Source organism: Streptomyces sp. NPDC006602 (assembly GCF_042870385.1).
Classification (GTDB): Bacteria; Actinomycetota; Actinomycetes; order Streptomycetales; family Streptomycetaceae; genus Streptomyces.
In genome coordinates, this window is sequence record NZ_JBIAHG010000033.1 from 1 (window position 1) to 56521 (window position 56521).

Consider the following 56521-nt stretch of genomic DNA (forward strand, 5'->3'; position numbering starts at 1 on the left):
TCCACCTCTCCGAGGAATTCCAACTCCACCCCGAACAGTCCACCGACGCCATCGTCATCCACCACCCCGAAGCCAAATACTTCAACGCACGCTGACGAAACCCTCGCCCTCCGTGGATGAGGGCATGGACGGAGTTGCGGCATAAGCTCGTGCTCGGGCAACGCCGGATGCTGTTGCCCGTCGTTGCCCGGCAGACTGAGAGAGAAGAGTGATCAGGGTGTTTTCGCAGGTCATCGGGATGACCAGGACTGCGGGGTAGGGCTTCAGTGCACATCGTCATCATGGGCTGCGGGCGAGTGGGTTCCGCTCTCGCCCAGACCCTGGAGCAGCAGGGGCACACGGTCGCCGTGATCGACCAGGACCCCACCGCCTTCCGCCGGCTGGGCTCCGGATTCGGCGGCCGCCGGGTCACCGGCGTCGGCTTCGACCAGGACACCCTGCGCGAGGCGGGCATCGAGGAGGCCGGCGCCTTCGCCGCGGTCTCCAGCGGGGACAACTCGAACATCATCGCCGCGCGCGTCGCCCGCGAGATGTTCGGCATCGAGAACGTCGCGGCCCGTATCTACGACCCCCGCCGTGCCGAGGTCTACCAGCGTCTGGGCATCCCGACCGTGGCAACCGTCCGCTGGACGGCCGACCAGATGCTGCGTCGCCTGCTGCCGTCGGGCGCCGAGCCGCTGTGGCGCGACCCCACCGGCGGTGTGCAGCTCGCCGAGGTGCACACCGCCACGTCGTGGGTGGGCCAGCGGATCAGCCGTCTCCAAGAGGAGACCGGGGTGCGTGTGGCGTTCCTGACCCGGCTCGGCGAGGCGATCCTGCCCTCCTCGCAGACGGTCTTGCAGGAGGGCGATCTGGTGCACGTGATGATGCGGACCGACGAGGTCGACAAGGTCGAGGCGGCGTTCGCCAAGGGTCCCGAAGAGGAGGGCGGTCACTGATGAGGGTCGCCATTGCCGGTGCCGGCGCGGTCGGCCGCTCGATCGCGGGCGAACTGCTGGAGAACGGCCACGAGGTTCTCCTCGTCGACAAGGCGCCGACGGCCATCTCGGTCGAGCGCGTCCCGCAGGCGGAGTGGCTGCTGGCCGACGCCTGTGAGATCACGTCCCTTGACGAGGCGGCGCTCCAGCGCTGCAACGTCGTGATCGCCGCGACCGGTGACGACAAGGTCAACCTGGTCGTCTCGCTGCTGGCGAAGACGGAGTACGGCGTTCCGCGTGTCGTCGCCCGGGTGAACAACCCGAAGAACGAGTGGCTGTTCAACGAGTCCTGGGGCGTGGACGTCGCCGTCTCCACTCCGCGTCTGATGTCGGCCCTGGTCGAGGAGGCGGTGAGCGTCGGCGACCTGGTCCGTCTGCTCCGCTTCAGCCACGGCGACGCCAACCTCGTCGAACTGACCCTGCCCGAGGAGTCGGCCCTGGCCGGCACCCAGGTCAGTGACGTCGAGTGGCCCGAGGACACGTCCCTGGTGACGATCATCCGCGGCACCCGCGTCCTGACCCCGTCCCAGGAGGACTCCCTGGAGGCGGGCGACGAGCTCCTCTTCGTGGCCGCCCCGGCCCGTGAGGAGCAGCTGGAGGACCTGCTGTCGGTACGCCGGGACGACACGGTGAGCTGATCCCCACGAGGATGGCGACGAGAAAGGGCGCCCCGAACACTCGGGGCGCCCTTCGTCGTCGTACCGGCGGCTACGCCTCTCGGCGGTGGCGGCCCGCGGTCGACTCGTCGTGCTCCTGCGCCAGTCCCGCCTGCCGTTCCTTCTCCGCGCGCTCCTGCGCCTCCATCTCGGCGAAGACGTCGATGGGAGCCGGCGCCTTCGCCAGGAACACCCACGTCAGATAGACGGCCAGCAGGAACGGCGGGATCTTCAGGGCTACCAGGACCCAGCCCAGCTGGGCGGTGTTGGCCCACCAGTACAGCGGGAAGAGGATCGCGCACTTGGCGAGCAGGATCAGGCCCCAGGCCCAGCTGGCCTTGGCGTACGCCTTCTTGCGGCCCGGGTTGCGGGTGCGCCAGGAGAGGTTCTCCTTGAAGACCGGGCCGAGGATCAGGCCGATCAGCGGGACGCCGCAGAGGGTCGTGATGATGTAGGCGAGGCCCAGGCCCAGCGTGTAGAGCATGCCGGGGAGGTAGAAGTCCTTGGCGTTGCCGGTCATCATCGCGAAGACGACACCGAAGGCGACGCCGAAGACGCCGCTGAAGGCGTGCTTGACGGTGTCCCGCATCACCAGACGGACCACGACCAGCAGCAGGGACACACCGAGGGCCGCGATCGCCGACAGGTGCAGGTCCTTGTTGATCGTGTAGATCGTGACGAACAGGAGGCCGGGCAGGACGGTCTCGACCATGCCGCGCACGCCGCCGAAGGCTTCGAAGAGCGCGGCCTCGGTCACCGCCCGGGCGTCCGGCTGCTCAGTGACTTCGGTGTCTTGGGTCGGCTTGTCGAGCGACGTCACCGGCTACTCCCGTCCGAGGGGTCTCAGTTCGTATTTCGGGTTGAACAGCACCCGGCGGCCCCGGCTCATCGAGATCCGGCCCGATGCGATCAGCTTGCGGCCCGGCTCTATCCCCACGATGGAGCGCCTGCCGAGCCACACCACTTCCAGCGCGGCGGAGCCGTCGAACAGCTCGGCCTCCAGGGCCGGGACTCCCGCGCGCGGGCGCAGGGTGACCGTGCGCAAGGTACCAGTAACAGTGACGACCTGGCGGTCGTGACAGTCACCGATGCGCGTGCAGCCGGCGGTCGCGGTGTCCTCCCGCAGCTCCTCGGACTCCAGCTCCTCCTGCGACGAGGACAGCCGGTCCAGCATGCGCCTGAACCGGCCGACCGGCTTCTCGGAACGAGGAACAGCACTCATATCTGAAGCGTACCGGGGCCCACCGACAGCTACGTACCCCCGGTGCCCGCGCTCGAACCGGCCCCCGTGCCAGGCTCCGTCATGCTGCGTCCCCCTGGGACGACTCCCGGACCCCCGGCCGCCCCTCAGCTCACTTCTCGAACCGATAGCCCATCCCTGGCTCAGTGATGAAGTGTTTCGGATGCGAAGGGTCCGCCTCCAGCTTGCGCCTCAGCTGGGCCATGTAGACCCGCAGGTAGTTCGTCTCCGTCCCGTAGGACGGCCCCCACACCTCCTGGAGCAGTTGCTTCTGGCTGACCAGGCGGCCGCTGTTGCGCACCAGGACCTCCAGCAGATGCCACTCCGTGGGTGTCAGCCGTACGTCCTTCCCGTGTCGCTGGACCTTCTTCGCGGCCAGGTCGACGGTGAACTCGTCGGTCTCCACCAGCACGTCGTCCTCGCCGCCCCCGGTCGGTTCCGCGCGGCGGACGGCGGCGCGCAGCCGGGCGAGCAGCTCGTCCATGCCGAAGGGCTTGGTGACGTAGTCGTCGGCGCCGGCGTCCAGTGCCTCGACCTTCTCGTCGGAGGAGTGCCGGGCGGACAGCACCAGGATCGGCACGCGGGTCCAGCCGCGCAGCCCCTTGATCACCTCGACGCCGTCCATGTCGGGCAGGCCCAGGTCGAGGACCACCACGTCCGGGTGGCGGGCGGCGGCGAGTTCGAGGGCGGTGGCACCGTCGTGCGCCGAGTCGACCTCGTACTTGCGCGCCCTGAGGTTGATCTCGAGGGCGCGCACGATCTGCGGCTCGTCCTCGATCACCAGCACCCGGGTCATGTGACCTGCCTTTCGGGTCGTACTTCAGGTCGTTCAGGTCGTTCCGGTCGTTCGTGTCGTTCAAATCGGGCTTCGGGGCGGGCTCCGGGTCGTCCGGGGTGAAGAAGCTCCTCGGAGTGAAGCGGCCGCTCGGGGCCCGATCCTGCCGCCGCCCGAAGCGTGAGGACCATGGTGAGGCCGCCGCCGGGTGTGTCCTCGGCGTTGAGGGTGCCGCCCATCGCCTCGGCGAAACCGCGGGCGACCGCGAGTCCGAGGCCGACGCCGGCGCCGCGCGGGGCGTCGCCGTAGCGCTGGAAGGGCTCGAAGATGCGTTCCTTGGCCTCGTCGGGGACGCCGGGCCCCCGGTCGACCACCCGCACCTCCACCCGGTCCGCGATCGCGCTGGCGGACACCAGGACGGCCTTGCCGGCCGGGCTGTACTTGACGGCGTTCTCGACCAGGTTGGCCACCGACCGCTCCAGCAGCCCGGGGTCCACGGCCACGATGGGCAGCGTCTCCGGGATGTCCAGGTCGGCGCTGCCCTCTGGCACCCCGCCGAGCGCCACCGGCACCACCTCGTCGAGGTCGATCTCCCGGATCAGCGGGGTGACCGTGCCGGTCTGCAGCCGGGACATGTCGAGGAGGTTCCCCACCAGATGGTCGAGCCGGTCGGCGCCCTCCTCGATGCCGGCCAAGAGCTCCGCCCGGTCCTCCTCGGACCATGCCACGTCGTCGGACCGCAGCGACGAGACGGCCGCCTTGATCCCGGCCAGTGGCGTACGGAGGTCATGGCTGACGGCGGCCAGCAGCGCGGTGCGGATCCGGTTGCCCTCGGCGAGTGCGCGGGCCTGGTCGGCCTCCTCCTGGAGGCGCCGCCGGTCCAGCACCACGGCGGCCTGGGCGGCGAAGGCGGCCAGTACCCGGCGGTCCTCGGCGGGCAGTACCCGGCCGGTCATCGCGAGTGCCATGTGGTCCCCGACCGGCATGTCGACGTCCGCGTCCTCGGGCCGTTCCACGGGCCGTCCGAGGCCGACCCGGCCCGCGCAGGTCCACGGGTCGACGTCGCTCTTCCGTTCCAACAGGGCGGCCGAGTCCATGCCGAAGGTCTCGCGGACCCGCTCCAGGAGCTCCTCCAGGCCGGTCTCGCCGCGCAGCACGTTGCCCGCGAGGAAGGACAGGATCTCCGACTCGGCCCGCAGCCGGGCGGCCTGGTGGGTGCGGCGGGCCGCCAGGTCGACGACGGACGCCACCGACACACCGACGCCGACGAATATCGCGATGGCGACGATGTTCTTCGGGTCGGCGATGGTCCAGTGGTGCAGGGGCGGTGTGTAGAAGTAGTTCAGCAGCAGGGAGCCCACCGCGGCCGAGGCCAGCGCGGGCAGCAGCCCGCCGAGCAGGGCCGCTGCGACCACCATGGTCAGGAACAGCAGCATGTCGTTGGCGAGGCCGAGGTGGACGGTGCCGAGCAGGACCGCCATGATCACCGGGCCGGACACGCCGACCAGCCAGCCCCAGATGATCCGGGCCCGGCCGAGCCGCGCGCCCCGGGCCACCGGCAGGCCGCGCCCCTTGGCGACCTCCTCGTGGGTGACGATGTGCACGTCGAGGTCGGGCCCCGACTCCCGGGCCACGGTCGTACCGACACCGGGGCCGAAGACGTACTGCCAGGTCTTGCGGCGCGAGGAGCCGAGGACGATCTGGGTGGCGTTCACCCCGCGCGCGAAGTCCAGCAACGCGACCGGTATGTCGTCGCCCACCACGTGGTGGAAGGTGCCGCCCAGGTCCTCGACCAGCGTCCGCTGCACGGCCAGTTCCTTCGGGGAAGCCGAGGTCAGTCCATCACTGCGGGCTATGTAGACCGCCAGCACCTCACCCCCGGCGCCCTTCTCCGCCAGCCGCGCCGCCCGGCGGATCAGCGTCCGCCCCTCCGGGCCGCCGGTCAGTCCGACCACGATCCGCTCCCGCGACCCCCAGATCTTCGACACCCGGTGATCGCTGCGGTACTGCTTGAGGTACTCGTCCACCCGGTCGGCCACCCACAGCAGCGCGAGCTCCCGCAGCGCGGTCAGGTTGCCGGGCCGGAAGTAGTTCGAGAGGGCCGCGTCCACCTTGTCGGGCTGGTAGATGTTGCCGTGCGCCATCCGCCGCCGCAGCGCCTGTGGCGACATGTCGACCAGCTCGATCTGGTCCGCGCGGCGCACCATCTCGTCCGGCACCGTCTCCCGCTGCCGCACCCCCGTGATCGCCTCGACCACGTCGCCCAGCGACTCCAGATGCTGGATGTCGACCGTCGAGACCACATTGATCCCGGCCGCCAGCAGCTCCTCCACGTCCTGCCAACGCTTGGCGTTCCGGGAGCCGGGGACGTTGGTGTGGGCCAGTTCGTCCACCAGGGCGACGGCGGGGGCCCTGAGGAGCACGGCATCGACGTCCATCTCCGTGAACACGCCGCCCCGGTACTCCAGTTCCCGGCGCGGCACCTGCTCCAGGCCGTCCAGCAGCACCTCGGTGCGCGGCCGGTCATGGTGCTCCACGAAGGCCACCACGCAGTCCGTGCCGCGCTCGACGCGCCGGTGCGCCTCGGACAGCATCGCGTACGTCTTGCCGACGCCCGGTGCCGCACCGAGGTGGATCCGAAGCTTGCCGCGTCCCATGGCCTCACTGTCTTCCGGTCACCGCTGCCTGCGCAGCGTCGACCTTACGGCCAATAATCGCGACAAATGGGGTCGGGCGCGGTCCGTGGGGCCTCTTTGACGCAACTCTGACGCGCCGGAGACAGCACGAGGCCGTCACGTCTCGACGATCTCCCCGTCGCTCAGCTCCAGCACCCGGTCCGCCAGTTCCAGCAGGTTCCGCGTCGTGCGTGGCGACGAGCGCGGTGACCTGCTCACTGCGTACGGCGGCACACAGCAGCTCCATCACGGCTGACCGGTCTCCGCGTCCAGCCGGCCGGTCGGCTCGTCGGCGACGAGGAGCGAGGGGCCGTTGGCGAGGGCGCGGGCGATGGCGACCCGCTCCTGCTGACCGCCGGACAGCTCGCCCGGCCGCTGCGCGGCGTGGTCGTGGAGCGGCCGCAGTTCGCCCGACTCCGGACAAAGAGCCGCACCCCAGCGGGATGCGGCCCTTTCGGTGTCTGTCTAGCGGACCTCGGTGATCTCCGGTCCACGCTGCAACTGGCCCATGCCGCCGGAGAAGCGGGAGGTCCCGTCGTCCTGCTGGACGCCCTCGGGCACCATCTGCGCGTCGTTCGGCAGCTTGAGGACGATCGGGTCGCGGGGCGCCATCGGGCCCTCGCCGCGGACCACGACCGTGTCCCGGAAGATCTGCTCCAGCAGGCCCGCTGCCTGCGGCTGTACCGCGCCCTGGCCCGAGATGACACCGCGCAGGAACCAGCGGGGGCCGTCCACACCGACGAACCGCACCACCTGGTAGCCGCCCGTGCCGTCCGGCAGCTGTACCGGCACCTGGGCGCGCAGCTCCCAGCCCAGCGGACCCTCGACCTCGTCGACGATCCCGCCCTGCTGGGTGATGCCCGACGCGATCTCCTCGCGCACCTCGCCCCAGATGCCCTCGCGCTTGGGGGCGGCGAAGGCCTGCAACTGGATGGCGCTGTCCCGCAGGACGACAGTCGCCGCGACGATCGCGTCGCCCGCGACCTCGACCCGCAGCTCCATGCCGTCGACGCCGGGCACGAGCAGACCGCCCAGGTCCACCCGGCCCTCGGCCGGGTCACGCACCTCGGAGTCGTCCCACGGCCCGTCGGGCCGCGGCTCCGGCTCCAGCCTCACACGCGGGCGTCCGCCCTCGTCCTCGACCTTGTCGTCCGCCTCAGTGTCGACACCGTCGACGACCTGCCCGGGCTCGCCGGCCGCGTCCTCGGCGGCACCCTTCTTCTTGCGACGTCCGAACACGTCACTGTCCTTCCCGGTCGGATACGACCGAAGCGTATCGATTCCCACCCGTTGCGCCGCCGTAGGCGGCCTGACCGCTTGCGCTGTTCGTGCTGCTCGAGCCGCCCACAGCCGCATGGCCGCCGGTGGACCCGAAGCCCCCCTCGGCCCGAGCCGACCCGGGAAGCTCCGCGACCTCTTGGAAGCGGACCTTCTCGACCTGCTGGACGACCAGTTGGGCAATCCGGTCGAAGCGCTCGAACCGCACGGATTCGCGCGGGTCGAGATTCACCACGATCACCTTGATCTCCCCACGGTACCCGGCATCAACCGTCCCCGGGGCATTCACGAGAGCGACACCGCAGCGGGCAGCCAGGCCGGATCGTGGGTGCACGAAGGCCGCGTACCCCTCCGGCAGCGCCACAGACACTCCCGTGGGCAGCACGGCCCGCTCGCCCGGCTTCAGTTCACGGCTCTCGGTGGTGCGCAGATCGGCTCCCGCGTCACCGGGATGTGCGTACGCCGGAAGCGGTACGTCGGGATCAACGCGGCGGATCAGCACGTTCACGGGGTCACGACTCACGGGTTCACCTCGAAGGCACGGGCACGCCGGACCTGGTCCGGGTCGTTCATGGCCGCCAGGATCTCCTCCGGGCGGCCGTTCTCGACGAAGTGGTCGACCTTCACCTCGACGAAGAGGGCGTCGGCGCGGACGGCGACCGGCCCGTCGGGGCCGCCGATGCGTCCGGTGGCGGTCGAGTAGATCTTCCGTCCGGCCACCGCCGTCACCTCGGCCGCCAGGTGCAGTGTCGTGCCGACCGGCACCGGCCGCACGAAGTCCGTCTCCAGCCGCCCGGTCACCGCGATCGTCCGCAGCAGCCAGTTCAGCGAGCCGAGGCTCTCGTCGAGGGCGGAGGTGAGCACTCCGCCGTGTGCGAGGCCCGGAGCCCCCTGATGGGCGGGCTGCACGGTGAACTCGGCCGTGATGGTGACACCCTCGCCGGCCCGTGCCTGAAGGTGCAGCCCGTGCGGCTGCTCGTCGCCGCAGCCGAAGCACTGTTCATAGTGCGGCCCGAGAAGCTCCCCGGGCGCGGGAGCGTCAGGATGACGCACCGGTTTCACGGCGTCGGCGGGAGGCTTGAGAGCCGCGGCAGTACCACTCACAGCCGCAGACCTTACCCGCCCGCCCGTCACCCACCGCCCCCCTGCCTGACAGCGCTGCGCGCCGACTCCCCCTGCCAGTCGGCCGTTCCCGACACCGTGCCAAGCTTGGCGTCATGCAGCTCTCCGCGGCCCCGTACGAAGAACGCCTCACCGCACCCCGCTCCTGGTGGCTGATCTCCTTGCTCGTCGGGGTCTCGATGGCGTTGATCCTGCTGCCCTTCGGCACGTTGCCGCTGCTCGGCGGCCTGGTCGGCGGGACGGCCGGGGCGGCGGTCGTGGCCAGTTCGTACGGTTCGCCGCGGATCCGGGTCGTGGGCGGTTTCCTGATCGCGGGCGAGGCGAAGATCCCCGTGTCGGCCCTGGGTGAGGCAGAGGTCCTGGACCCGGAGGAAGCGCGCGCCTGGCGCACGTACAAGGCCGACACCCGCGCGTTCCTGCTGCTGCGCGCCTACATCCCCACCGCGCTGCGCGTGGACGTCACGGACCCGGCCGACCCGACGCCGTACCTGTATCTGTCGACGCGTGAGCCGGAGCGGCTGGCGGAGGCACTGAAGTCGGCACGCGCGGCCGCCTGACAAGGCGGTTCAAAATCTCTTTCTCCGCCACGCAAAAAATTCGTCAGGGCTCGATTTCCTTGTGACCGAGCCCGAGTCCCTTCGGAATGTCTCCCATTTCGATCGGATTCTCGGGGGACTCAAGCGGGGGCAGTTCGGGAAGCGCGCTCCAAGGCACCTGGATCTTCCGTAGATCCGCCCGGATCCGCTCCGCGAGTTTTCTCGTGTCCCGGCGGTTCATGACCGCTCCCACGGCCGCGCCGATCATGAACGGCATCAGATTCGGCAGGTCACGCACCATGCGCTTCATGATCTGCTGCCGCAGCTGACGCTTCATAGGGCTGTTGAGCGCCGTACTCACGGTGGACGGCTTGGACATGTCGACGCCGCGCTCTCCCGACCAGGAATCGAGATACGCGGTGCTGCGCTGCTTGAGATTGCCGGGCGGCCGCACTCCGTAGACCTCGTGGAGTTCGGCGATCAGCTTGAGCTCGATCGCGGCGACCCCGGTGATCTCGGCGGCCAGTTCCGTCGGCATGGCGGGCGGCACGGGCAGCATGGCCGCCGCTCCGATGCCCGCCCCGACAGTGGCGGTGGCGCTGGAAGCACCCGCCACGAGCTTGTCGGCGAGCTCCTCGGGCCCCAGCCCGGGGAACTGTCTGCGTAGCGTCTCGAGGTCCCGTACGGGGATCCGCGGGGCGTTGTCGATGATCCGGTCGGCGAGGTACGCCAGACCCGCCCTGGCCCGGCTGCCGCCCTTGCGGACGCCTTCCCGGGCCTTGTCCCGGATCACCGCGGCCCGTCGCCCGGCGACGGGCGCCGGGGTCTCGGCCGGCGCCGGGGTCTCGGCCGGCGCCGGGAGGTCGGCCCGGCCTGCCGCCGGTTCGAGCGAGGCCGATCCCTGTTCGGATGAGCCCCGCTCGTCGTCACGCGCGCCGAGCCGTCCTTCGGACGGCTCCTGGTCCGCTCCCGGTAGGTGGAAGCGGCGCTTCCGAGGTGGGGTCGAGCCAGTCACGGCCGACCCGCCCTCAGTCGCAGTCGCGGCAGATCGGCTGACCGTTCTTCTCGCGGGCCAGCTGGCTGCGGTGGTGCACCAGGAAGCAGCTCATGCAAGTGAACTCGTCCTGCTGCTTGGGCAGCACCCGGACGGCCAGCTCTTCGTTCGAGAGGTCCGCGCCGGGCAGTTCGAGGCCTTCGGCGGCCTCGAACTCGTCGACGTCCACTGCGGAGGTCGACTTGTCGTTCCGGCGAGCCTTCAGTTCTTCAAGGCTGTCCGAGTCGACGTCGTCGTCGGTCTTGCGTGGGGTGTCGTAGTCGGTTGCCATGTCGCTCTCCCCCTCTGGGTGTCTGCGGTGTCTCCAGCGCACGTAACGCGTGAGAGGCCGGACTTGTGCCCGACCTGAGGCGGAGATTTTGCCTCACATCAAGGTCTGTTACTCAATCGACACCCAACCGGACTCTTCATGAGTGATCGGCTTGGATGGCGATCGGGACCGTACACGGTCCGGATACCGCACTTCAAAGGCGTCCCACCGTGTACTTCCCGTGATCAGGACCCCTGAAAACCCGGACTTTCCCGGCTTTCCGACAGGGTGCATGATCACGGAGAGTGGATGGCCGGAAATTCGCCCATGTGATCGATCACACACGGAGTTGTCCGGAAGGTGCCCAGAAAATTCCGCGCAAAGCGAACATCACCGCGTGTCGGATCAAGTGCGGGGGCCATGATCTCAGACGGGAAGGGTCACCCGCATCACGAGTCCACCTCCCTCGCGCGGCTGGGCCGAGATGTGGCCGCCGTGCGCCCGGGCCACGGACCGGACGATGGACAGACCGAGTCCGACGCCCTTGTCGCTGCCCGTGCGCTCCGTACGCAGCCGCCGGAACGGCTCGAAGAGGTTGTCGATCTCGTACGCCGGCACCATCGGGCCCGTGTTGGACACGACGAGCACCGCCTGGCCGTGCTGGACCTCCGTGGTCACCTCGACCCAGCCTCCCTCGGACACGTTGTACCGCACGGCGTTCTGCAGAAGGTTCAGGGCGATCCGCTCCAGCAGCACGCCGTTGCCCTGGACGACCGCGGGCTTCTGCTCCCCGCGGATCACCACGCCCTTGGCCTCCGCCTCACCGTGCACCTGGTCGATCGCCTGCTCGGCCACCTCGGCGAGGTCGACCGGCTTGCGCTCGACGATCTGGTTGTCGCTGCGGGCCAGCAGCAGCAGTCCCTCGACGAGCTGCTCACTGCGCTCGTTGGTGGCCAGCAGTGTCTTGCCGAGCTGCTGCAGCTCCACCGGCGCGTTCGGATCGGACAGATGCACCTCGAGAAGCGTGCGGTTGATCGCGAGCGGTGTCCTCAGTTCGTGCGAGGCGTTGCCGACGAAGCGCTGCTGGGCCGTGAAGGCGCGCTGCAGCCGCTCCAGCATCTCGTCGAAGGTGTCCGCCAGCTCCTTCAGCTCGTCGTCCGGGCCGTCCAGCTCGATCCGGCGGGAGAGGTCCGAGCCCGCCACCGCGCGCGCGGTGCGGGTGATCCGGCCGAGCGGCGACAGGACCCGGCCCGCCATGGCATAGCCGAAGGCGAAGGCGATCACGGCGAGACCGAGCAGGGCCAGCAGGGAGCGGCTGAGCAGGTTGTCCAGGGCGTGCTGGCGCTGTTCGTTGACGCATTCGTTCAGCGCGTGGTTGAGCTCGGCCGCCGGCAGCGTGCTGGAGCCGATGCTGCAGTTGTCGCTGGACACCTGGCCGGAAACGACCTTGAAGGGCAGGTCACTGCCCACGTTCAGCGCGTTGGCGGCGAGCAGGTAGATGATCGACAGCAGCAGGATGCCGGCGATCAGGAACATGCCGCCGTACAGCAGCGTGAGCCTTATCCGGATGGTCGGGCGCAGCCATGGGAAGGGCGGCTCCGGCCTCCGGGGGTCCCAGGTGGGCTTCGGGGGCGCCTGGGGCGGCGCCGGGGTAGCGGCCACGGCCGATCAGATCCGGTAGCCGGAGCCGGGGACGGTCACGATGACGGGCGGCTCGCCGAGCTTGCGGCGCAGGGTCATGACGGTCACCCGCACGACGTTGGTGAACGGGTCGGTGTTCTCGTCCCACGCCTTCTCCAGGAGTTGCTCGGCCGAGACGACCGCGCCCTCGCTGCGCATCAGCACCTCCAGCACGGCGAACTCCTTGGGCGCCAGCTGGACTTCCTTGCCGTCGCGGAAGACCTCGCGGCGGTTCGGGTCGAGCTTGATCCCGGCGCGCTCCAGGACGGGCGGCAGGGGCACGCTGGTGCGCCGGCCGAGGGCACGCACGCGTGCCGTCAGCTCGCTGAACGCGAAGGGCTTGGGCAGATAGTCGTCGGCGCCGATCTCCAGGCCCTCGACACGGTCACTGACGTCGCCGGACGCCGTCAGCATCAGCACGCGGGTGGGCATACCGAGTTCGACGATCTTGCGGCAGACGTCGTCGCCGTGCACGAGAGGGAGGTCACGGTCGAGGACGACCACGTCGTAGTCGTTCACGCCGATGCGTTCCAGGGCGGCCGCACCGTCGTACACGACGTCGACGGCCATGGCCTCCCGGCGCAGTCCGGTGGCCACCGCATCGGCGAGCAGCTGCTCGTCCTCGACGACGAGTACGCGCACGTCGCTTGTCCTTCCTGTGTCCACCCGCGTAGCGCTTCTCAGGCACGCGGGCAGGGGGCTTGGTGAGTGTGTTGACGTCCATCCTGCCCTTTTCGGTCATAAGTCGGCGGTAAGGCGGGTGAGCGCAGTCCGAAGGACAGGTATGAGACCGGGGAATGCGAGATTTTCCCGACGGGTTGAGGTTTCCGTGGAAGGGAGCGGGGGGAGGACGGCTTTACACCCCGCGATCACGCTCTGCATGTGCCGCACCACCATGTGGCACGCCGCGATCCGCTTTCCGCAGAGTGGGCGTGGGTGTCCGGCACCGTCGCCGCCCAGCACCGGGCAGCGCTGGGCACCTACTGGAGACGTGATCGCCCCTTCCGAACGGCACACCCCCGTGCCATCGACCCACGACCCAGGACGAGGGGGCGCAGCATGGACGCATTCACCGCAGGACTTCGGCAGCGCATAAGGGCGACCGAGTCCGACCTGACGCGGGCTCGCGACGAGGGCGACGACTTCCTCGTCGAGGTGGAACAGGCCGAACTCGACGACCTGCGCCGCCTCGCCGCCGAACACGGTGTGGAAGTCGGCGCGACCAGCGTCTGACGAGCTCGCAGCGCACAGCGACGAACCCCCGGCGAATCCAGCGCCGGGGGTTCGTTGCTGCGCGAGTTCGCCCACGGGGCGCACCCAGACCCGACGGTCAGCGCCCACACAGGCAGACGGTCAGCACCGAGGCAGACCGACGGTCAGGGCCCACCAAGGCCGACTGTCCCCACGCGCCGGCCGCGAGAGAGCCGTAGGGGCGCGGGGGGGGGGGGGGGGGGGGGGGGGGGGGGGGGGGGGGGGGGGGGGGGGGGGCGGGGGGGGGGGGGGGCCGGCGGGCCGCGCCCCCCCCCCCCCCCCCCCCCCCCCCCCCCCCCCCCCCCCCCCCCCCCCCCCCCCGGCTGAGGCGCCCCGCAGGCGAACGAGCCATTGTTCAGTCGTGCCAGGCGCCGAAGTCCTCCAAGAGGCGCTGGAGGGGCTCGAAGACCCCCGGGGTGGCCGCGACCGTCAGACCGTGTGCGGGGCGCTCTCCGGGGCGACCACCGGTCAGCGCGCCTGCCTCTCGGGCGATCAGGTCGCCTGCGGCGAGGTCCCAGGGGTGCAGGCCGCGTTCGTAGTAGCCGTCGAGGCGGCCGGCGGCGAGGTCGCACAGGTCGACGGCGGCCGAGCCCCCGCGTCGGATGTCGCGCAGCAGCGGGATGAGCTTGCGGGCGACCTCGGCCTGGTGGACGCGGACGTCGGTGACGTAGTTGAAGCCCGTCGAGACCAGAGCCTGCTCCAGGGGCGGCGCGGGGCGGCAGGCGAGCTTGCGTTCGCCGTCCCAGGCGCCGGTCGCCCAGGCCCCGCCGCCGCGTACCGAGTGGTACGTCTCGCCGCGCGTCGGAGCCGCGACGACCCCGACAACGGTCTCGCCGTCCTGCTCGGCGGCGATGGAGACGGCCCAAGTGGGCAGTCCGTACAGGTAGTTGACCGTGCCGTCGAGCGGGTCGATCACCCAGCGGACGCCGCTGGTGCCCTCGGTTGCGGCGCCCTCCTCGCCGAGGAAGCCGTCGTGCGGGCGGTGCTCGGAGATCAGGTCCGTGATCAGCTTCTCCGCCGCGATGTCCATCTCGGTGACCACGTCGATGGGGCTCGACTTGGTGGCGGCGACCGCCAGGTCGGCCGGGCGGCCGTCCCGCAGCAGCGCACCGGCGCGGCGGGCGGCCTCCTGTGCCAGCTTCAGCAGTTCCGCGTGCAGGGGGTCGGTCACGGGGTTCCTCACGCGTAGGGGCTGTCGGCGCCCGCGGCGGCGGGGCGGGAGGCGCGGGCCGGGCAGCAGCCCACCGGGCAGACGTTGTGGTCGGCGCCGAGCGCGCCCAGGGCGCACGGGGTGACCACCTGCCCGCGCTCGACGGCGGCCCGCTCCAGGACGAGGTCGCGGATGGCGGCGGCGAACCGGGGATCGGCGCCGACGGTGGCGGAGCGGCGCACCGGCAGGCCCAGCTCCTCGCCCTTGGCCTTGGCCTCCGTGTCGAGGTCGTACAGGACCTCCATGTGGTCGGAGACGAAGCCGATGGGCGCCATGACGACCGCCGGGACGCCGGCCGCGTGCCGCTCCTCCAGGTGGTCGCAGATGTCGGGCTCCAGCCACGGGATGTGCGGGGCGCCGGAACGGGACTGGTAGACGAGCTGCCATGGGTGGTCGACGCCGGTGCGCTCACGGACGGCGTCGGCGATCAACTGCGCGACGTCAAGGTGCTGCCTGACGTACGCGCCGCCGTCGCCGTGGCCCTCGACCGGCCCGGAGGTGTCGGCGGAGGCCGTCGGGATCGAGTGGGTCGAGAAGGCGATGTGGGCGCCGTCCCGAACATCCTCGGGGAGCTCGGCGAGGGACTCGATCACGCCGTCGGTCATGGGCTCCAGGAAGCCCGGGTGGTTGAAGTAGTGCCGCAGCTTGTCGATCTTCGGCAGCTCCAGGCCCTCGGCCTCCAGGGCGGCCAGCGAGTCGGCGAGGTTCTCGCGGTACTGGCGGCAGCCCGAGTAGGAGGCGTAGGCGCTGGTGGCGAGGACCAGGATGCGGCGACGGCCGTCGGCGACCATCTCGCGCAGCGTGTCCGTCAGGTAGGGCGCCCAGTTGCGGTTGCCCCAGTAGATCGGCAGGTCCAGGCCGTGGTCCGCGAAGTCCTTGCGGAGGGCGTCCAGGAGAGCGCGGTTCTGGTCGTTGATCGGGCTGACCCCGCCGAACAGGAAGTAGTGCTGACCGACTTCTTTGAGGCGTTCCTTGGGGATACCGCGCCCCCGCGTCACGTTCTCCAGGAAGGGGACCACGTCGTCGGGTCCTTCGGGGCCGCCGAACGAGAGCAGGAGCAGGGCGTCGTAGGGGGTGGCATCGAGCACGTCTGGCATGAGTCGATCCTGCCACCCGCTACTGACAGGGGTGCGTTAGGGTCACCTCACTCGTAAGCTGTATCAGTGAGCTTCGCACCTTACTGAGCCGCAGTGTTCACGCTTCACCTTCACAGTTCACTTTCACGCCTCAGCTTCACATCTCACCGAGCCGCCCCGCTCCCGCCCGACCGGAGACCCCGTGCCCAGCCCCTACCGCGCCCTGTTCGCCGCCCCCGGCTCCAAGGGCTTCTCGACCGCGGGCCTCTTGGGCCGTATGCCGCTGTCGATGATGGGCATCGGCGTGGTCACGATGATCTCCCAGCTGACCGGGCGGTACGGCCTGGCCGGCGCGCTGTCGGCCACCATCGCGCTCGCCGCCGCGGTGGCGGGTCCGCAGGTCTCGCGGCTGGTGGACCAGCACGGGCAGCGGCGGGTGCTGCGTCCGGCGACGCTGATCTCGCTCGTAGCGGCGGCCGGACTGCTGTTCGCCGCGCACTACGGATGGCCGGACTGGACGCTGTACGTGTTCAGCGCCGGCATCGGCTGTGTCCCGAGCATCGGCGCGATGATCCGGGCGCGGTGGGCGGCCCTGTACCGGGACACCCCGCAGCTGCACACCGCGTACTCCTTCGAGTCCGTGATCGACGAGGTCTGCTTCATCTTCGGGCCGATCATCTCCATCGGCCTGTCCACGGTCTGGTTCCCGGAGGCCGGGCCGCTGCTCGCCGCCTGCTTCCTGGCGGTCGGCGTCTTCTGGCTGACCGCGCAGCGCGCCACCGAGCCGGCCCCGCATCCACGGGCCCACCAGGGCGGTGGCACGGCCATGCGCGCCCCCGGTCTCCAGGTCCTGGTGGGGACCTTCGTGGCGACCGGCGCGATCTTCGGGGCGGTCGACGTGGTCACCGTGGCCTTCGCCGACGAGCAGGGCCACAAGGGGGCCGCGAGCGTGGTCCTCGCGCTGTACGCGGCGGGATCCTGTCTCGCGGGGCTCGTGTTCGGGCTGCTGCGCTTCAGGGGTGCGCCCGAACCTCGCTGGTTGCTGGGCGTATGCGCGATGGCCGTGAGTATGATCCCCCTCCTACTGGTCGGAAACTTGCCGTTTCTGGCCGTGGCGCTGTTCGTTGCGGGCCTGTCCATCGCTCCCACGATGATCACGACGATGTCCCTGATCGAACAGCACGTACCACGCGCGCAACTGACCGAGGGCATGACCTGGGTGAGCACCGGGCTCGCGGTCGGTGTAGCGCTCGGCTCCTCGGTGGCCGGCTGGGTGATCGACGCCGCCGGTGCGCGGGCCGGGTACGGGGTTCCGGCGGTGTCCGGGGCCGTCGCGGTCGCGGTCGGTTTCCTCGGGTATCGCCGGCTCAGCAGGCCGGTTCCGCATCGGGGAGGCACCGTTGAGCAGCACAGCGAGCGGGAAGAACGGCACGTGGCGTAACTGGGGAGGCAACGTCGCCGCCCGGCCCGCGCGGGAGGTCGTTCCTGCCTCTGTCGAGGAGCTGTCCGAGGCGGTGCGCAGGGCGGCCGAGGACGGCCTGAAGGTGAAGGCCGTCGGTACCGGGCACTCCTTCACGTCGATCGCGGCCACCGACGGTGTGTTGATCCGCCCTCAACTGTTGACCGGTATCCGCACCATCGACCGGGAAGCCATGACGGTCACGGTCGAGGCCGGCACCCCGCTCAAGAGACTCAATGTGGCCCTGGCCCGCGAGGGCCTGTCGCTCACCAACATGGGCGACATCATGGAGCAGACGGTCTCCGGGGCCACCAGCACCGGCACTCACGGCACGGGCCGCGAGTCGGCCTCGCTCGCCGCCCAGATCAGGGCCCTGGAACTGGTCACGGCCGACGGGTCGGTGCTCACCTGTTCCGAGAAGGGGACCGATGAAGAACGCGCGGTCTTCGCGGCCGCCCGAATAGGGCTGGGGGCGCTCGGCATCGTCACCGCGATCACCTTCGCCGTGGAGCCGATCTTCCTGCTCACGGCCCGCGAGGAACCGATGCCCTTCGACCGGGTCCTCGCCGATTTCGACGAACTGTGGGCCGAGAACGAGCACTTCGAGTTCTACTGGTTCCCGCACACCGGCAGCACCAACACCAAGCGCAACAACCGCAGCGCGGGCCCGGAGAAGCCGGTGGGGCAGCTCGCGGGCTGGTTCGAGGACGAGTTCCTCTCCAACGGCGTCTTCCAGGCCGCCCAGTGGGTCGGCCGCGCGGTTCCCGCCACGATCCCGTCGATCGCGCAGATCTCCAGCAAGGCACTGTCCGCGAGGACTTACACGGACATTCCCTACAAGGTCTTCACCTCGCCGCGCCGGGTGCGCTTCGTGGAGATGGAGTACGCCGTCCCGCGCGCGGCCGTGACCGAAGCGCTGCGCGAGCTTCGGACGATGGTCGACCGGTCGGGCCTGCGGGTCAGCTTCCCGGTCGAGGTGCGGACCGCACCGGCCGACGACATCACGCTGTCCACGGCATCGGGCCGCGACAGTGCGTACATCGCCGTCCACATGGTCAAGGGCACGCCGTACCAGGCGTACTTCACCGCCGCGGAGCGGATCCTCATCGCGCACGAGGGCCGGCCGCACTGGGGCAAGGTGCACACGCGCGATGCCGACTACTTCGCCGGGATCTACCCCCGCTTCGGCGAGTTCACCGCGTTGCGGGATCGACTCGATCCTGAACGCCGGTTCCAGAACGACTACCTGCGGCGGGTGTTGGGGTCGTAGCCGGGGTGCCGCTCGAGGGCGGCACCCCGCACGGACGAAACCCATGGTTCCGTTTCCGGTGATCACGTGACGTACGCCACGTTCAAGATCCGGAAAATCGCGCCACGGCGGCCATGTCCCGTCCGTTGCCAGAAGTTGGGCGGCGCGCCAATCCACGCACGTGGCCCGAATGGAGTACTGTTGCGAGCCCTGGGTCAGGTCTCCCGCCTGGGCGTCCGTGGCCTTCAAGGACCGCCCGGAGGGGGCTAGTTGCACAGGGTGACGGAGTTGGTCACTTAGCGTTGCGAATAGGTAACCGTGCCATAACGGCGGCCCAGGGCCCGTGCCCGACACGCCGGGCAACTCGGCAAGGTTGTGGCAGGCTGCACCCGGGCAGGCCACACTCGACTAGCGGAAGCAGCGACGCACGTGACGTCGGCAGGCACCACCCGGGAGGTCCCCATGCCCGAACTGCGTGTCGTGGCCGTCTCGAATGACGGCACACGGCTGGTGCTGAAGGCTGCGGACAGCACGGAGTACACGCTTCCGATTGACGAGCGTCTGCGCGCCGCGGTACGCGGCGACCGTCCCCGCCTCGGCCAGATCGAGATCGAGGTGGAGAGCCATCTCCGCCCCCGCGACATCCAGGCACGTATACGTGCCGGTGCGACCGCGGAAGAGGTCGCACAGATGGCCGGCATCCCCGTCGATCGCGTACGGCGCTTCGAGGGTCCCGTGCTGGCCGAGCGCGCGTTCATGGCCGAGCGGGCCCGGAAGACTCCGGTCCGCCGCCCCGGCGAGAACGCGGGCCCACAGCTGGGCGAGGCCGTCCAGGAGCGGCTGACACTGCGCGGCGCCGAGAAGGACACCGTCCAGTGGGACTCGTGGCGCCGCGACGACGGCACCTGGGAGGTCCTGCTGGTCTATCGGGTCGCGGGCGAACCGCACTCGGCGAGCTGGACCTACGACCCGCCCCGGCGGCTCGTCCAGGCCGTCGACGAGGAGGCGCGCTCGCTGATCGGCGAGTCCGAGGACCTCGCCACCTCGCCTGAGCCCAGCTTTCCCTTCGTACCGCGCATCGCACGGCTGCCGCGCGACCGTCCACTGGACCGTTCCCTCGACAGGGAGCGGCCGAGCCTGCCGGCGCCGCCGCCCGAGCCCCCAGAGGAGGGCACGGCCGCGACCGCGAGTGCGAGCGAACGGGACTCGCTGACCAGCCTGCTGGAGGCGGTGCCGAGCTTCCGGGGCGACCTGGTGGTCCCGGAGCGCCCGTCGGAGACCCCTGAGGCGGAAGAGGAACCCGCCCCGGAGCCCGATGCCGAGGAACCCCCGGCCCCCGCGGCCTCGGCCGGTTCCGCCTACGCGGACGTCCTCATGCCCCGGTCCGTCGGCAGCCATCGCGACCGTCTCATCGGCTCCACCGACCGCCAGGCCGAGGCGGACGGCGTCCGCCCGGGACGCCGGGCGGCGGTGCCGAGCTGGGACGAGATCGTGTTCGGGACGCGGCGCAAGAAGCAGGAGTAGCGCCCGTACGACATCAGGCCGTAGGACATCAGGTGGGGCCCGCGCCGGTCGGTGCGGGCCCCACCTGTCGTATGCCTACTGCGGGTCGGGGCCCACGGCGACCGGGCGCGACGGGTCCGACGACCACTCGGACCAGGAGCCGACGTACAGCTCGGCCGGGATGCCCGCCACCGCCAGTGCCAGCACCTGGTGCGCGGCGGAGACTCCGGAGCCGCAGTAGACGCCGACCTCCGAACCGTCGGTGGCGCCCAGGGCCTTGAAGCGTTCGGCCAGCTCCGCAGCGGGCAGGAAGCGTCCGTCCGCTGTCACGTTGTCCGTGGTGGGCGCTGAGACGGCGCCCGGAATGTGCCCGCCGACCCGGTCGATCGGCTCCACGTCACCCCGGTAACGCTCGCCTGCCCGTGCGTCCAGGAGTACGCCTGAACGCGCCAGCGCCGCCGCCTCGTCCGCGTCGAGCAGGCCGGTTGGGCCCGGCGCAGGCTGGAAGTCGCCCGCGGCCGGCTCAGGCGTGGCCGTCGACATCTCGCCCTGCCAGGTCGGCAACCCGCCATCCAGGACTCGCACGTCCGGGTGACCCGTCCAGCGCAGCAGCCACCAGGCGCGGGCGGCCGCCCAGCCCTGTCCGCCGTCGTAGACGACCACCGGCGTCCGGGACGAGACGCCCGCCCGGCGCATGACCGCGCCGAACGCGGCGAGGTCGGGCAGCGGGTGTCGGCCGCGCCCGCCGGGCGCGGAGGCGAGCTCCGAGTCCAGGTCGACGTAGACGGCGCCCGGAATGTGCCCGGCCGCGTACTCGGCACGGCCGTCGAACGACGGCTCTCCAGCCGCCTTGGCCAGGCTCAACTGCCAGCGGACATCGAGCAGGACCGGCGGGGTGCCCGCCGCCAGGTCGCTCGCGAGTTCGGTTGCGGAGATGATGGCGTCCATGGCCACCATCCTTGCGCACGGGGTGGCCGCACCGTTCATGTCCGGCTACTCTGCTCGGCCGGACAGGCCCGATCACGTGGCGTACGGGATCAGGCACATGCTGTACAGCCGATCGCCACCCGTCGGTCATCGCGCGAAACCTACACGGGACCGCGCGGCGGGCATTGTCCGGGCACGGACCGGCGCACGGCGGCGCGCCCGGAGCCCGTGGCACCAGGGCGAGTGCGAGCATCGGCACGGGGTCCGTCAGAGCGGAAGCGACACGGCACCGCGAGGGGCCGAGGAGAGAGTGACGATGACCGAGGCAAGGGGGTCGGCCGGCCCGAATGGCGAGACACACGCCCGCCATGTGCCCGGCGCGCCCTGCTGGGTGAGTCTGATGGTGCACGGGCTGGCGGCGACCGAGGAGTTCTACAGTTCGCTGTTCGGCTGGGAGTTCCAACCGGGCCCGCAACAGCTCGGCCCCTACGTCCGGGCGCTGCTCGACGGACACGAGGTGGCCGGCATCGGCCAACTGCCGTCCGACCGCCACCTTCCCATCGCCTGGACGCCCTACCTCGCCTCGGACGACGTGGACCTGACGGCCGAAACGGTACGGCTGTGCGGCGGCACGGTCGGCGTGGGGCCGCTGGAGGCGGGTGACGCCGGGCGGCTGGTGATCGGCTCCGACCCGGCGGGCGCGATCTTCGGCGTGTGGCAGGCGGCGGCCCACCTCGGCACGTCGATCGACGGTGTCCCGGGCACCCCGGCCTGGCACGAACTGCTGACCTTCGAGTCCACGAGCGTCGTCAAGTTCTACGAGACGGTGTTCGGTTTCGAGGAGCCGGTGGTGTCCGCCGACTTCGACTACGTCACCCTGCACATCGCCGGCCGCCCCGTCGCCGGCATCCACGGCGCGGGAGGCGCCCTGCCCCACGACCGGGGGCCGCACTGGATGACGTACTTCGAGGTTGCCGACACGGACGACGCGGTCGCCCTCGTCGTCGACCTGGGCGGCCACGTACTCAGGCCGCCGCATGACAGCGCGCACGGAAGGGTGGCCACGGTGGCGGATCCCGAGGGCGCACGGTTCTCGCTGATCCAGGTGGTCCGCTGAGGCTCGGGGCCGACCATCCCTGTTGGCCGTTTCGGTCCTGATGGCCCTGATGGCCCTGATGGCCCTGATGACCCTGATGGCCCTGATGGCCCTGATGGCCCTGATCAGTGAAGTCCTCGCCGGCGAACGGGGCGTACACCGACCGCGAAGACCCTAGTGGGCGAGGGCCACCGAGGAACTGGTCATCCGGCGGCGGTGATGACGTCGGCACAGGACCTCGTAACCGACCTCCGCCGCCGGGCCGTTCACATCGCCTACGACGACCTGCTCGCCCTCGACGACCATCTCGCCGTCCACGGTGCGGGCGTTGTGCGTGGCGCGCGCCCCGCACCAGCACATGGCTTCCACCTGGAGCGCCTCTATGCGGTCCGCCAACTCGATCAGGCGCTGCGAGCCGGGGAACAGCTTGGTGCGGAAGTCGGTGGTGATGCCGAAGGCGTAGACGTCCAGGCCCAGGTCGTCCACCACGCACGCCAGTTGGTCGATCTGCTGGGACGAGAGGAACTGCGCCTCGTCGACGATCAGGTAGTCGACCTTGCAGCCCTGCTCGATCTCGGCCACGACATAGCCGAACAGATCCATGTCCGGTCCGGCCTCGACCGCCTCCGTCACCAGACCGAGCCGTGAGGACAACTTCCCCTCACCCGCACGGTCGTCGCGGGTGAAGATCACGCCCTGGAGGCCGCGGGCCGAGCGGTTGTGCTCGATCTGGAGAGCCAGCGTGGACTTCCCGCAGTCCATCGTTCCGGAGAAGAACACCAGCTCGGGCATGGCGAGTCGGCACCTTTCAGCACAGGGGAAAACAGGGGTGGGTGAAGCCTCAAGAGCGTACTTCGAGCAGCGGGACCAGCTGCTCGGCAGCGGTCATCGAACCGTGGTTGCCGACCATCGCCGACTCCTTGGGCTCCCGCTGCGAGGCGATGATGAGCACGTCGTCACGGGCGGCGGCGACCACGTCGCCGAGACGGCCGTACACCCGCGGGTCGATCTGGTCGGGCCGGCCGAACCAGCCCGCCTCGATCGCCTCGTCCCGGGAGGCGATCCAGAACTGCTCGCCGAGGACCTCGCGCCAGCAGGTCAGGACGTCGTTCTCGGCGCCCGGCACCGCATAGACATGGCGGGCGCGGCCCTCGCCGCCCAGCAGGGCGACCCCGGCGCGCAGCTCCCAGTCATCATCGAAATCGATGCGGTGCTGCTCGTCGAAGGGGACGTCGATCATGCCGTGGTCGGCGGTGACGTAGAGGGTCGTGTTCGGCGGCAGTTGCTCGGCGAGCCGCTGGACCAGCCGGTCGACGTACATGAGCTGGCCGCGCCAGTTGTCCGAGTCGAGACCGAAGCGGTGGCCGGCACCGTCGAGTTCGGCATAGTACGTGTAGACCAGGGAGCGGTCGGCGGCAGCCAGTTGCTGGGCCGCCAGATCCACCCGGTCCTCGCCGGACAGGCGCCCGAGGAAGCTGCCGCCGCTGAGCGCGACCTTGGTCAGCGGGGTGTTCTCGAAGGTCGGGGACGACACCTGGGCGGCGTGCACCCCCGCCTCGTGGGCCAACTGGAAGACCGTCGGGTACGGCTGCCAGACCTTCGGCGAGGTCCAGGGCTGCCAGCGCAGCTGGTTCATCAGCTCGCCGGTGTCCGGATTGCGCACGGTGTAGCCGGGCAGGCCGTGGGTGCCGGGCGGGCGGCCGGTGCCGACGGAGGCGAGGGAGGTGGCGGTGGTGGCGGGGAACGCGGCGGTGAGGGGCCGGCCGGTGCCGCCGCGCGAGGTGCCGAGGAGCGCGGTCATGAAGGGCGCCTCGTCCGGGTGCGCCCTCAGCTGTTCCCAGCCGAGGCCGTCGATCAGGAACACGCAGTTCCGGTCGGCGGCCGTCAGCTCCGGGATGGCGGCGGTCATGCCGGGTACGGCCATGCCCGCGGCCAGCGTGGGCAGCAGGTCGGCGAGAGAGCCGGTGCCGTACTCGGGGGCGGGCGCGGAGGCGGGGGCGAGCGGCTGCGGGTGGTGGTCCCAGGCCGAGGCGGGCTGTGCCATCAGCGGGTGACGTCCGCGGTCGCCTCGGAGATGGCCTGCGCGAAGACGAGGGCCTGGCGCACCGTCTCCGGGCCGTCTCCGGCCTCGCTCACACGCAGGCTCAGGTCGTCCGCCGTCGAGCTGCCGGTGTAGCCGTGATCGGCCTCGCAGTTGGGGTCGCCGCAGGCGGCGGGCTCCAGGTCGAGGCGGGAGACGGCGCCCCAGCCGATGGTCAGCACAACCTCGCGGGGCGGGGTGCCCGGCACGTACTGCTCCGGGTTGGCGACCACGCGGCTGATCACGACCGAGGAGATCCGGCCGAGCTTCACGGATTCGGTGGAGGTGGTGGCGTAGGGCGTCGGGGAGGTGGTGTCCGCGGCCTGCTCGTCGGTGTGGCTGACGATGAAGCGGCTGTCGGTGAGGACGAGGACGGTCACATGCCGCCGCACCTCGTTCTGGTCGAACGTGGTCTCCTGATGGACCAGGTACGACCGGATGGTGTCGCCGCCCACGGCGGCCTCCACCGCCTCGGCCACGAGGGCCGGGTAGTAGCCGCTGCGCTCGATCGCCGCTCGCAGCCCCTGGGTCGTCGTACTGGTCTTGGCCATGACGTCCATCCTACGGGGACCTACTGACTGCGAGGCACGCTCACGGCGGTCTCCGTCTGTCGCGGTGCACCTCAGTACGACCTCAGTACGCCGGAAGCGTCCTCGGACCGAGGTCGTCGCGGGCCGGCGGCGGCGCGAGCCGCACGGATGCGCCGAGGACGCTCAGACCGCGTGGGGCGACGACGACCGGCTCCAGGGTGACCGCGACGACCTCCGGGTGGTCGTCGACCAGCCGCGACACGCGCAGCAGCAGCTCCTCCAGCGCCGGGGTGTCGACGGGGGTCGAGCCGCGCCAGCCGAACAGGAGCGGAGCCGTCCGGATCGACCGGACCAGCGAGGTCGCCTCCCGGTCGGTGACCGGAACCAGCCGGTGCGCCATGTCCCCGAGCAGCTGCGAGGCGGCTCCGGCGAGCCCGAACGACAGTACGGCGCCCGCCGCCGGGTCGATGACGGCCCTGACAACGGTGTCCACACCGCGGGGTGCCATTCCCTGCACCACCGGCCGCAGCTCCTCCGGCTTCCCGAACAGCTCGGTCAACTCGGCGTACGCGCGGCGCAGTTGCTCCTCGTCCGCGAGATCCAGGCGGACGCCGCCCAGGTCGGCGCGGTGGCGCAGGTGCGGGGCGGTGGCCTTGAGGGCGACCGGGTAGCCGAGGGTGCGGGCGGCGGCGACGGCGTCCTCGGGGGTGGCCGCGGGCAGCGCACGGTGGACGTCGACGCCGTACCTCGCGAGCAGCTCGCAGGTCTCCTCGGTGCCGAGGGTGAGGCCCTGCCCGCGCGCGAGGAGCCCTCCGATCAGCTCGGCGGCCCCCTTCTCGTCGATGTCCTCGTACTCGGGGACCCTGCCGGGCTCGGTGGCGTCCCGCCGCCACTGGGCGTACTTGACGGCTTCGCCGAGGGCGCGGACAGCTCGTTCGGCGGCCGGATAGGCGGGGATGAGACGGGAGCAGTTCTCGGGGGCGGACGCGTCGTCCGCCGCCTTCGTGGCCAGTCGGTCCAACGCGCGGAACGGGTGGTCGCGGCCGACAGCGGCGGACGTCGGCGAACTCGCCTGGGGTGCGGTGCTCGCCGCGGCCGACAACGCCGCCGCCAGCCCTCCGAGCTCCACGTGCACCACCAGGACGGGCTTTCCCGGTACTCGCTCCGCCGCCGATCTCAACGCCTCCGCCAACGCCGCGTCCCCGGGATACCCCTCCCCCACCGCCGGAATCGCGGTGACCACGACGGCGTCGCACGCGTCGTCGGCCAACGCCCGGGACAACGCCCCGTGGAAGTCCTCCGGCGACGCCGCCGTCGTCAGGTCCAGCGGCGGCAGCGGCCTGAGCCCCTCGGCGAGACACGCGTCGTACGTCAGCAGCCCCAGCGACTCGGAGTTGCCGAGGATCGCCACCCGCGGCCCCGCCGGCAGCGGCTGGCGCGCGAGCAGCAGCCCCGCGTCGACCAGCTCGGTGATCGTGTCGACCCGGATCACCCCGGCCTGCCGCAGCAGCGCGGACACGGTGGCGTGCGGCAGCCGCGTCGCCCGTACGGCATGCCCCTGCGGCGCCGCACCCCCGTGCCGCGCCCCCTGTACGACGACCAGCGGCTTCGCGGCCGCCGTACGGCGTGCGAGCCGCGTGAACTTGCGCGGATTGCCGATGGACTCCAGGTACATCAGCACGACGTCGGTGTCGGGGTCGTCGTACCAGTACTGGAGTACGTCGTTGCCGGAGACGTCCGCCCGGTTGCCGGAGGAGACGAACGTGGACACGCCGGTCACCCCGGTGACCCCGCCTCCGCGCCGGTGCAGCCGGGACAGCAGGGCGATGCCGATCGCGCCGGACTGGGCGAACAGGCCGATCCGGCCGGGCCGGGGCGCCTCGGGCGCGAGCGAGGCGTTCAGCCGGACCTCCGGGGAGGTGTTGATGATCCCGAACGCGTTCGGCCCGATGATCCGCATGCCGTACGCGCGCGCGTGGCGGACGAGTTCACGCTGGCGCTCGCGTCCCTCGGGCCCGCCCTCGGCGTACCCGGCGGAGAGCACGACCAGACCCTGCACCCCGTGCAGGCCGCATTCCTCGACGACCTCGGGGACGTGCTCCACGGGGACGGCGACCACCGCAAGGTCGACGGGCCCGTCGATGTCCCGCACCGACCGGTGGGCGGGCACCCCGCCGAGTTCCTTCTGCGCCTCGGGGAGGGCCTTGTTCACGGCATGGAGCCGGCCGGTGAACCCGGCGTCCCTGATGTTCTCGAGGACGCTGCGGCCCACGCCGCCGGGGGTGCGGCCGGCCCCGATCACGGCGACGGACCCGGGCATGAGCAGCCGCTGCACGGACCGCGCCTCGGCGCGCTGTTCGCGCGCGTACTGCACGGCGAGCGAACGGTCCGTCGGTTCCAGGTCGAACTCCAGGCGTACGACGCCGTCCTCGAAGCTGCGCTTCTGGGTGTACCCGGCGTCCGTGAACACCTTGATCATCTTGTTGTTGGCGGGCAGTACCTCGGCGGCGAACCGCCGGATACCCCGCTCGCGCGCGACGGCCCCGATGTGTTCGAGGAGGGCGGAGGCCACTCCGCGTCCCTGGTGGGCGTCCTGCACGAGGAAGGCGACCTCCGCCTCGTCGGCGGGGGACGAGGCGGGCACGCCATCGGGGCCGATGCGGTCGTAGCGTACGGTGGCGATGAACTCGCCGCCGATGGTGGCCGCGAGTCCCACCCGGTCCACAAAGTCGTGGTGCGTGAAGCGGTGGACGTCCTTGGCGGACAGACGAGGGTAGGGCGCGAAGAAGCGGTAGTACTTCGACTCGTCCGAGACCTGCTCGTAGAAGCTGACGAGGCGATCGGCGTCATCAACGGTGATGGGCCGGATGCGCGCGGTACCCCCGTCGCGCAGCACCACGTCGGCTTCCCAGTGGGCGGGGTACTCGTGCCGGTCCGACGAGGTCTGCATGGGCCCCAGAGTACGGCTCGCGTACGACAACGGCGCGAGGCAGTCTGTGGAGGACGTCAGCCGGACCGAGGCCGCGGTTCGGCGGCAGCGCGGGGCGGGACGAAGGACCGCTCCGGGCATGCTTCATGATATGGGAAACTGGTCTAGACAACCTGATACATCGAAGGGCAGCATCACATGGCTGAGCGCCGCGTCAACGTCGGCTGGGCCGAGGGTCTCCACGCCCGCCCCGCTTCCATCTTCGTCCGGGCCGCCACGGCCGCAGGCATCCCGGTGACGATCTCCAAGGCCGACGGCAACCCCGTCAACGCGGCCTCCATGCTGGCCGTCCTCGGTCTGGGCGCCCAGGGCGGCGAGGAGATCGTCCTCGCCTCCGAGGCCGAGGGCGCCGACGTGGCCCTCGACCGTCTGGCGAAGCTGGTCTCCGAGGGTCTCGAGGAACTCCCCGAAACCGTCTGAGCACGCAATTGACGTTTGCCGCGAAGGGCTCGCCCGAATTATCGGGCGAGCCCTTCGCATTTCCCGCTCACGGGCAGCAGAAATAATCCCCCGCGAATTATCCCCTCTTTGTATACGGTGCCTGTGTTAATGCCGCAGGCCCGTCATGTTTACGGGATGTTGCGAGTTCCTCACACGGTCCGGCCGATCCCCGCCGCCGGTGAATCGCAGCCGGTGCGCCGCCGTCGCGCGCTCCGTGTGCAGCGCCGTGAGCGCCCGCGCGCGTTCGCCGTCGCCGCGCGCCACCGCGTCCACGATCCCGCCGTGCTCCGCCCACGACTCCACGGGGTTGGCCGGCGCCTCCACCGCGTACATCCATGCGATCTTGTGGCGCAGCTGGGTCAGCATCGAGGTCATCGCGGCACTGCCCGAGGCCTGCGCGAGCGTCTCGTGGAACCATGCCCCCAGGGAGCGCAGATCCTCACTGTTGCCCCGCCTGGCACGCTCCTGGCCCAGCCGGACCAGGCCGCGCAGCACCTTGAGATGGGCCTCGGTCCGCCGCTGGGCGGCCCGGGAGGCGCCGAGCGGCTCCAGGAGCATGCGCATCTCCAGCAGGTCGGCGCCCTCCTGTTCGGTGGGTTCCGCGACGCACGCGCCCGCGTGCCGCCGGGTCACCACGAAGCCCTCCGCCTCCAGCGTGCGCAGGGCCTCCCGGACGGGGACGCGCGAGACGCCGTAGCGGCGCGCGAGCAGTTCCTCGGTGAGTCGGCTGCCGCGCTCGTAGACACCCGCGACGATGTCGTCCCGGATCGCCGTGCATACCGAGTGCGCCGGAATACGCATGACCGACCTCCGCTTTAATCCCCGTGAAACGTCGACGATTGACGTGTGTTCAGTGACTCTATTGCAATCAGCGGGAATTTCCGATGGCGGGCCGGAATCCATGGATATTTTTTGGACAGACGGTCGTCCCAAACGCCGAAAGCCCCGGCTGGGGGAGCCGGGGCTTCGGGATGCGGAGCCGTCTGTCGTCAGACGATGCCGGGACGCACGCGTGGGTCGTTCGCGGGCGCGAGCGTCAGACGTTCACACCGTGCGAGCGGAGGTAGGCGACGGGGTCGATGTCCGAGCCGTACTCCGCGGTGGTGCGGGCCTCGAAGTGGAGGTGCGGCCCGGTGACGTTGCCGGTGGCGCCGGAGAGGCCTATCTGCTGCCCCGGGGTGACCGTCTGGCCGACGGAGACGCCGATGGAGGACAGGTGGCCGTACTGGGTGTACGTGCCGTCGTTCATCTTGATCACGACGTTGTTCCCGTACGACCCGCCCCAGCCGGCCTCGACGACCGTGCCGGAGCCGACCGCGTGGACGGAGGTGCCGCTCGCTGCGTGGAAGTCGACGCCGGTGTGGCTGCCGGAGGACCAGACGGCGCCGCCGGACTTGTAGCCGGTCGAGATGTACGAGCCGGAGACGGGGGCGACGAAGGCGTTGAGGATCTTGCGCTCGGCCTCCCGGGCGGCGCGCTCCTTGGCCTCGCGGGCCTGCTTGGCCTCGGCGACCGCCTTCTTGGCCTCGGCGGCAGCCTGCTTGCGCGCGGCCTCCTCGGCCTTCTTCCGCGCCTCGGCCTGCTCGGCGGCCTGCTTCTGGGCGGCGGCCTGGGCGTCGATCTGGTCGGCGATCGAGTTGTCGGTGCTGATGACGGGGATGAGACCGGTCTGCTCGGCGGCCGGTTCGGCGGCGAGCGCCGGGGCGGCCAGGGTGCCGATGACGCCGGTGGTGGTCAGCGCCGCCACGCCCGCCGCACGGGCGGTGGTGCGCTTCATCCGGCTGGGACGACGGTGCTTCCCGGTGGCGCAGGTGAACGCCATGTGGTGGCTGGTCCTTTCCTTCCTTCTCGCCTACCGGGTTAGCTGACGGGTTCGGAGCAGGAAGGTCTCCTACGGGCCCCCTCGCGGTGCGCGCGGGCGTCCGATTCACCCCAGGGACTTGTGGTGTGGGTCCCCGGCTCCCCTGGCTCGCGCCATGTGGGGACTCGGCGATGACTGTCCGGTGCCGCGGGTGCGGCGCACTGCCTGACGAACAGCCCGCATGACGCTAAACGCGGCAACTTTCAATCCCCAAACGGATCACGGCTTTTGTAGCGCATGCCACAGGGCAGACAGGCAACCTCTCCCTCAATTCGGACATGGAGGGGCCCTGGTGACTCTCCGGTCACCAGGGCCCCTGGGCGCGCCTACGCCCACCGCGCTACGCGCGCGTGCGCCTACTCCGCCGAGACGACGGTGACTTCGCCGATGCCGAGGGCCTCGACGGGCTCCCTGATCTGCGCCGCGTCCCCGACGAGGATCGTCACCAGCCGGTCGACCGGGAAGGCGCTCACGACCGCCGCGGTGGCCTCCACGGTGCCGGTCGCGGCGAGCTGCTGGTACAGCGTCGCCTGGAAGTCGTCCGGCAGGTGCTGCTCGACCTGGTCGGCCAGCGTGCTCGCCACGGCCGCCGCGGTCTCGTACTTCAGCGGTGCCACCCCGACGAGGTTCTGCACGGCGATGTCACGCTCGGCGTCGGTGAGCCCTCCGGCGGCGAGGGTGCGCAGCACTGTCCACAGGTCGTCGAGTGCTGGACCGGTGTTCGGGGTGTCGACGGAGCCGCTGATGGCGAGCATCGCGGCGCCGGTGCCGTCCGGCGCGGAGCGCATGACCTGCCCGAACGCCCGCACGCCGTAGGTGTAACCCTTCTCCTCCCGCAGGACGCGGTCCAGGCGGGAGGTGAGGGTGCCGCCCAGACAGTAGGTGCCGAGCACCTGCGCGGGCCACACGCGGTCGTGCCGGTCTGGGCCGATACGGCCGATCAGCAGCTGCGTCTGGACGGCTCCGGGGCGGTCCACGATGACGACCCTGCCGGTGTCGTCGGCGGTCACCGGCGGCACGGGACGGGGCTGGGCCGCGGAACCGGTCCAGGAGCCGAGCGTGTCTCCGAGCAGCGCGTCGAGGTCGATGCCGGTGAGGTCGCCGACGACCACCACGGTGGCGGTGGCGGGGCGGACGTGCTTCTCGTAGAAGCCGCGCACGGCCGAGGAGTCGATGTTCTCGACCGTCTCCTCGGTGCCCTGGCGCGGGCGCGACATGCGCGAGGTGGCCGGGAAGAGCTCCTTGGAGAGCTCCTTGGCGGCACGCCGGGACGGGTTGGCCAGCTCGTGCGGGATCTCGTCCAGGCGGTTGCGCACCAGTCGCTCGACCTCGCTGTCCGCGAACGCGGGCGCCCTGAGGGCGTCGGACAGCAGGCCCAGCGCCTTGGCCAGGCGCGAGACCGGGACCTCCAGGGACAGCCGTACGCCGGGGTGGTCGGCGTGCGAGTCGAGGGTGGCGCCGCAGCGCTCCAGCTCGGCGGCGAACTCCTCGGCGGAGTGCTTGTCGGTGCCCTCGGAGAAGGCCCGCGCCATGATCGTGGCGACGCCGTCCAGGCCGGCCGGTTCGGCCTCCAGCGGTGCGTCCAGGAGCACCTCCACGGCGACGACCTGCTGGCCGGGCCGGTGGCAGCGCAGCACGGTCAGGCCGTTGTCGAGCGTCCCGCGCTCGGGCGCCGGGAAGGCCCAGGGCCTGGCCTCTCCCGCCTGGGGCTGGGGGTGGAATTCCATCGTGGCGAGCTCGGTCACCGGGCCGCCTCCTCGTTCTCGTCCTGGTCGGCGGGGGTTTCGGGGGCGATCGGCTCGTAGACGAGCACCGCGCGGTTGTCGGGGCGCAGGCGGGCCTTGGCGATCTCCTGGACCTCCTCGGCCGTCACGTCAAGGACGCGCTGTACGGCGGTCAGGGCGAGCTGCGGGTCGCCGAACAGCACCGCGTACCGGCACAGTTCGTCGGCGCGGCCCGCGACCGTGCCGAGCCGGTCCAGCCATTCGCGCTCCAACTGGGCCTGGGCGCGCTCCATTTCCTCTGCCGTGGGGCCCTCCTCGGCGAACCGGGCGAGCTCCTCGTCGATGGCGGCCTCGATGACCGGCACCTTGACGTCACCGGAGGTCTTCACGTCCAGCCAGCCCAGGGAGGGCGCTCCGGCCAGCCGCAGCAGACCGAAGCCGGCCGCCACCGCCGTACGGTCGCGCCGTACGAGCCGGTTGTAGAGGCGGGACGACTCGCCGCCGCCGAGGACGGTGAGCGCCAGGTCGACCGCGTCGCACGCGCGCGTGCCGTCCTCCGGGAGCCGGTAGGCGGCCATCAAGGCGCGCGCGGGCACCTCCTCCTCGACGATCTCCCGCAGCTGCTCACCGATGATCTCGGGCAGCGAGCCGTCGCGGGGCACGGGCTTCCCGTCGTGCGGCGCGATGGACCCGAAGTACTTCTCGATCCAGGCGAGCGTCTGCTCCGGGTCGATGTCGCCGACGACCGACAGGACGGCGTTGCCCGGCGCGTAGTACGTGCGGAAGAACGCGCGCGCGTCCTCCAGGGTGGCCGCGTCCAGGTCGGCCATCGAGCCGATCGGGGTGTGGTGGTAGGGGTGGCCCTCCGGGTAAGCCAGGGCGGTCAGTTTCTCGAACGCCGTGCCGTAGGGGACGTTGTCGTAGCGCTGCCGGCGCTCGTTCTTGACGACGTCCCGCTGGTTCTCCATGGACTCGTCGTCGAGGGCGGCCAGCAGCGAGCCCATGCGGTCGGCCTCCAGCCAGAGTGCGAGCTCCAGCTGGTGGGTGGGCATGGTCTCGAAGTAGTTGGTGCGCTCGAAGCTGGTCGTGCCGTTGAGCGACCCGCCTGCGCCCTGGACCAGCTCGAAGTGGCCGTTGCCCTTGACCTGGCCGGATCCCTGGAACATAAGGTGCTCGAAGAGGTGAGCCAGGCCGGTACGACCCTTGACTTCGTGGCGCGAGCCGACGTCGTACCAGAGGCACACCGCCGCGACGGGGGTCAGATGGTCCTCGGAGAGCACCACGCGCAGGCCGTTGGCCAGGCGGTGCTCGGTCGCTGTCAGTCCGCCGGAGCCTGCCTGGGCTGTGGCCGTGTGACCCATGGGCATGTACGTCCCTTCGATCGCGGTCGCGGTCGCTGAAACCGCGGTTTTCCTGCCGGTCCTGCCACTGTATGCAAGCGTGCGGGCGGTCGGCGAAGTTCCCGGACGACGTACGCCGTGAGCGAGATCGCGTAGCCTGCGGGCAACCGCGGTCAGGCGCCCGCCCGCACCCGGCGGGGGCGGCCGACAGCGGCCCCTGGCCCGCACTGTCAGTCCCGCGGTCCACAATGGTCCGCGTCAGTCCCGTTCACGCTTCAGCACGAGTGAGCCGAAGGGACGCGTCGGTGTCGAGAGGTCGAGCACGCCAAGGCCCGAAGGGCTGAGCACGGCCGGGCTCTCGTCACCGACGCGAACGCCCCGTAGGCGAACTACCAGAAACAGGAGGAGCCGGCAGCGATGGCCCGCCGCAGCACGAAGACCCCGCCGCCCGACGACTCGTACGAGGAGAAGATCCTCGACATCGACGTCGTCGACGAGATGCAGGGCTCCTTCCTCGAGTACGCGTACTCGGTCATCTACTCCCGCGCCCTGCCGGACGCCCGTGACGGCCTCAAGCCGGTGCACCGCCGCATCGTCTACCAGATGAACGAGATGGGGCTGCGCCCCGACCGCGGCTACGTGAAGTGCGCCCGTGTCGTCGGCGAGGTGATGGGCAAGCTGCACCCGCACGGCGACGCGTCGATCTACGACGCCCTGGTGCGCATGGCCCAGCCCTTCTCGATGCGTGTCCCGCTGGTCGACGGCCACGGCAACTTCGGCTCGCTGGGCAATGACGACCCGCCGGCCGCCATGCGGTACACCGAGTGCCGCCAGGCCGAGGCGACGAGCCTGATGACCGAGTCGATCGACGAGGACACGGTCGACTTCAACCCCAACTACGACGGCCAGGAGCAGGAGCCGGTGGCGCTGCCGGCCGCCTTCCCGAACCTCCTGGTGAACGGGGCGTCGGGCATCGCGGTCGGCATGGCCACGAACATGCCGCCGCACAACCTGGCCGAGGTCATCGCGGCCGCCCGCCACCTGATCCGCTACCCGAACGCGGACCTCGAGGCCCTGATGCGGCACGTCCCGGGCCCCGACCTGCCCACCGGCGGCCGCATCGTCGGCCTCTCCGGCATCCGGGACGCGTACGAGACCGGCCGCGGCACCTTCAAGATCCGCGCGACGGTGGCCGTGGACAACGTGACGGCGCGCCGCAAGGGCCTGGTCGTCACCGAGCTGCCCTTCACGGTCGGCCCCGAGAAGGTCATCGCCAAGATCAAGGACCTGGTCGGCTCGAAGAAGCTGCAGGGCATCGCCGACGTCAAGGACCTCACCGACCGGGCGCACGGCCTGCGCCTGGTCATCGAGATCAAGAACGGCTTCGTGCCGGAGGCGGTCCTGGAGCAGCTCTACAAGCTGACGCCCATGGAAGAGTCCTTCGGCGTCAACAACGTGGCACTGGTGGACGGCCAGCCCCTCACCCTCGGCCTCAAGGAACTCCTGGAGGTCTACCTCGACCACCGCTTCGAGGTCGTGCGCCGCCGCAGCGAGTTCCGCCGCACCAAGAAGCGCGACCGTCTGCACCTGGTCGAGGGCCTGCTCACCGCCCTGATCGACATCGACGAGGTCATCCGCCTCATCCGCTCCAGCGACAACTCCGCCGAGGCCAAGCAGCGCCTGATCGAGCGCTTCTCGCTGAGCGAGATCCAGACCCAGTACATCCTGGACACGCCGCTGCGCCGCCTGACCAGGTTCGACCGCATCGAGCTGGAGTCGGAGAAGGACCGGCTGAACGCGGAGATCGCGGAGCTGACCCGGATCCTCGACTCGGACTCCGAGCTGCGCAAGCTGGTCTCCGCCGAACTGGCCGCGGTGTCGAAGAAGTTCGGCACCGAGCGGCGTACGGTCCTGCTGGAGTCGGCGGGTGCCCCGGCGGCCGCCGTGCCGCTCCAGGTGGCCGACGACCCCTGCCGCGTGCTCCTGTCCTCCACGGGGCTGCTGGCCCGCACGGCGAACGGCGAGCCGTTCCCGGAGGACGCCGACGCCCGGCGCACCAAGCACGACGTGATCGTCTCGGCGGTGCCGGCCACCGCGCGCGGCGAGGTGGGCGTGGTCACGTCCTCCGGGCGCCTGCTCCGGGTGAACGTCGTCGACCTGCCCCAGCTCCCGGACACCGCGTCCGCGCCGAACCTCTCGGGCGGCGCACCGGTGGCGGAGTTCGTCCCTCTGGAGGGCGACGAGACGGTGATCTGTCTGACCACGCTCGACGAGTCCTCCCCCGGTCTGGCGATCGGCACCGAGCAGGGCGTCGTCAAGCGCGTGGTCCCCGACTATCCGACCAACAAGGGCGAGCTGGAGGTCATCAGCCTCAAGGAGGGCGACCGGATCGTCGGCGCCGTGGAGCTGCGCACCGGCGAGGAAGACCTGGTCTTCATCACGGACGACGCGCAGCTGCTGCGTTACCAGGCCTCCCAGGTCCGCCCCCAGGGCCGCCCGGCCGGCGGCATGACGGGCGTCAAGCTCACCGAGGGCGCGAAGGTGATCTCCTTCACGGCCGTCGACCCTGCCGCGGAAGCGGTGGTGTTCACGGTCGCTGGCTCGCGCGGCACGCTGGACGACTCCGTCCAGACCACGGCCAAGCTCACCCCGTTCGACCAGTATCCACGCAAGGGCCGCGCCACCGGCGGCGTCCGCTGCCAGCGCTTCCTCAAGGGCGAGGACTGTCTGTCCCTGGCCTGGGCGGGCCCCGTCCCGGCGAAGGCGGCGCAGAAGAACGGCACCCCGGCCGACCTCCCGGAGATGGACCCGCGCCGCGACGGCTCGGGCGTGTCGCTGCCGAAGACGGTGTCGGTGGTGGCGGGTCCGGTCTAAGCCTCCTCCGGGTTCTCTTCGTCCGGTTCCCGTACGTAGCGCAGAACGCCCCACATGCCGTGCTCGTCGGCGTGTGGGGCGTCGCTCTTGCACGCCTGAAGCTCCTTGCCGAGGGCGGGCGCGTCGATGCCGGAGCCGATGAGCACCAGCTGGGTGAGGCGGGCGTCGGCGGATGTCCAGGGCTCCGGGTAGAAGCGCAGGAACCGCCCGACGGCATGCACGCCGTAACGGTTCCCGGAGTCGTTCGGCCCGAAGTCGACGTACCCCTTGATCCGGTACAGGCCATCGGGCCTGCTGTCGAGGAACTGCATCAACGGCCGCGGGTCGAGGGGCACTTCGGAGACGAAGGACAGGCTGTCGTAGCCGCTGTGCAGGTGCTGGTCGTGGCTGTCGCCCTCCGCGTGATCGTGCAGGTCGTCGAAGGACAGCTGCCCGAGGCGCTCCTCCCCGGGCCGGCAGTCGAAGAGGAACTCGGGGTCGACGCGGCCGTGGCGGGCGGGCACGACGGCGGCCCGGTCGACGAGGGACCGGACCAGATCGAGGACTCCCTCGCCGTCGGCGGCCCGGTCGAGCTTGTTGACGACGACGAGGTCGGCGAGGCCGAGGTGCCGGTCGATCTCGGGATGCCGCGCGCGGGTGTCACCGAACTCGGCGGCGTCGACGACCTCGACCAGCCCGCCGTACACGATCCCCGGATGCTCGCTGGCGAGCACCATGCGCACGAGTTCCTGGGGTTCGGCGAGCCCGCTGGCCTCGATCACGATGACGTCGATACCGAGGGACGGCCGCGCGAGCCGCTCCAGGTACTCGTCCAGCTCACTGGCGTCCACGGCACAGCACAGACACCCGTTGCCGAGGGAGACCGTGGAGTCGCCGAGAGCGCCGGCGACGGCCATCGCGTCGATCTCGACGGCCCCGAAGTCGTTGACGACGGCGCCGATACGGCTGCCTCCGCTGCGGTGGAGGAGGTGGTTGAGCAGCGTGGTCTTGCCGGAGCCCAGGAAGCCGGCGAGCACGACGACCGGGATCTGGCGCGGCCCAGTTCTCCCGGTCGGACTCGGACCCGGACGCGTGCCTGCGCTGGTCTGCGGGCTCGGCTGGCTCAACGTGCGACCTCTCTCACGCCGACGCGCGCACCGGCTCACGGCCCGGCGCACGTACGAGGATTGAATGCCGACCCAGGATACGAGCCGGAAGAATCGCGGTGAAGTGAACGATTGTCAGCAGCACTTGCGGGGCAGACGTTGGGGAAGGCGCCGGACTGTGCGACCCTCGCTTCCCTCCGTGCGCCTCCTCTCCGCCTCCCCGCCGATCAGAGCCGCTCGGCACTCTGGGAGGCGGCAAGCGCCGCCCTCCGCTCGCCGGTCCCCTCCAGTCGACCCGCACTCCGACGACCGGCGGACGGCCGCCTGATTCGGGGGTTGACATGGCCACACAAGCCTTTGGGGTACGCGGACTTCGATCCGCTGTTGCGGCGGGGCTCGGCATGGCGGCCGGTGCCCTCGTCGCCATGGCCGCACATCGCCAGGCAGTCGCGTCCCTGTGCGTACGCCTGGAACACGTAGAGAGGGCCGCACGTGCCCAGCAACACACCAACCTGGCCAATCAGCAGCGTATGCACTGGGAACTGCTGAGCAAAGCCATGGACGATTCCCAACTTGCCGAAGTCCTCGATCTGTACGAGGTGCCGGTGTCGCCCAAGCAGCGACGCCAATACATCTTCGCCAACGCCCTGTACACGAACCTGCTTTTCTACTACCGCATCGGCAACCTCAGTCGCGACGAGTTCTTCAAGCACGCCCGAGGCATCTTCCAGAGTCCGATCGTGAGGGAGTACTGGTACTCCACTCGGCAACAGCGCGCAAGCATCTCCGATACCGATGAGGCGGAGCTCGGACTGATGGTCGACGAGCTCCTGCGTCAAATGGAGGAAGCGGACACCGAGGAGTGGTGGGTGATAGGAGAGCCGCCAGACGCATGACGTAAACTCCCACCCCCTGATCACCCCCAGGCAGGGATCGCACCTGCGGGCGTTACGGATCAAGAACCGGCGCGTTCTTCCAGGTGTCAGGGGGTTGGCCGCTGCGCGACCGCGCGAGGAGTCGACCACCGCAAGGAACCGTCGCTCGAAGCCGCCCGACGATCGAAGCCTGCCCTACAGGGACGCCGACGCACCGGGCCGCAGAAGTGCGCAGGCGCTCGCGCCTTGAGACCAAAGGAAATCGACAGTGGGTCAGATCACCCGCCGCCTCGGCGTGCCTCCCTGTGAGAGAGGCAGCACATCCAGTGCGACTTGCCCGGATATCTTCGAATTGGCGGATGGAAACTTTGCCATTATCGGAACAGATGCGACTGACTCACTGGATGCACAACTGCCCGCCGATGCCGCTCGCGCCAACTACGAGCGCATTGTCGTCATCACTCGCGAAACCCTGATCAAGGCCAAGAGCGACATTCCCGACGTATAGCGGTAAAACGCAGCCACTCAGACGTCTCGCCATTACGCCCCACGCGGGCTCGGTCACACTTGGTACCGAGCCCGCTTTCTCTTTCGCCCGAGCATTCGCCCACCCCGGGAGTACGTGATGCCGCCTGCCTCCACTCGCCACTCTGTCGCCAAGCTGTCAGCCGCTGCGGCACTCGGAACGGTACTGGTCGGCGCCGCTTCGATAGTCGTCGCCGGCTGGCTGATCGATGGTGTCGAGTGGGTCGAAGGCAGCAGGCGGTCAGCCGCGGAACGCAGTTCCATCGGAGACTACTTCAGCGGCGTCAGCACCTTGTTCTCCGGACTGGCGCTCTTGCTGCTCGTCGCCACGCTGCTGTTCCAACAGCGCGAGCTACGCCTCCAGCGCGAGGAACTTATGCTGCAACGAGAAGAGTTGACGGCATCACGCGACGAACTCCGCCGCGCTGCGGAGGCGGATCTGCGCGGGCTCCACCTGCAGATGACCCAGATGGCAATGGCCGACCCCTCACTGGCGGAAGTGTGGAACGACCTACCGACCGACTCCCCCACCACACTGCGGCAGGACCTGTTCGCCAATCTCACCTTCAGCCACTACGTCCTGCTGTACAGCTGGGGCGCCCTGTCCGAGGCAGAACTCCTTGCCTACGGGGACAGCCTGTTGCGCAGCCCGGCGTTCCGGCGCTACTGGAACACGACCCGCCCCAGCAAGGTCAACCTGCCTCCGGAGAGTTCGGAGGGGCGCGTGTTCCGCCTCTTCGAGCAGGCTCTGGCCGAGCGTGACCCGAGTGCGCCTCCAGCCACACGGTGACACAACGCCCGACACTCACGCCACGCTCGGCACCGCCACCGGCGCCCCCGGCCCCACATACCGTGCCACCGGCCTGATGATCTTCGAGTCCGCCGCCTGTTCCAGGATGTTGGCGCTCCAGCCCACCACGCGCGCCGCCGCGAACGTCGGCGTGAACATCTGGCGTGGAAGGCCGCACAGTTCCATGACCACGCCCGCGTAGAACTCGACGTTGGTGTGCAGTTCCCGGCCCGGCTTCAGTTCGCTGAGGATCCGCTCGACGTGGCGCTCGACCTCGACGGCGAAGTCGACGCGCGGACCGCCGAACCGCTGCGCGACCTCGCGGAGCATCCGGGATCGGGGATCCTCCGTGCGGTAGATCGCATGACCGAAGCCCATGATGCGGTCACCGGCCAGGACCCGCTCGCGAATCCAGGAGTCAATGCGGTCGGGCGTCCCGATCGCGTCCAGAGTGTCCAGCGCACGACTGGGCGCACCCCCGTGCAGCGGTCCGGACAACGCCCCCACCGCCCCCACGAGACACGCGGCCACATCGGCACCGGTCGATGCGACGACCCGGGCCGTGAAGGTTGATGCATTGAAGCCGTGATCAATGGTCGAAATCAAGTACTGCTCGACCGCCCGGGCCCGCGCCGGCTCCGGCTGCGAACCCGTCAGCATGTAGAGGTAGTTCGCCGCGTACGACAGGTCATCGCGCGGCTCCACCGGCTCGAGCCCCACACCCAGCCGGTACAGCGCCGTGAGCAGCGTCGGTACGGCCGCCGCCGCGACGACGGTGTCCTCGCGACGCCGGTCCGCGTCGAGGTCGTACACCGGGCGGAAGCCCTTCGCCGAGCCGAGCAGCGACAGCGCGGTGCGCATCCCGGCGAGCGGACCGGAGCCCGCGCCGGCCGCGGCGATGGCGGGCAGCGCGGCCCGCACCTCGGCGGGCAGCCGTCGCAGTGCGGCGGTCTCGGCGGCGAAGTCGGCCCCGCGTGTGGCGTCGGGCAGTTGGCCGTGGATCAGGAGATGCCAGACGTCCTCGAAGCTCCGGGTCTGCGCGAGTTCGACGGCCGAGTACTGGCGGTAGTGATAAAAGCCCTCGCGTCCCCGCACGTCACCGATCTCGGTGTCGGTGACGACGACGCCCGCGAGTCCCCGCGGTACGTCGACCAGAGCGGTCGCGGAACTGTTGACAGTCATGATTTCCTCCCTCGACTTGATTCGACTGTCTATGATTGACTGATTTGCTGTCAATATTGATTGAGTCAATACAAGGGAATCAACCTCAGATCAATGAACCGAGCTGCGGATACGGTGACGTCTTATGCGCGATCAAGAACCCCTCCCCGACCACGCGGGACAGCGGCTGAGCACCAAGGAGGCCGCCGAGCTGCTGGGCGTGAAGCCCGAGACCGTGTACGCCTACGTGAGCCGCGGTCAGCTCACCAGCCGCCGCGTGCCCGGCGGCCGGGGCAGCACCTTCGACGCCAAAGAGGTCGAGGCGCTGGCCCGGCGCAACAGGAGGGACAACGGCGGGAGTTCCGGCTCCGGAGGCGAACTCTCCGTGCGGACGCGCATCACGTTGATCGAGGCGGACCGGTACTACTTCCGGGGCGTCGACGCGACCGAACTGGCCGCACGGCACTCCTACGAAGAGGTCGCCGAGTGGCTGTGGACCGGACGGTCCCGCCCCGGTGCCACTTTCACGGCGCCCGAGGCCGCGGTCGCCGTCGCCCGGCGTGCCGTGGACGCGCTGCCCGAACACGCCGCTCCCACCGACCGGTTGCGGGTCGCGGCGATCGCCGCCGCAGCCGCGGATCCGCTGCGCTTCGACCTCTCCGAGGAGGCCGTGCTGGGCACCGCGCGCGTGCTCATCCCCACGTTGGTCGCCGCCCTGCCGCCGGTCCTGCACGACCAGGGCGACGGCGGGCCCCTGGCCCACCGGCTGTGGACGCGGCTCAGCGGCCGGCCCGCCGACGAGGCCTCTCTGCGCGCCCTGGACACCGCGCTCGCTCTGCTCGTCGACCACGACCTCGCCGCCTCGACCCTCGCCGTGCGCGTCGCCGCGTCGGCCCGTGCGCATGCCTACGCGGCCGTCTCCGCCGGGCTCGGCGTGATCGAGGGCCCCCTGCACGGCGCAGCCAGCGGGCTCGCCCACAAGCTGCTGCTCGACGTGCTCGACCAAGGCAGCGCGGTCCCCGTCATCGCGGACGAACTGCGGGCCGGCCGCCGCATCCCGGGGCTCGGCCATCGCCTCTACCCCGCCGAGGACCCACGCGCGCGTGCCCTGTTCGGCCTCCTGGAACAGATCCCCAAGGCCGAACCCGCCTTGGCCGCGGCCCACGACATCGCGGCCACCGCCGCCCGCCACGCTCCCCTGCACGCCAACGTCGACCTGGCCCTCGCCGTCCTCACCGCCTCCTCCGGCATGCCCGCCACGGCGGGCGAGACGATCTTCGCGGTGGCCCGTACGGCGGGCTGGATCGCCCACGCCCTGGAGGAGTACGGGGAGCGTCCCCTGCGCATGCGTCCGAGCGGCCACTATGTCGGTCCGCGGCCGCCGCAGCCCCTCCCGGAGTAGGAACATGGGCCCGGCCGGAAGTCGCCCTGCCAAAGTCAGGTTAGGCTCACCTCTGTGAGTACGTGCTCAACCGTCTCCCAGGAGCTCGACGAGCCCACTTCCGGGACCGCGGCCACGGCGAGGACCTGGTTGCTGCTGGAGCAGCCCGGTCCCTGGGGTGCCAAGGCGCTCACTTCGAGCCACCTGGACCCCGCGCTGGGCCGCGCCCTCGAGGCGGCCGCGAAAGGCACCGACGTACGCGTCGCGCTGATCCGCCGCCCGGGGCGGCACGCCGACAGCGGCACACCCACCACCCGGCACGTGTATGCCGCGCACACCCTGCCCGGCAACGCATGGCTGCACGCCGCCACCACCTGCGACCCGCGACAGCTGCTCGACCTCGACTTCGCCGCGCTCGGCAGGGGCGACCACAGCAGCTTCGACACGGCGCTCGACGGGCGACCCCATACCGGCGAGCCGCTCGCCCTCGTCTGCACCAACGGCAAGCGCGACCGCTGCTGCGCACTCCTGGGCCGCCCGCTCGCCGCCGAGTTGGACGCGTCCGGCGTCGGGGGCGCCTGGGAAGTCACCCATCTGGGTGGTCATCGCTTCTCCCCGACGCTGCTCGTCCTGCCGTACGGATACGCCTACGGCCGGGCCGAGGCCCATGCCGTCAAGGAGGTCCTGCACAGCGTCAAGGAGGGACGGATCGTCGTGGAGGGGTGCCGCGGGAACTCGGCCTGGGAGCGGCCCGGCCAGGCGGCCGAGCTGGCCGTGCGCACGGCCAGCGGCGAGTACGCGGCACAGGCCCTCGCCGTCGTCCGCACGGTGGGCGTGGCGCCGCGCTGGGAGGTGACCGTCGCGCACGCCGACGGACGGAGCTGGCGTGTCGTCGTGGCCCAGGGCGCGTCCCCGACGCCCCGCGCCGAGAGCTGCGGAGCGTCGGTGCTCGGCTCACCCGCGCGGATGGACGTGGTGGCGGTGCGCGAGGTGACGGGGACGACGGCGCTCGCGAGCTGAGGCTCACGCATCGGCTTGACAGCGTCTCCTCCGGCCAGGCGTCATCCACACATCTCACATATTGATCAAGTAATCCACGGACACCCCCTGCGGCAGCCGAGGCGCATCCACGTACCGTCATGGGTATGAGCCGCACTCCCCCCGCCCGCCGCCTGCGTCTCGGCCTGCCGCGACGCGTGTTCTCGCAGGTGCTGCTGATGCAGCTGGCGATCGCCGCGGGAGTCGCGGTGCTCGCGACCGGACTGTTCCTCGCCCCGCTCGGCGACCAGCTGGACGACCAGGCGATGCGCCGCGCGCTCGCGATCGCGCAGACCACCGCCGCCGAGCCGCGGATCGCCGATGAGGTCAAGAACACGCCTCCGACGGCCGACGGGCCGGTCCAGAGGGCTGCGGAGCGGATCCGCGAGACCACCAGGGCCGAGTACGTCGTCGTGATGGACTGGCGGGGCGTGCGCTGGTCGCACCCGACCGCCGACCAGGTCGGCAGGATCGTCTCGACCGACCCCGGCCAGGCCCTCGCCGGCAAGGAGGTCATGGAGATCGACAGCGGCACCCTGGGCCGCTCCGCCCGCGGCAAGGTGCCGCTGCGGGACAGCGACGGCGACATCGTCGGCGCGGTCTCGGTCGGCATCGCCTACGACAGCGTGCGGGCGCGGCTGATCCACGCGATCCCGGGGCTGTTCGCATACGCCGGCGGCGCGCTGGCCGTCGGCGCCCTGGCCGCCTGGCTGATCTCCCGCCGAGTCCACCGCCAGACCCGGGACCTTGCCTTCTCGGACATCTCGGGCCTGCTCGCCGAGCGCGAGGCCATGCTGCACGGCATCCGGGAGGGCGTCGTCGCCCTGGACCGCACCGGCCGCGTCCGCCTGCTCAACGACGAGGCGCAGCGCCTGCTGGGCATCGGGGACGAGGTGGTCGGCCGCTCCCCCGACGAGGCGCTCGGCGAGGGCCGTACGGCCGACGTCCTCGCGGGCCGGGTGACGGGCACCGACCTGCTCACCGTGCGCGGCCAGCGTGTCCTGGTCGCCAACCGCATGCCCACCGACGACGGCGGTGCCGTCGCCACCCTGCGCGACCGCACCGAACTGGAGCAGCTGGGCCGCGAACTCGACTCCACGCGCGGCCTGATCGACGCCCTGCGCGCCCAGGATCATGAGCACGCCAACCGCATGCACACGCTCCTCGGACTCCTCGAACTGGAGATGTACGACGACGCCGTGGAGTTCGTCGGCGAGGTGGTCGGCGACCACCGTGCCACCGCCGAGCAGGTCACCGAGAAGATCCAGGACCCCCTGCTCGCCGCCCTGCTGGTCGGCAAGGCGACCGTCGCGGCCGAGCGCGGGGTTGCCCTGTGGGTCTCTGACCGGACCCGGCTGCCGGACCGGCTGGTCGACCCCGGTGGGCTGGTCACGATCCTCGGCAACCTGGTGGACAACGCGCTGGACGCCGTCGCGGGCACACCGCACGCGCGCGTGGAGGTCGAATTGCGCGCGGAGGGGCGCACCGCGGTTCTCAGGGTGCGAGACACAGGGCCCGGAATCCCGGTGGAGCACCGCGAGCTGGTCTTCACCGACGGCTGGTCCACGAAGAAGCCGCCGGCCCACCGGAACCGCGGCATCGGACTCTCCCTGGTGCGCAGGCTCGCCGAGCGCCAGGGTGGCAGCGCCACGGTCGGCGAGGCGGGCGGCGGGGGCGCGGAGTTCACTGTCGTCCTGCCCGACGCCCTGGCCGAGCCGGAACCGGCCCTCACCGCCCCGCAGGCCCATCCGTCCGCCACCGAGGAGGAGTCCCGATGATCGAGGTCCTGGTCGTGGACGACGACCTCCGGGTCGCGCGGGTCAACGCCGCCTACGTCGAGAAGGTGCCGGGCTTCCATGTGGCCGGCGAGGCGCACACCGCGGCGGAGGCGCTGAGCCAGTTGGAGGCGCTGCCCCAGGTCGACCTGATCCTCCTGGACCACTACCTGCCCGATGCGACCGGTCTCACGGTCGTCCAGGAGATGCGCCGACGCGGCCACCAGACCGACGTGATCATGGTGACGGCGGCGCGGGACGTCTCAACCGTGCAGGCGGCGATGCGGCAGGGCGCGCTGCAGTACCTGGTGAAGCCGTTCGCGTTCGCGGGCCTGCGCGCCAAGCTGGAGGCGTACGCACAGTTGCGCCGCACCCTGGACGGCGGCGGCGAGGCGGAACAGGCCGAGGTGGACCGCATCTTCGGCGCCCTGTCCACACCGTCGGATCCCGCACTTCCCAAGGGCCACTCCCCCACCACCGCGGAACTCGTGCGCCGCTCCCTCATGAACGCCGAAGGCCCCCTGTCGGCCCAGGAGATCGCCGAACGCACCGGAGTGAGCCGCCAGACCGCCCAGCGCTATCTGAAGCTCCTGGAACGCACGGGACGGGCCAGACTCACCCTCAAGTACGGCGACGCGGGCCGCCCGGAACACCGCTACGTGTGGGCGACCCGCACCTGAGTGCACGGACCGGTGGGCCGCCGCTGTGTGCGGATGAGGCCCATGTCGTACGACGCTGACGGCGCCGCCCCTCACACGGCCCCCGCCCCCGTCAGCGACCGCACCTCGGTCTCCGCGTGTTTGGCCTCGTCGGGTAGTTCGGCCGAGGTGACCGTACCGAGCCAGCCCGCGACGAAGCCCAGCGGGATCGAGACGAGGCCGGGGTTCTCCAGCGGGAAATACTGGAAGTCGACGCCCGGGAGCAGTGATGCGGGGCTGCCCGACACCACCGGCGACAGCACCACGAGCACGAGGGCCGGGATCAGCCCGCCGTAGACGGCCCACACGGCGCCGCGGGTGGTGAAGCCGCGCCAGAACAGCGAGTAGAGCAGCACGGGCAGATTGGCGGACGCGGCTACGGCGAAGGCGAGGCCCACGAGGAACGCCACGTTCAGATCGCGCGCCAGCAGACCCAGGGCGATCGCGACCACCCCGATGCCGACGGCGGCGGCGCGGGCGACGGCCACTTCGCTGCGTGGCTTGGCGTGTGGGCGACGGAGTGAGGCGTACAGGTCATGGGCGACGGACGCTGAGGATGCAAGCGTGATCCCGGCGACCACAGCGAGGATCGTGGCGAAGGCGACAGCGGCGACGATCGCGAAGAGAACCGTTCCTCCCGTGGAGTCCGTGCCGCCGCCCAGGTCGAGTGCCAGTAGCGGAACCGCAGTGTTCCCGGCCGCGTTCGATCCCCGTACCGCCTCCGGCCCCACGATCGCCGCCGCGCCGAACCCGAGGACGATCGTCATCAGGTAGAAGCCGCCGATGAGTCCGATCGACCACACGACCGAGCGGCGGGCGGCCCGCGCGGTGGGCACGGTGTAGAAGCGGGACAGAATGTGCGGCAGCCCGGCCGTGCCCAGCACCAGCGCGAGGCCCAGGCTGATGAAGTCGAGGCGGGCGGTCCAGTCCCCGCCGTACTTCAGGCCGGGTGCCAGGAACGATTCACCGTGACCGCTGCGCTCCGCCGCCGTGAGCAGCAGCTGGTCGAAGTCACCGTGGAACCGCACCAGGACGAGCACGGTCAGCGTGACGGTGCCCGCCAGCAGCAGGACCGCCTTCACGATCTGGATCCAGGTGGTGGCCCGCATCCCTCCCAACGACACATAGATCACCATGAGCGCGCCGACCCCGACGACCGTCCAGGTCTGCGCCGCCCCGCTGGTGCCTCCGAGCAGCAGCGCGACCAGACTGCCCGCTCCCACCATCTGCGCCACCAGATACAGAACGGACACCGTGACCGAGGAGGTTCCCGCCGCGATCCGCACAGGCCGCTCGCTCATCCGGGCCGCGACCACGTCGGCGAGCGTGAAGCGCCCGCAGTTGCGCACCAGTTCGGCGACGAGGAACAGCACGACGAGCCAGGCCACGAGGAAGCCCACCGAGTACAGCAGCCCGTCGTAGCCGTAGAGGGCGATCAGTCCGGAGATACCGAGGAAGGAGGCGGCCGACATGTAGTCACCCGCGATGGCAAAACCATTCTCCATCGGCGAGAAGAGCCGACCGCCCGCGTAGAACTCCTCAGCCGAACCGTGCCGGTGACGGCTCACCCATGTCGTGATTCCCAGTGTGACGGCGACGAACACACTGAACAGAAGCAACGCCAGCGTCTGATGGTCCTCAGTCATGACACACCACCCCGGATGCCACGCGTCAGTTCCTGGGTGTCCCATCGCAGTTCGAGCGCGGCCCGGTCCCGGCGTAGCCGCGCGTGCCGCGCGTACGCCCAGGTGAACAGGAAGGTCGTGAGGAACTGCCCCAGCCCTGCCAGCATCGCCACGTTCACGGCACCCGCCACGGGGCGCGCCATCAGCCCGGGCGCCGTCGTCGCGGTCACGACATAGGCGACGTACCAGACGAAGAACACGACGACCGCCGGCACCACGAACCTCCGATACCGACCGCGCACCTCCTGAAAAGCCGCGCTGCGCTGCACCTCCAGGTACACCTCGGCTGCGGCGACAGCGGATGCCTCCTGCTCCCGCCGCACCGGCGGCGCCCCGGGCTCGGGCGCGCCGGCACCACCCGACTCTCCCCAGCCGGCGGCCAGTGCGTCGTACCAGGGGTCGTCGTACCTCACCTGTCCGTGCCCCTCGGTGGGCGCCGGCTCATGACCGTCGTGGTTGTCGACCGAACTCTCGACACCACCGCCGCCTCCGCGGGGGCGACCGTTGCTTGACTGCATGCCCAAGGATGGACAGAACGGGAAGATCCCTGACTCTTCTTCCCCGCGCTCTTCACCCCATCAGGTGACTCACCCCCTCGGTGGCCGTACAAGCCCCTTCCCGTACGCGTAACGCACCGCCTGGGCACGATCCTTGAGGCCCGTCTTGGCGAAGAGGTTGTTGATGTGGGTCTTCACCGTCGCCGTGGAGACGTGCAACCGACGGGCGATCTCCTGATTGCTGAGGCCGTCGGCGATCAGCACCACCACCTCGGTCTCCCGGACGGTGAGCCCGTCCGGTGCCTCGGCGGGCGCAGCCGACACCAGCTCGGGTTCCGACAGTCTCTCCAGCAGCCGCCGTTGGATGCTCGGCGACAGGCCCGCGTCCCCGGACAGCACACTCCGCACGGCCCGCACGATCTCGTCACCTCCCGCGTCCTTGGTCAGGTAGCCGCGCGCCCCCGCCCGCAGGGCCGGGAACAGCGAATCGTCGTCCGCGTACGTCGTCAGCACCACCACCTGCGTCCCGGGATGCTCCGCCCGGATACGGCGGGTCGCCTCCACCCCGTCGCAGCGGGGCATGCGCAGATCCATCAGCACCACGTCCGGAGCGAGTTCGGCAACGAGCTTCACCGCCTCGTACCCGTCCCCCGCGGCTCCGACGACCTCGATTCCGGGCAGCAGCCCCAGCAACATCACGATGCCCTCTCGGACCACCGTCTGGTCGTCAACGACCAGCACCCGCGCCGCCTCGTCCCCCGGCCCCTCTGTCATACGGGCACCTGCAACGTCACCACGAACCCCTCCTTGTCCGGCCCGGCCTCCAGCGAACCGCCCAGCAACTCGGCACGCTCCCGCATGCCCAGAAGACCGTACCCGGCACCGCTCCCGCCGAGCTCGCCCGGCGAACCGCCCGAGTCCCGCACGGCCAGCGTCACTTGATGGTCGCCGTACTCGAGCCTCACCTGCACCTTCGCCCCCGGCGCATGCTTGCGGACGTTGGTCAGGGCCTCCTGGGCGACCCTGCGCACCGCCTGTGACGCCTCGGCCGGCAGAGGTCTGCGCTCACCCGAAATGGTGGCCTCGGCACCGTCGGCCGTGCCGACGAGCTGGGACAGGAAGTCCTCCAGCGGAGTCAGTTCACCGCGCAGGGCCGACAGCGACTGCCGGGTCTCGGCGAGGCCGTCGCGGGCCATGCCCCGTGCCGCCACCACCCTCTCGAGGATCTGCTCCCGGTCGGCCCCGCCCTCGATGAGCAAGCGGGCCGCCTCCAGGTGCACGAGCTGCGCCGAGAGACTGTGGGCCAGCACGTCATGGATCTCCCGTGCGATACGCGCCCGCTCCGCGAGTGCCGCCGACTCCGCCTCGGCCGCCCGCGCGGCACGCTCCTGGGCGAGCAGCCGCTGGGCGTTGCCGCGGGCCTCGGCATCCAGCCGCAGGACGTATCCGGAAAGGGCGAGCCCCGCCGTCGTGACCGCGGTGGTCAGCCAGGGGTCGTCATTGACCGCGGCGTACGACGTGAGGGCGACCGCGGTCACCGGCAAGGCGGCCACGAGGGGCAGCCGCTCCAGTGCGGTGATGGCACACCCGCACCACAGGACAAGGGCGGGAACCCTGAAGTCGGCGGTCTGGGCGGCCACCGCGATTCCCAGGTGCACGGTGGTGAGGGCCAGGGAGGACCAGAGCCGGTGCGCGAGCGTGGTGCGATAGAGGACCCAGGCCACGAACGCTGCCAGCAGGACGGCCGCCGCGGCCCCGAACGCCGCCCAGCCGTGCACCTTGCTGCTGGTGAAGACGCCCCACAGGAGCATGCCCAGCACCAGGCCCCGCACCACCCACCCGATCAGGCGCCTGGGGCCCGAGGTCCCCCCGCGTCCAAGCGCCTCCCGGGAGGGCCAGCGTATCCAGACGTTCTCCGTCACACCTGTTCCTTCCAAGCGGGCTGGGACATGCGGTCACCGTAAGCCGTGCCGGGAAGAGCAGCCGGGTACGGGGATCGGGCCCGCCGGGCGAGCGTCCCGGAGCGGACGAGAAGTGTCGCCGCCAGGCCAAGGAGCAGGGCGGCGGAATCCTGGTGGAGGCCGAGCGCCGCGCCGAGCGCGAAGAGGCCGACCCGCACTCCGATGCCCACGACCCAGACCGCTCCGCTCGCCTTGGTGCTCCTGCTCCACACCGCACCACCGGGCTCCGCCCATATTCGGGTGGTCCAGGCCCAACCGGCTCCGATGGCGAGTCCCGTGAGCAACTCGGCGACGAGCAGGGCCACCGATGCCGTGTGGTGGTGGTCGTCGACCAGGTGCGGCTCGCGGAGCGCGACGACGGCCAGAACCGCGGGCAGGAGCCACCAGCGCCGCTCGGTGTCGATCCGGCTGGGGCGGAACTGCCGGACGACCACCAGGACGACCACGGCCACGATCATCAATGCGTCGACGAACCCGGGCATCAGAGACTCCGTAGCGAGGACGGGCGAGATCGACAGCGAGCGCTGCCAACGCCTTCGACGCTACGCACATGCGCAGGCCGGCAGATCGGAGCCGGGGTGGATCATGGGTGGAACCACGACGGCCGTCGGCCTCCACCCGAGGGTGGAGGCACCTCTGGCACACGCACCGGACCTGGCACACGATACGGACCAAATCCGAAGGGCATACGAGCCCGGAGGATGCATGGATCCGGTGCGTGGACTCGCGCGGCCGACGGATGACTTGCGCGGCCGCCGGAGCATTCGCGTGGCCCGCCGCACTCACGTGGCCGCTGCGAGCCGATGCGACCAGCAGAGCCGTGGTCACCGTCCCGCCGCTCTGGCCGCGCCGTCACTGCTCACGGTGCGTGGACCGAGGTGCCTCGAAAATGAACCGAGACGGGCACCTCCGGTCCGCGGCCGACCGGCTCACAGGGCTCGATACACCTACGGCCGGAGCCGTGAGCCGCGCAGCTGCCCGACACAGGCGCCACATCCGCTCCAAGCCCTCGCGCCTCCGCGCGCTCCCGCCCGCCCGATCCGAACGGAACATCTCACCCGGCCAGACCCGAACGGACATGTCCCCCAGCCGGCCTTGACACCGCCCGCGTCGCTCCGACCAAAAAACACGGCCGACCGGACCAGAGCCGCAGACTGCACCGGCTGAGGCCGCGAGACCGCGCTCGGTCCACACTCGTCACCCCGGCGCCCCAGGCCGCACGCCACCACGCGCTCCACCCGGACCCGCCGGCCCCGGCCGGGCCCGTGCACGTCACGCCGGCCCGGCCACCACCCCTGCCTGCCCCTGGGCCCGGTCCGCATCTCACCGGCCCGAGTCCAGCGCAGCGGCTACGCGTCGATGCGCGACCGGTCCAACGTCGCCGCCGAGCTGGAGATGAACTCCTTGCGCGGTGCCACGTCGTTGCCCATCAACAGGTCGAAGACCCGCTCGGCGGAGTCCAGGTCGGAGAGGTTGATCCGGCGCAGGGTGCGGTGCCGCGGATCCATGGTGGTCTCGGCCAACTGGTCGGCATCCATCTCGCCTAGGCCCTTGTACCGCTGGATGGAGTCCTTGTACCGGATCCCCTTGCTCTGGAACTCCAGGAGCTTGTCGCGCAGCTCGCGGTCCGAGTACGTGTAGACGTACTTGTCCTGGCCCTTCTTCGGCTGGATCAGCTCGACGCGGTGCAGGGGCGGCACTGCCGCGAACACCCGGCCCGCCTCGACCATGGGCCGCATGTAGCGGTGGAACAACGTCAGCAGCAGCGTCCGGATGTGGGAACCGTCCACATCTGCGTCGGTCATCATGATGATCTTGCCGTAGCGGGCCGCGTCGATGTCGAACGTCCGACCCGAACCCGCTCCTATGACCTGGATGATCGCGCCGCACTCGGCGTTCTTGAGCATGTCCGTGACGGAGGACTTCTGAACGTTGAGGATCTTGCCGCGGATCGGCAGCAGCGCCTGGAACTCGGAGTTCCGGGCGAGCTTGGCGGTACCGAGCGCGGAGTCGCCCTCGACGATGAACAGCTCGCTGCGCTCCACATCGTCGCTGCGGCAGTCGGCGAGCTTGGCAGGCAGCGACGAGGACTCCAGGGCCGTCTTCCGGCGCTGTGCGTCCTTGTGCTGACGTGCGGCGATCCGCGTACGGGCGGCTGCGACAGCCTTCTCCATGACGACACGGGCCTGGGCCGCCGCGTCACGCTTCGGAGAGGTCAGGAACGCCTTGAGCTCCTTGGAGATCACGGTGTTCACAATGCGGCGGGCCGCCGAGGTGCCGAGGACCTCCTTGGTCTGCCCCTCGAACTGCGGCTCCGCGAGACGGACCGTGACGACCGCGGTGAGGCCCTCCAGGGCGTCGTCCTTGACGATGTCGTCCTCGGCGACGCGCAGCAGCTTCTTGGCGCGGAGGACCTCGTTCATGGTCTTCACGATGGCCTGCTCGAAGCCCGCGACGTGGGTGCCGCCCTTGGGGGTGGCGATGATGTTGACGAACGACTTCAGGGTCGTGTCGTAACCGGTTCCCCAGCGCATCGCGACGTCCACGCCGAGCTCACGGGTGACCTCGGTGGGCGTCATCTGGCCGTGGTCGTCCAGGACGGGGACGGTCTCCTTGAAGGTGCCCTGACCGGAGAAACGGAGGACATCGCACACCGGCTTGTCGGTGGCCAGGTACTCGCAGAACTCGCTGATACCACCGTCGAAGCGGAAGGACTCCTCGCCCTTGCTGCCACCCTCGCCCAGCCCGTACTCGTCGCGGACGACGATGGTCAGGCCGGGAACCAGGAAGGCGGTCTGGCGGGCGCGCTGGTGCAGGTTCTCCAGAGAGAGCTTGGCGTCCTTGAGGAAGATCTGGCGGTCGGCCCAGTACCGCACGCGCGTGCCGGTGCGGGTCCTGGGGATCTTCTTGGCCTTGCGCAGGCCACCCGGCTCGAACTTGGCATCCGGCCCGATGCCGGCGAAGGCACCGGGGACGCCGCGCCGGAAGCTGATGGCGTGGGTGTGGCCGCTGCGGTCCACCTCGACGTCCAGCCGCGCGGACAGGGCGTTCACCACGGAGGCGCCGACGCCGTGCAGACCGCCGGACGCGGCGTACGAACCGCCGCCGAACTTGCCGCCGGCGTGCAGCTTGGTCATGACGACCTCGACGCCGGAGAGGCCGGTCTTGGGCTCGACGTCGACCGGGATGCCGCGGCCGTTGTCGCGGACCTCCACCGAGGCGTCGTCGTGGAGGATCACCTCGATGTGGTCGCAGTGGCCCCCGAGGGCCTCGTCGACGGAGTTGTCGATGATCTCCCACAGGCAGTGCATCAGGCCACGGCTGTCGGTCGAGCCGATATACATTCCCGGGCGCTTGCGCACGGCCTCGAGCCCCTCGAGGACGAGCAGGTGCCGCGCGGTGTAGTTGGAACCGTCCCGGTCGGCTCCTGCCAGCAGAGCTGTGGACGGCACGGACGTTTCGGCGGTCACGCGGTTCGCTCCTCGCTGAATTTCAAATGGGGCCCTTGTGGGTAAGGGCGCGGCTCGGTTGCCGCTCCGAGGGTACCGAGGCCTGGTAGAGCCGATGTAACGCCACCCTCGTCCGAACTCACACTAGTCCAGCGTCGCATGCGTGTTCGATCCCTCGATGGAGTGAAGTACATATCACGTTCCCTTCCAGGCATGAACCATTTAGGCTCCGGGCACGTCCTCATGAACAACCGGCAAGCCAGCCGGGAGGACTGACACCGACCGACAGCGCGAACCCGTAAGCATCGAAGACACGCAATACGGCACATTCGCCGCCAACCGGCAGCAGACAGCCGCCCCGGAGAGATTTTTCGAGGAAAAGCCCCGAGCGGGAACGTTTTCGGGCTGGTTGGATGTTGACCCTGGTACGACAGCTCGTCGAGCTAGAGAAGAGGCGACGTGACTACTGTTCTGACCCCCGCGAGCCCGATGACGGCCGCTGACCGCTGCGACCGCTGCGGAGCCCAGGCGTACGTGCGCGTCGTCCTGCTCAGCGGCGGAGAACTGCTCTTCTGCGCCCACCACGGTCGCAAGTTCGAGCCGGAACTCAAGAAGATCGCCGCTGAGATACAGGACGAGACGGAGCGGCTCACGGCCGTTCCTGCATCCGCCTCCGAAGAAGAGCGCTGACACTCGCGTCCACGACGAGCCAGCACCGGCTCAGGCCGGCCAAGGGCGGCAGCCCCTGCTTACCAGGGGCAGCCGCCCTTGCTTCATGCCCAGCGAGGCCCTCAGGCCCCGTCAGGCGCCCGTTCGCGGCGCTCTGACTCCGCCCCACTCCGACCCCACTCCAGGGTCCTCATGGCGTCGGACACGCGCGTGTAGACACCTGGACTGCCAGCACGACCGCAGCCACTTCCCCAGGACACGAGCCCGATGAGTTTCCCCTGGGCGATCAGCGGCCCGCCGCTGTCTCCCTGGCAGGCGTCTCGGCCACCTGCCTCCTCCCCGGCGCACAGCATGCTCTGCGCGAGGTACGTACCGTCGGCACTGCCCGGATATGCCGCCTGGCACAGATTGTCGGGCTGCACACGCACGCGTGCCGCCCGCAGGTTGAGTGTGTAGTCACCGGCACCCGTGATGTCACCCCAGCCGTAGACCAGGGCACTCGTCCCCGGCCGATACGCCGGATCACCGGCAGCCGCCATTCCGACGACCGACTCCTGCGGCAGCGGCTCGGTGAGACCGAGTACGGCGAAGTCCCCCGCGTTGCTGGCCGCGTCGTAGCCCGGATTCACCCACGTGTCCCGTACGCGGATCTCCCGGCCCTGGTCCGAGAGAAGGTCCGTTCGACCCGCGAACACCTTGAGGTCGCCGATGCGGTCCGGTGGGGCGCCCAGGACGTCTTCGCCCAGGCAATGGGCCGCGGTGAGCACGGTGGTCCGGCCGACCGCCACACCGCCGCAGAACTGCCCCGCCCGCGTACCCCCGAACCGGTCACGGCTGGACAGTGCCACCGTCCACGGACTCTCGGACACGTCGACCGGGAAACCGCCGACGACGATGCTGTCGGCGGCCACAGGGGCGGCGGACGCCAGTGGTATGGCTGCCGCCGCGGCCGCCACAACCAACGGCCGGGTCAGCGCCCGGGCAATGCGACACCACATGCCTGCTCCTCACTCCAGGGTGTTGATCGGACACCTAGAGTCATGCACAGCGTCGCGTCTCGCAGCACGAAGGCCCGGATCCCTCTCGGTGATCCGGGCCTTCGATGTCGTACGACCGCGACCTAGTCGAGGTAGTCGCGCAGCACCTGGGAACGCGACGGGTGGCGCAGCTTCGACATGGTCTTGGACTCGATCTGGCGGATGCGCTCGCGCGTCACGCCGTACACCTTGCCGATCTCGTCGAGGGTCTTCGGCTGACCGTCGGTGAGACCGAAGCGCATGGAGACGACGCCCGCCTCGCGCTCGGACAGGGTGTCGAGGACAGAGTGCAGCTGTTCCTGGAGGAGCGTGAAGCTCACCGCGTCGGCCGGGACGACGGCCTCGGAGTCCTCGATGAGGTCACCGAACTCGCTGTCTCCGTCCTCGCCGAGCGGTGTGTGCAGCGAGATGGGCTCACGGCCGTACTTCTGGACCTCGATGACCTTCTCGGGGGTCATGTCGAGTTCCTTGGCCAGCTCCTCCGGGGTGGGCTCGCGGCCCAGGTCCTGGAGCATCTGGCGCTGCACGCGCGCGAGCTTGTTGATGACCTCGACCATGTGCACCGGGATACGGATGGTGCGGGCCTGGTCGGCCATCGCGCGGGTAATCGCCTGACGGATCCACCAGGTGGCGTACGTGGAGAACTTGTAGCCCTTGGTGTAGTCGAACTTCTCGACCGCGCGGATCAGACCGAGGTTGCCCTCCTGGATGAGGTCCAGGAAGAGCATGCCGCGGCCGGTGTAGCGCTTGGCCAGGGAGACCACCAGACGGAGGTTGGCCTCCAGAAGGTGGTTCTTGGCGCGGCGGCCGTCCTCGGCGATGATCTCCAGCTCGCGCTTGAGCTTCGGAGCGAGCTTGTCGGCGTTGGCCAGCTTGTCCTCGGCGAACAGACCGGCCTCGATGCGCTTGGCGAGTTCGACCTCCTGCTCGGCGTTGAGCAGCGGGACCTTGCCGATCTGCTTGAGGTAGTCCTTGACGGGGTCGGCGGTGGCGCCCGCCACGGCGACCTGCTGGGCCGGCGCGTCGTCCTCGTCGTCGTCGGAGAGGACGAACCCCTTGTTCTCGGCTCCCTCCTCTTCCTCTTCGCCGGGCTTGACTTCCTCGATGACCTCGTCCTCGACGGCCTCGGCGTCGTCCTTGCCGGCGGTCGTCTTCTTGGCCGCTGTCTTCTTGGTGGCGACGGTCTTCTTCGCGGCCGCCTTCTTGGCGGTCGTCGTCTTCTTGGCGGCGGCCTTCTTCGCGGGCGCCTCGTCCTCGACGGCGGGCTCGGCGGCGGGTGCCGCCGGCGTGGCGGTGGCAGTGGCCTTATTGGCGGTCACCGTCTTCGCCGCGACCGTCTTGGTGGCGGTGCGCTTGGCCGGACTCTTCGCTGCGACGCTCTTTCGGGTGCGCTTGGGCTCCGCGGCACTGACCATCAGCGTCACACCCTCTTCCTCGAGGATCTGGTTGAGGCTGCGCAGTACGTTCTTCCACTGAGTGGCCGGAATCTGGTCAGCTTCGAAGGCCCGACGCACGTCATCGCCGGCGATCTGCCCCTCAGCCTTTCCCCGCTCAATGAGCGCCATGACAGAGACGGACTCGGCGATCTCCGGCGGGAGCGTACGGGATGTGCTGGCCGACACGAACAACCTCTCGGAACGTTGGAAAACGGCTTCCGGCCCCGTCCATGACGGACAGGAGCCGACCACCGGCCTTGGGGATGGGCCGACGGCGCGGGCGGGGGCCGGGAAGATGCACAGCGCCTTGAACGGCGTCCGTATTCCTTCCGCGGCTGTCACCTCTTAGGTCATCGCGCTGCCTCCACGAGCGTTACGCCCAATCTGCGTGGCCCGAGTCACACCCCGTAAGCGCTCAAAATCTGCCAGACACGAACAAAGAGGGTCAGCCGTGGCCTCGACCTGGCTGCTCCGGCAGGTCGGCCGCCACGTCACACCGTCGGACCCCGCAGGATCCCCTGAGGATCCTGCGGGGTCCGACGGAAGAGGCGGTTCGCGGGCCGGGCGATGCCACAGGAGGGGGCACCGCCGGCCGCGCCCGCTCGC

At 70.4% G+C, this 56521-nt stretch carries 51 protein-coding genes, 1 pseudogene and 1 riboswitch; of the genes and pseudogenes, 19 read left to right on the forward strand and 33 right to left on the reverse strand.

The window, feature by feature from the left end; translation table 11 throughout:
• Window positions 1-266: 266 nt before the first annotated feature.
• On the forward strand, window positions 267-938 hold the full coding sequence (locus tag ACFYO2_RS40865) for a potassium channel family protein (protein ID WP_388360107.1): 672 nt from the start codon (window positions 267-269) through the stop codon (window positions 936-938).
• A complete protein-coding gene (locus tag ACFYO2_RS40870; RefSeq protein WP_388360109.1) occupies window positions 938-1615 on the forward strand; it encodes a potassium channel family protein in 678 nt (225 codons plus the stop codon). The genes ACFYO2_RS40865 and ACFYO2_RS40870 overlap by 1 nt, the downstream gene beginning before the upstream one ends.
• 70 nt (window positions 1616-1685) lie before the next feature.
• On the opposite strand, the gene ACFYO2_RS40875 is transcribed toward ACFYO2_RS40870, so the two are convergent.
• From ACFYO2_RS40875 to ACFYO2_RS40910, 8 genes and pseudogenes are all read right to left on the reverse strand, one after another.
• Window positions 1686-2453, reverse strand: a complete 768-nt coding sequence (locus ACFYO2_RS40875; RefSeq protein ID WP_388360112.1) for a DUF3159 domain-containing protein — start codon at window positions 2451-2453, stop codon at window positions 1686-1688.
• A 3-nt stretch (window positions 2454-2456) separates the two neighbouring features.
• A complete protein-coding gene (locus ACFYO2_RS40880) occupies window positions 2457-2855 on the reverse strand; it encodes an OB-fold nucleic acid binding domain-containing protein (RefSeq protein ID WP_388360114.1) in 399 nt (132 codons plus the stop codon).
• Window positions 2856-2985: 130 nt separating this feature from the next.
• Window positions 2986-3669 (reverse strand): response regulator, encoded by a 684-nt coding sequence (locus tag ACFYO2_RS40885; protein ID WP_388360117.1) that lies wholly within the window; start codon window positions 3667-3669, stop codon window positions 2986-2988.
• The gene (locus tag ACFYO2_RS40890; RefSeq protein ID WP_388360119.1) at window positions 3666-6305 is read right to left on the reverse strand and encodes an ATP-binding protein; all 2640 of its coding nucleotides are present in this window, start codon (window positions 6303-6305) and stop codon (window positions 3666-3668) included. The genes ACFYO2_RS40885 and ACFYO2_RS40890 overlap by 4 nt, the downstream gene beginning before the upstream one ends.
• Before the next feature lie 135 nt (window positions 6306-6440).
• Window positions 6441-6719, reverse strand: a pseudogene (locus ACFYO2_RS40895) (ATP-binding cassette domain-containing protein); the annotation flags it as partial.
• A gap of 69 nt (window positions 6720-6788) precedes the next feature.
• Window positions 6789-7562, reverse strand: coding sequence for a DUF3710 domain-containing protein (locus tag ACFYO2_RS40900; protein ID WP_388360121.1), 774 nt, complete (start codon window positions 7560-7562; stop codon window positions 6789-6791).
• 1 nt (window position 7563) lies between these two features.
• Complete coding sequence (dut, locus tag ACFYO2_RS40905; RefSeq protein WP_388360124.1) at window positions 7564-8124, reverse strand: dUTP diphosphatase; 561 nt, start codon at window positions 8122-8124, stop codon at window positions 7564-7566.
• Window positions 8121-8705, reverse strand: coding sequence for a PaaI family thioesterase (locus ACFYO2_RS40910; RefSeq protein ID WP_388360125.1), 585 nt, complete (start codon window positions 8703-8705; stop codon window positions 8121-8123). Before ACFYO2_RS40910 ends, dut begins: the two co-directional genes overlap by 4 nt.
• A gap of 113 nt (window positions 8706-8818) precedes the next feature.
• Between ACFYO2_RS40910 and ACFYO2_RS40915 the strand changes: the two genes are divergently transcribed.
• Entirely contained in the window at window positions 8819-9280 is a 462-nt protein-coding gene (locus ACFYO2_RS40915) for a DUF3093 domain-containing protein (RefSeq protein ID WP_388360128.1), read from the forward strand.
• A gap of 43 nt (window positions 9281-9323) precedes the next feature.
• Here the strand turns inward: ACFYO2_RS40915 and ACFYO2_RS40920 are convergent, their stop codons facing one another.
• From ACFYO2_RS40920 to ACFYO2_RS40935, 4 genes are all read right to left on the reverse strand, one after another.
• Window positions 9324-10274: a hypothetical protein gene (locus tag ACFYO2_RS40920; RefSeq protein ID WP_388360131.1), complete on the reverse strand. Its 951-nt coding sequence runs from the start codon at window positions 10272-10274 to the stop codon at window positions 9324-9326.
• Between the two features lie 13 nt (window positions 10275-10287).
• On the reverse strand, window positions 10288-10584 hold the full coding sequence (locus ACFYO2_RS40925) for a DUF4193 domain-containing protein (protein WP_005481602.1): 297 nt from the start codon (window positions 10582-10584) through the stop codon (window positions 10288-10290).
• 405 nt (window positions 10585-10989) lie between these two features.
• A complete protein-coding gene (locus ACFYO2_RS40930; protein ID WP_388360134.1) occupies window positions 10990-12225 on the reverse strand; it encodes a sensor histidine kinase in 1236 nt (411 codons plus the stop codon).
• 6 nt (window positions 12226-12231) lie between these two features.
• Window positions 12232-12885, reverse strand: a complete 654-nt coding sequence (locus ACFYO2_RS40935; RefSeq protein ID WP_007385219.1) for a response regulator transcription factor — start codon at window positions 12883-12885, stop codon at window positions 12232-12234.
• Between the two features lie 417 nt (window positions 12886-13302).
• Between ACFYO2_RS40935 and ACFYO2_RS40940 the strand changes: the two genes are divergently transcribed.
• Window positions 13303-13476, forward strand: coding sequence for a hypothetical protein (locus ACFYO2_RS40940; protein ID WP_388360137.1), 174 nt, complete (start codon window positions 13303-13305; stop codon window positions 13474-13476).
• A gap of 373 nt (window positions 13477-13849) precedes the next feature.
• On the opposite strand, the gene ACFYO2_RS40945 is transcribed toward ACFYO2_RS40940, so the two are convergent.
• Window positions 13850-14665 (reverse strand): inositol monophosphatase family protein, encoded by an 816-nt coding sequence (locus tag ACFYO2_RS40945; RefSeq protein ID WP_388360139.1) that lies wholly within the window; start codon window positions 14663-14665, stop codon window positions 13850-13852.
• An 8-nt stretch (window positions 14666-14673) separates the two neighbouring features.
• Window positions 14674-15801: a ferrochelatase gene (locus ACFYO2_RS40950; protein WP_388360142.1), complete on the reverse strand. Its 1128-nt coding sequence runs from the start codon at window positions 15799-15801 to the stop codon at window positions 14674-14676.
• 181 nt (window positions 15802-15982) lie between these two features.
• On the opposite strand from ACFYO2_RS40950, the gene ACFYO2_RS40955 reads away from it, so the two are divergent.
• The 3 genes from ACFYO2_RS40955 to sepH all read left to right on the forward strand — a co-directional run bounded on the left by ACFYO2_RS40955 (window position 15983) and on the right by sepH (window position 20012).
• Window positions 15983-17221, forward strand: a complete 1239-nt coding sequence (locus ACFYO2_RS40955) for an MFS transporter (protein ID WP_388360144.1) — start codon at window positions 15983-15985, stop codon at window positions 17219-17221.
• The gene (locus tag ACFYO2_RS40960) at window positions 17181-18509 is read left to right on the forward strand and encodes a D-arabinono-1,4-lactone oxidase (RefSeq protein WP_388360147.1); all 1329 of its coding nucleotides are present in this window, start codon (window positions 17181-17183) and stop codon (window positions 18507-18509) included. The genes ACFYO2_RS40955 and ACFYO2_RS40960 overlap by 41 nt, the downstream gene beginning before the upstream one ends.
• A gap of 441 nt (window positions 18510-18950) precedes the next feature.
• Window positions 18951-20012 (forward strand): septation protein SepH, encoded by a 1062-nt coding sequence (gene sepH / locus ACFYO2_RS40965; protein ID WP_388360150.1) that lies wholly within the window; start codon window positions 18951-18953, stop codon window positions 20010-20012.
• Between the two features lie 75 nt (window positions 20013-20087).
• Here sepH and ACFYO2_RS40970 read toward each other — a convergent pair whose 3' ends face one another.
• A complete protein-coding gene (locus ACFYO2_RS40970; RefSeq protein ID WP_388360263.1) occupies window positions 20088-20948 on the reverse strand; it encodes a sulfurtransferase in 861 nt (286 codons plus the stop codon).
• A 286-nt stretch (window positions 20949-21234) separates the two neighbouring features.
• Between ACFYO2_RS40970 and ACFYO2_RS40975 the strand changes: the two genes are divergently transcribed.
• Both ACFYO2_RS40975 and ACFYO2_RS40980 read left to right on the forward strand, forming a co-directional pair.
• A complete protein-coding gene (locus tag ACFYO2_RS40975; RefSeq protein ID WP_388360153.1) occupies window positions 21235-22035 on the forward strand; it encodes a VOC family protein in 801 nt (266 codons plus the stop codon).
• Window positions 22036-22057: 22 nt separating this feature from the next.
• A complete protein-coding gene (locus ACFYO2_RS40980) occupies window positions 22058-22192 on the forward strand; it encodes a hypothetical protein (protein WP_388360156.1) in 135 nt (44 codons plus the stop codon).
• Here the strand turns inward: ACFYO2_RS40980 and ACFYO2_RS40985 are convergent.
• From ACFYO2_RS40985 to ACFYO2_RS41000, 4 genes are all read right to left on the reverse strand, one after another.
• The gene (locus ACFYO2_RS40985; protein ID WP_388360158.1) at window positions 22189-22806 is read right to left on the reverse strand and encodes a thymidine kinase; all 618 of its coding nucleotides are present in this window, start codon (window positions 22804-22806) and stop codon (window positions 22189-22191) included. The two genes, ACFYO2_RS40980 and ACFYO2_RS40985, sit on opposite strands and share 4 nt — an antisense overlap.
• 49 nt (window positions 22807-22855) lie before the next feature.
• Complete coding sequence (locus ACFYO2_RS40990; RefSeq protein WP_388360161.1) at window positions 22856-24058, reverse strand: alkaline phosphatase family protein; 1203 nt, start codon at window positions 24056-24058, stop codon at window positions 22856-22858.
• Window positions 24058-24645 (reverse strand): DUF5998 family protein, encoded by a 588-nt coding sequence (locus ACFYO2_RS40995; protein WP_388360165.1) that lies wholly within the window; start codon window positions 24643-24645, stop codon window positions 24058-24060. The genes ACFYO2_RS40990 and ACFYO2_RS40995 overlap by 1 nt, the downstream gene beginning before the upstream one ends.
• A gap of 82 nt (window positions 24646-24727) precedes the next feature.
• Window positions 24728-27574, reverse strand: a complete 2847-nt coding sequence (locus tag ACFYO2_RS41000; protein WP_388360168.1) for a GNAT family N-acetyltransferase — start codon at window positions 27572-27574, stop codon at window positions 24728-24730.
• A gap of 177 nt (window positions 27575-27751) precedes the next feature.
• Between ACFYO2_RS41000 and ACFYO2_RS41005 the strand changes: the two genes are divergently transcribed.
• On the forward strand, window positions 27752-28033 hold the full coding sequence (locus ACFYO2_RS41005) for an HPr family phosphocarrier protein (protein ID WP_388360170.1): 282 nt from the start codon (window positions 27752-27754) through the stop codon (window positions 28031-28033).
• Between the two features lie 126 nt (window positions 28034-28159).
• Here the strand turns inward: ACFYO2_RS41005 and ACFYO2_RS41010 are convergent, their stop codons facing one another.
• The 4 genes from ACFYO2_RS41010 to ACFYO2_RS41025 all read right to left on the reverse strand — a co-directional run bounded on the left by ACFYO2_RS41010 (window position 28160) and on the right by ACFYO2_RS41025 (window position 33006).
• Window positions 28160-28855, reverse strand: coding sequence for a GntR family transcriptional regulator (locus ACFYO2_RS41010; RefSeq protein ID WP_388360173.1), 696 nt, complete (start codon window positions 28853-28855; stop codon window positions 28160-28162).
• Between the two features lie 235 nt (window positions 28856-29090).
• Entirely contained in the window at window positions 29091-29876 is a 786-nt protein-coding gene (locus ACFYO2_RS41015; protein WP_388360176.1) for a M23 family metallopeptidase, read from the reverse strand.
• A 13-nt stretch (window positions 29877-29889) separates the two neighbouring features.
• A riboswitch (cyclic di-AMP (ydaO/yuaA leader) is annotated at window positions 29890-30056 on the reverse strand.
• 215 nt (window positions 30057-30271) lie between these two features.
• A complete protein-coding gene (locus tag ACFYO2_RS41020) occupies window positions 30272-31660 on the reverse strand; it encodes a M16 family metallopeptidase (RefSeq protein WP_388360179.1) in 1389 nt (462 codons plus the stop codon).
• Entirely contained in the window at window positions 31657-33006 is a 1350-nt protein-coding gene (locus ACFYO2_RS41025) for a M16 family metallopeptidase (RefSeq protein ID WP_388360181.1), read from the reverse strand. Before ACFYO2_RS41025 ends, ACFYO2_RS41020 begins: the two co-directional genes overlap by 4 nt.
• Window positions 33007-33396: 390 nt before the next feature.
• On the opposite strand from ACFYO2_RS41025, the gene ACFYO2_RS41030 reads away from it, so the two are divergent.
• Entirely contained in the window at window positions 33397-35853 is a 2457-nt protein-coding gene (locus ACFYO2_RS41030; RefSeq protein ID WP_388360183.1) for a DNA topoisomerase (ATP-hydrolyzing) subunit A, read from the forward strand.
• Here the strand turns inward: ACFYO2_RS41030 and ACFYO2_RS41035 are convergent.
• Window positions 35850-36869 (reverse strand): CobW family GTP-binding protein, encoded by a 1020-nt coding sequence (locus ACFYO2_RS41035; protein WP_388360186.1) that lies wholly within the window; start codon window positions 36867-36869, stop codon window positions 35850-35852. The two genes, ACFYO2_RS41030 and ACFYO2_RS41035, sit on opposite strands and share 4 nt — an antisense overlap.
• Before the next feature lie 410 nt (window positions 36870-37279).
• On the opposite strand from ACFYO2_RS41035, the gene ACFYO2_RS41040 reads away from it, so the two are divergent.
• From ACFYO2_RS41040 to ACFYO2_RS41050, 3 genes are all read left to right on the forward strand, one after another.
• The gene (locus ACFYO2_RS41040) at window positions 37280-37834 is read left to right on the forward strand and encodes a DUF6082 family protein (RefSeq protein WP_388360189.1); all 555 of its coding nucleotides are present in this window, start codon (window positions 37280-37282) and stop codon (window positions 37832-37834) included.
• 247 nt (window positions 37835-38081) lie between these two features.
• Complete coding sequence (locus ACFYO2_RS41045) at window positions 38082-38321, forward strand: hypothetical protein (RefSeq protein ID WP_388360191.1); 240 nt, start codon at window positions 38082-38084, stop codon at window positions 38319-38321.
• 117 nt (window positions 38322-38438) lie between these two features.
• Window positions 38439-39128, forward strand: coding sequence for a DUF6082 family protein (locus ACFYO2_RS41050; RefSeq protein WP_388360194.1), 690 nt, complete (start codon window positions 38439-38441; stop codon window positions 39126-39128).
• Between the two features lie 15 nt (window positions 39129-39143).
• On the opposite strand, the gene ACFYO2_RS41055 is transcribed toward ACFYO2_RS41050, so the two are convergent.
• Window positions 39144-40310, reverse strand: a complete 1167-nt coding sequence (locus tag ACFYO2_RS41055) for a citrate synthase/methylcitrate synthase (RefSeq protein WP_388360197.1) — start codon at window positions 40308-40310, stop codon at window positions 39144-39146.
• A gap of 124 nt (window positions 40311-40434) precedes the next feature.
• On the opposite strand from ACFYO2_RS41055, the gene ACFYO2_RS41060 reads away from it, so the two are divergent.
• The 4 genes from ACFYO2_RS41060 (at window position 40435) to ACFYO2_RS41075 (ending at window position 45163) form a co-directional block, all read left to right on the forward strand.
• The gene (locus ACFYO2_RS41060; protein WP_388360198.1) at window positions 40435-41691 is read left to right on the forward strand and encodes a citrate synthase; all 1257 of its coding nucleotides are present in this window, start codon (window positions 40435-40437) and stop codon (window positions 41689-41691) included.
• Window positions 41692-41745: 54 nt separating this feature from the next.
• A complete protein-coding gene (locus ACFYO2_RS41065; RefSeq protein WP_388360200.1) occupies window positions 41746-42690 on the forward strand; it encodes a sucrase ferredoxin in 945 nt (314 codons plus the stop codon).
• 125 nt (window positions 42691-42815) lie between these two features.
• Window positions 42816-44486 carry an ATP-binding protein gene (locus tag ACFYO2_RS41070; RefSeq protein ID WP_388360202.1) on the forward strand — a complete coding sequence of 557 codons (1671 nt, stop codon included), beginning with the start codon at window positions 42816-42818 and terminating at the stop codon, window positions 44484-44486.
• The gene (locus tag ACFYO2_RS41075; protein WP_388360204.1) at window positions 44483-45163 is read left to right on the forward strand and encodes a response regulator; all 681 of its coding nucleotides are present in this window, start codon (window positions 44483-44485) and stop codon (window positions 45161-45163) included. The genes ACFYO2_RS41070 and ACFYO2_RS41075 overlap by 4 nt, the downstream gene beginning before the upstream one ends.
• Window positions 45164-45234: 71 nt before the next feature.
• Here the strand turns inward: ACFYO2_RS41075 and ACFYO2_RS41080 are convergent, their stop codons facing one another.
• The 6 genes from ACFYO2_RS41080 to ACFYO2_RS41105 all read right to left on the reverse strand — a co-directional run bounded on the left by ACFYO2_RS41080 (window position 45235) and on the right by ACFYO2_RS41105 (window position 52794).
• On the reverse strand, window positions 45235-46827 hold the full coding sequence (locus ACFYO2_RS41080; RefSeq protein WP_388360207.1) for a cation acetate symporter: 1593 nt from the start codon (window positions 46825-46827) through the stop codon (window positions 45235-45237).
• Window positions 46824-47384, reverse strand: a complete 561-nt coding sequence (locus ACFYO2_RS41085; RefSeq protein WP_388360210.1) for a DUF485 domain-containing protein — start codon at window positions 47382-47384, stop codon at window positions 46824-46826. Before ACFYO2_RS41085 ends, ACFYO2_RS41080 begins: the two co-directional genes overlap by 4 nt.
• 69 nt (window positions 47385-47453) lie before the next feature.
• Window positions 47454-48137, reverse strand: a complete 684-nt coding sequence (locus tag ACFYO2_RS41090; protein ID WP_388360212.1) for a response regulator — start codon at window positions 48135-48137, stop codon at window positions 47454-47456.
• Window positions 48134-49285 carry a sensor histidine kinase gene (locus ACFYO2_RS41095; protein ID WP_388360214.1) on the reverse strand — a complete coding sequence of 384 codons (1152 nt, stop codon included), beginning with the start codon at window positions 49283-49285 and terminating at the stop codon, window positions 48134-48136. Before ACFYO2_RS41095 ends, ACFYO2_RS41090 begins: the two co-directional genes overlap by 4 nt.
• Window positions 49282-49806: a DUF1453 domain-containing protein gene (locus ACFYO2_RS41100; RefSeq protein WP_388360217.1), complete on the reverse strand. Its 525-nt coding sequence runs from the start codon at window positions 49804-49806 to the stop codon at window positions 49282-49284. The genes ACFYO2_RS41095 and ACFYO2_RS41100 overlap by 4 nt, the downstream gene beginning before the upstream one ends.
• A gap of 867 nt (window positions 49807-50673) precedes the next feature.
• On the reverse strand, window positions 50674-52794 hold the full coding sequence (locus ACFYO2_RS41105) for a type IIA DNA topoisomerase subunit B (protein WP_388360220.1): 2121 nt from the start codon (window positions 52792-52794) through the stop codon (window positions 50674-50676).
• A 438-nt stretch (window positions 52795-53232) separates the two neighbouring features.
• Here ACFYO2_RS41105 and ACFYO2_RS41110 point away from each other — a divergent pair, with 438 nt between their 5' ends.
• Window positions 53233-53463 (forward strand): hypothetical protein, encoded by a 231-nt coding sequence (locus tag ACFYO2_RS41110; RefSeq protein WP_388360222.1) that lies wholly within the window; start codon window positions 53233-53235, stop codon window positions 53461-53463.
• Between the two features lie 101 nt (window positions 53464-53564).
• On the opposite strand, the gene ACFYO2_RS41115 is transcribed toward ACFYO2_RS41110, so the two are convergent.
• Window positions 53565-54440: a S1 family peptidase gene (locus ACFYO2_RS41115; RefSeq protein ID WP_388360225.1), complete on the reverse strand. Its 876-nt coding sequence runs from the start codon at window positions 54438-54440 to the stop codon at window positions 53565-53567.
• A 122-nt stretch (window positions 54441-54562) separates the two neighbouring features.
• On the reverse strand, window positions 54563-56101 hold the full coding sequence (locus ACFYO2_RS41120; RefSeq protein WP_388360227.1) for an RNA polymerase sigma factor: 1539 nt from the start codon (window positions 56099-56101) through the stop codon (window positions 54563-54565).
• Window positions 56102-56521 lie beyond the last annotated feature (420 nt).

Excerpts from the sequence above, each read along its gene's own strand:
- ACFYO2_RS40870 (WP_388360109.1), top strand. The coding sequence starts at position 938 with ATGAGGGTCGCCATTGCCGGTGCCGGCGCGGTCGGCCGCTCGATCGCG.
- ACFYO2_RS40880 (WP_388360114.1), bottom strand. The coding sequence starts at position 2,855 with ATGAGTGCTGTTCCTCGTTCCGAGAAGCCGGTCGGCCGGTTCAGGCGC.
- ACFYO2_RS40885 (WP_388360117.1), bottom strand. The coding sequence starts at position 3,669 with ATGACCCGGGTGCTGGTGATCGAGGACGAGCCGCAGATCGTGCGCGCC.
- ACFYO2_RS40890 (WP_388360119.1), bottom strand. The coding sequence starts at position 6,305 with ATGGGACGCGGCAAGCTTCGGATCCACCTCGGTGCGGCACCGGGCGTC.
- ACFYO2_RS40915 (WP_388360128.1), top strand. The coding sequence starts at position 8,819 with ATGCAGCTCTCCGCGGCCCCGTACGAAGAACGCCTCACCGCACCCCGC.
- ACFYO2_RS40925 (WP_005481602.1), bottom strand. The coding sequence starts at position 10,584 with ATGGCAACCGACTACGACACCCCACGCAAGACCGACGACGACGTCGAC.
- ACFYO2_RS40940 (WP_388360137.1), top strand. The coding sequence starts at position 13,303 with ATGGACGCATTCACCGCAGGACTTCGGCAGCGCATAAGGGCGACCGAG.
- ACFYO2_RS40950 (WP_388360142.1), bottom strand. The coding sequence starts at position 15,801 with ATGCCAGACGTGCTCGATGCCACCCCCTACGACGCCCTGCTCCTGCTC.
- sepH (WP_388360150.1), top strand. The coding sequence starts at position 18,951 with ATGCCCGAACTGCGTGTCGTGGCCGTCTCGAATGACGGCACACGGCTG.
- ACFYO2_RS40970 (WP_388360263.1), bottom strand. The coding sequence starts at position 20,948 with ATGGTGGCCATGGACGCCATCATCTCCGCAACCGAACTCGCGAGCGAC.
- ACFYO2_RS40975 (WP_388360153.1), top strand. The coding sequence starts at position 21,235 with ATGACCGAGGCAAGGGGGTCGGCCGGCCCGAATGGCGAGACACACGCC.
- ACFYO2_RS40985 (WP_388360158.1), bottom strand. The coding sequence starts at position 22,806 with ATGCCCGAGCTGGTGTTCTTCTCCGGAACGATGGACTGCGGGAAGTCC.
- ACFYO2_RS40990 (WP_388360161.1), bottom strand. The coding sequence starts at position 24,058 with ATGGCACAGCCCGCCTCGGCCTGGGACCACCACCCGCAGCCGCTCGCC.
- ACFYO2_RS40995 (WP_388360165.1), bottom strand. The coding sequence starts at position 24,645 with ATGGCCAAGACCAGTACGACGACCCAGGGGCTGCGAGCGGCGATCGAG.
- ACFYO2_RS41000 (WP_388360168.1), bottom strand. The coding sequence starts at position 27,574 with ATGCAGACCTCGTCGGACCGGCACGAGTACCCCGCCCACTGGGAAGCC.
- ACFYO2_RS41005 (WP_388360170.1), top strand. The coding sequence starts at position 27,752 with ATGGCTGAGCGCCGCGTCAACGTCGGCTGGGCCGAGGGTCTCCACGCC.
- ACFYO2_RS41010 (WP_388360173.1), bottom strand. The coding sequence starts at position 28,855 with ATGCGTATTCCGGCGCACTCGGTATGCACGGCGATCCGGGACGACATC.
- ACFYO2_RS41015 (WP_388360176.1), bottom strand. The coding sequence starts at position 29,876 with ATGGCGTTCACCTGCGCCACCGGGAAGCACCGTCGTCCCAGCCGGATG.
- ACFYO2_RS41025 (WP_388360181.1), bottom strand. The coding sequence starts at position 33,006 with ATGCCCATGGGTCACACGGCCACAGCCCAGGCAGGCTCCGGCGGACTG.
- ACFYO2_RS41030 (WP_388360183.1), top strand. The coding sequence starts at position 33,397 with ATGGCCCGCCGCAGCACGAAGACCCCGCCGCCCGACGACTCGTACGAG.
- ACFYO2_RS41040 (WP_388360189.1), top strand. The coding sequence starts at position 37,280 with ATGGCCACACAAGCCTTTGGGGTACGCGGACTTCGATCCGCTGTTGCG.
- ACFYO2_RS41050 (WP_388360194.1), top strand. The coding sequence starts at position 38,439 with ATGCCGCCTGCCTCCACTCGCCACTCTGTCGCCAAGCTGTCAGCCGCT.
- ACFYO2_RS41055 (WP_388360197.1), bottom strand. The coding sequence starts at position 40,310 with ATGACTGTCAACAGTTCCGCGACCGCTCTGGTCGACGTACCGCGGGGA.
- ACFYO2_RS41060 (WP_388360198.1), top strand. The coding sequence starts at position 40,435 with ATGCGCGATCAAGAACCCCTCCCCGACCACGCGGGACAGCGGCTGAGC.
- ACFYO2_RS41070 (WP_388360202.1), top strand. The coding sequence starts at position 42,816 with ATGAGCCGCACTCCCCCCGCCCGCCGCCTGCGTCTCGGCCTGCCGCGA.
- ACFYO2_RS41075 (WP_388360204.1), top strand. The coding sequence starts at position 44,483 with ATGATCGAGGTCCTGGTCGTGGACGACGACCTCCGGGTCGCGCGGGTC.
- ACFYO2_RS41080 (WP_388360207.1), bottom strand. The coding sequence starts at position 46,827 with ATGACTGAGGACCATCAGACGCTGGCGTTGCTTCTGTTCAGTGTGTTC.
- ACFYO2_RS41085 (WP_388360210.1), bottom strand. The coding sequence starts at position 47,384 with ATGCAGTCAAGCAACGGTCGCCCCCGCGGAGGCGGCGGTGGTGTCGAG.
- ACFYO2_RS41090 (WP_388360212.1), bottom strand. The coding sequence starts at position 48,137 with ATGACAGAGGGGCCGGGGGACGAGGCGGCGCGGGTGCTGGTCGTTGAC.
- ACFYO2_RS41100 (WP_388360217.1), bottom strand. The coding sequence starts at position 49,806 with ATGCCCGGGTTCGTCGACGCATTGATGATCGTGGCCGTGGTCGTCCTG.
- ACFYO2_RS41115 (WP_388360225.1), bottom strand. The coding sequence starts at position 54,440 with ATGTGGTGTCGCATTGCCCGGGCGCTGACCCGGCCGTTGGTTGTGGCG.